The organism is Borreliella americana (assembly GCF_032595795.2).
GTDB lineage: Bacteria > Spirochaetota > Spirochaetia > Borreliales > Borreliaceae > Borreliella > Borreliella americana.
In genome coordinates, this window is the sequence record NZ_CP132449.1 from 230,687 (window position 1) to 288,357 (window position 57,671).

Consider the following 57,671-nt stretch of genomic DNA (forward strand, 5'->3'; position numbering starts at 1 on the left):
ACCCTTGTTGTAGCTATTGCTGTTCCATTTACCATGTGTGCAAATTTATTTTGTCCATCTTGATCTTTATATCTAATCTTAAGCCTTCTTGCTTGATAATCTGTACAATTTGAAGTTGAAGTAACCTCCCCATAACCACCTTTCCCGTCTCTTCCAGGCATCCAAGCTTCAATATCATATTTTTTATAGGCTGGAGAACCAAGATCAAAAGAACAAATACTTAAAACCCTATAAGGAATTTCAAGTTCAGTAAAAATTTGCTCTTGAATGCTTAAAAATTCATCATGAATAAATTCAGATTCTTCTGCTTTGCAAAAACAAAACATCTCTACTTTGCTAAACTGATGAACTCTATAAAGACCTTTTGAAAGCTGACCATATGCTCCAGCTTCTTTTCGAAAACAATGTGAAAACCCTGCCATTCTTATTGGCAAAGTAAGATCTATTATTTTATTATAATAATAACCACCAAGCGTAATTTCAGAAGTGCCCACAAGATATTTATCTGTATCTTCAATCTTATAAATATTGCTTTCGTTGCCACGAGGATTAAAACCAATTCCATCAACTATAAACTCTCTTGCAACATCAGGAGTAATAAAAACATCAAAACCCTTTTCTCTTAATTTATTTAAAGAAAAATTAATCAGAGCAATTTCTAAAAAAACCGCTTCGTTTTTAAGATAATAAAATTTACTCCCGCTAATCTCGCGTGCTCTATCAAAATCTAGAAGATCTAAATCTCTGCCAAGCTCTAAATGATCTTTTGGCTTAAAATCAAACTTTGTAGCAACTCCAACCTTTTTTATTTCAAAATTATCTTCTTCGCTACTACCAATAGGCACATCAGGTGACAAAATATTGGGCACCTGCTTATTTTCAAGGTCAAAATCAGCAGATACTCTTTCAAGCTCTTCTTCTAGATCAATAAGCTGTTTTTTAAAAATCTTTCCAGCTTCTATTAAAGAGGTTTTTAAAACCTCATCAGGATTTTCTCGCATTTTAGAAGAATTTTCATTTCTTTTTGCATTAAGCTCACCAATTTTGGTAATTATTTTTTTTCTTTTATCATCAAGATAAATTAATTTATCAATATCTAAAACAAGGCCTCTTGCTTTAATACTTCTCTTAACAAGATCAAGGTTATCTCTAACAAATTTCAGATCAAGCATCCTATCTCCTAAGATATGTTTTAAGTAAAATTTTTAAACAAAATTATAAATAATATTAATTCATATCAAGGTTATTATATAATATCTTATAACAGGATTAGAATAAATATTGCAGGGAGAAATCATCGCATGCTAAATCCAAGAAGAACAATAAAAACAACTTTTATGTTAATATCTACATTAATGATTTTTAACGGATGTACAAAAAAATTAAACAAGATCAATTTTAAAGATATTAGCTTAAATAACAACAAAATGAATTCTTTAATAATAACTTCAAGAAGCTCAAAAGAAGAATCGCAATTTTATGAATACAATATTAGAATACCCAAATTAATAATTGAGGGAGAAGAAAAAGGAAATCTTGAAGAATTTAATAATGAGATTAATGAATATGCAAGCCAAATTGTAGCAAGACTTGACATTGTTAGTAAAGAGCTTAAACCTGAGAATAAAAAATTCAGCTTACAAATAGACTATGAAATTTACCATGGGCACAATATTTATACAATAATACTTATTGCAACTCAAGAAATCAATGATAGCCCTATTACAAATTACAGAAGCTATTACATTCAAGATAAAGGAAATTATATTCATAATATTGACGACATAATTAAAACAGATGAAGCATTTCCATTTTTTATAAAAAAAATTAAAGAAAAAATTTTACCTAACGAATTATTATTTGATTTACAACAAGCAGTAATTTACTTTGAAAACAAAAAAATTATTATTAAATTCCCTGAATACACATTTAAACTAGACGACACAGAGGAGCTGCCGAACATATTTGAATTTAATGAAAGTGAAATAGCACAATTTGTAAAATAAGGATTAAAGACATAAATGAAAAAGAAAAAAATCTTCAAACTAATTTCAAAAACTTATTTAGAAGAATATGATGCAGAAGGATATTATTTTAGACATGACAGCGGTCTTGAAGTATTTCACTTAAAAAGTGATTCTTTTAAAGAAAATGCATTTTGCATAGCTTTCAAGACAATGCCTTCAAACAATACTGGGGTTGCACATGTTTTAGAGCACACAATTTTTTGCGGCTCTAACAAATATAAAATAAAAGATCCATTTCTTTATCTATTAAAAGGAAGTCTAAACACATTTTTAAATGCAATGACATTCCCAGACAAAACCATCTACCCAGCAGCATCAACAATTGAAAAAGACTATTTTAATTTATTTAATATCTATGCTGATTCTATATTCAATCCATTGCTTAAAAAAGAATCATTTATGCAAGAAGGATACAATATAAATCCAAAAGATTTTAAAGTGTCTGGAATTGTCTTTAATGAAATGAAGGGTAGCTATTCAAATAAAAATTCTCTAATAAACGAAATAGCAAGCAGCTCTCTTTTTGAAGAGGGAGTATATAAATACGATTCAGGCGGAATTCCAACAAATATTATTGATCTCACCTATGAAAGTTTTTTAGATTTTTATAAAAAATATTATACACTTGAAAACTGTAAAATATTTTTATGCGGAAACACTCAAACTGAAAAAAATCTAAATTTCATTGAAAAATACATAATAAGGCCTTATAAAAAAGAAAAAAGCAACGTTAATGTTGACATAGAAAACGTTAAAAGATGGGAAAAGGGGAAAAAATTAACATACAAAATTCCTAAAGAAAATGATAATTCTCTCGGGGTATACACAATAAATTGGCTTTGCACAGAAATTAGCAATATTGAAGACAGCATTGGTCTTGAAATTCTCTCAGAAATACTCTTAGACGATTCTTGTTCATTCACAATCAATATCTTAAAAAGTGGGATAGGCGAAGACATAGCCCATATTAGCGGAATAAATACAGATTTAAAAGAATCTGTTTTCTCATTTGGACTCCAAAATGTTGTCGAAAACAAAGAAAAAGAATTTAAAAATTTGGTTTTCAGCGAGCTTAAAAATTTAGTAAAAAATAAAATTCCAAAAGAATTAATAAAAGGAATTCTTTTTGGCTATGAATTTGCCTTAAAAGAAGAAAAAGGACAAAATTTCCCTATCGCTTTAATGATAAAAAGTTTCAAAGGTTGGTTAAATGGCCTGCATCCAATCAAAACATTACAAACAAGCTACTATATAAATGAAATTACAAACAAATTGGAAAAAGGAATTTATTACTTCGAAAACTTAATTGAAAAATATCTAATATTTAATAACCATTATACATTAATAAGCTTTATCCCATCACACGATACAGAAAAGGAAATGGAAGAAAAAATTGAAAAAAAATTAATGGCAAAGGAAATTGAAATTAAACAAAATCCGGAAGAATTTTTACAATTTAAAAAAGACTATAATCAGTTTAAAAAATACCAAAATAAAAAAGACTCTAAAGCAGATATAGCAAAACTTCCCTTGCTAAAAATAGAAGATCTGCCAAAACAAATAGAAAAAAGTTTGAATCTTGATGAAATAAAAGAGCTAAACCTTCATTCTTTTAAATTTAAGAGTAACAATATTTTTAATGTAAATTTATTTTTTAAACTAAATTTTTTAGAAAAAGAAGATTATATATACCTATCTTTATTCAAAAGAGCTCTTCAAGATTTATCTACAAAAAATTATTCTTACATAGACATTAACAATAAAATCCAAAATACTTTGGGACAAATAAATATATCTGAAAGTTACGACGAAGATATTGATGGAAATATTTTAAATTCATTTAATATTAGCTTTAAGTCTTTTAACAATAAGGTTAAAGAATCGTTTGAGCTGATAAAAGAAATTTTAATTAATATTAACTTTCATGATTATGAGAGATTAAAAGAAATAACACTAAGCTTGAAAAATGATTTTAAATCCTTATTAATCCCCAAGGGACATCTTTTAGCAATGTTAAGATCCAAATCAAAACTAAAATTAAATGAGTATTTAAAAGAATTGCAAAATGGAATAACAGGTAGAGAATTTTGGCAAAAAGCAAAAACCGATGCGGAATCTTTAAAAGAAATCGCAAATAAATTAGACAATTTAAAAAATAAGATAATTTTAAAAAACAATTTATCTGTACTAATAATGGGTAATACTGATGACATTCTTAAAAACTTAGAAAGTGAATTTTTCAATTTAAAAGAAACCCTAAAAGAGGGTAATCATTACAATGGATTGCTCAATCTTGATACAAACAGTAAGGCATTAAGAGAAATAATAATTATCCAATCAAAAGTAGCTTTTAATGCTATATGTTTCCCCAGCTACAAAATCAACGATGAGAATTATCCAAAAGCAAATTTTCTAGAGCATATATTAAGAAGTGGAATTTTTTGGGAAAAAATAAGGGTAATAGGAGGTGCATACGGAGCAAGTGCATCAATCGCTAATGGAATCTTCTCTTTTACGTCCTACAGAGATCCCAACTTCACCAAAACGTACCAGGCTTTCGAAAACTCTTTAGAAGAACTAGCTAATAATAAAATGACAGATGAAGAGATTTATACATATTTGATAGGCTTAATAGGAACTAACATTTATGTAAAAACTAAAGCTACAGAAGCTTTGCAAAGCTATAGAAGGAAAATTCTAAATATTAGTGACAGCTTAAGACAAGATATTAGAAATGCCTACTTTACAATTACACCGCAAGATATTAAAGAAATATCAACAAAGATTTTAACACAAATAAGACACCATAATAGCATTGCATCCTTAGTAAATAACCAAACATACGAAGAAGAAAAAAACAATCTAGAAAAATTAATAGGAAAAGAATATAGCGTAAAAAAAATTTATTAATATTTTCTCAAAATTTCATAAAAAAGCCAATTTTTAGGACTTTTTATACCTTTTATTAAATTTATCAATTCTTCCTGCTGCATCAACAAACTTTTGTTGACCAGTATAAAAAGGATGAGACTTGCTTGTAATCTCCACAGTAATCAATGGATATTCCTTTCCATCAATATATTTAATAGTTTCCTTTGAATTCAAAGTAGACCTGGTTAAAAACATTGCTCCATTTGACCCGTCTTTAAATACCACTAAATTATTTTTAGGATGTATATCTTTTCTCATAAAACCTTCCTCTTAATCTTCAATAAAGTTTAATTTACATTAGAAATAATGTCAATTTATTTAATTACCATTGCTCATTGTCTTTAAGAAAATCTCATTGTTTTTGCTTTTTTTCATCTTTTCTATCAGAACTTCAACTCCCTCATAATCATCAACGCCCCCAAGTATTCTTCTAATAAGCAAAATCTTAGAACGTTCCTCTTCACTAAGAAGTAATTCTTCTTTTCTGGTACCTGACTTTTTAATATTAATAGCGGGGAAAAGTCTTCTGTCTGCCAAACTCCTATCAAGAATTAATTCCATATTACCGGTACTTTTAAATTCTTCAAAAATAACTTCATCCATTTTGCTGCCAGTATCAACCAAAGCAGTAGCTATAATGGTCAAACTTCCCCCTTCTTCTATATTTCTAGCAGATCCAAAAAATCTCTTTGGCTTATGAAGAGCATTAGAATCTACTCCACCCGATAAAATTTTACCAGAAGTTGGCATAGTTTGATTATATGCCCTTGCAAGCCTTGTAATAGAATCAAGCAAAATAACAACATCTTTTTTGTTTTCAACAAGCCTTTTTGCCTTTTCAATAACCATCTCTGCTACCTGAACATGCCTACTGGCCTGCTCATCAAAATTAGATGCAATTACTTCGCCTTTAACACTACGAATCATATCTGTAACTTCTTCTGGTCTCTCATCAATAAGCAATATCATTAAAATAACATCTGAATAATTAGTAGTTATTGCGTTAGCTATTTTCTGAAGCAAGGTAGTCTTTCCCGCTTTTGGAGGAGAAACTATTAAAGCCCTTTGTCCCTTACCTATAGGTGAAAAAAGATTAATAAGCCTTGTAGAAATATTGCAATTTTCATATTCAAGATTCAATTTCATATTGGGATAAAGAGGAGTTAAATTATCAAAAGGTATTCTGTTTTGAGCAAACGTAGGATCTTGATCATTAATAGATTTAATTTTAACCATTGCAAAAAATCTCTCACCATCTCTAGGAGATCTAATTTGGCCATATAAAATATCGCCGGTCCTTAAATTAAAAAGTCTAATCTGAGAAGGAGAAACGTAAACATCATTGCCTCCAGAAAGATAAGAATTTGATGCTGTTCTCAAAAACCCATAACCATCGCTAAGCACATCAAGCACACCTGTAAATAAAACATTAATATCATTCTCACTTAATATTTTTACCAATAAAAATATTAATTCTGTTTTTTTCATTGTTACAGCAATAGTATGATTGGTTCCAAGGCCCTCAACAATTTTTCTAACCTCTGTAATTGGCTTATCATAAAATTTTTCAATTTCTACATAATCTTTACCATTAAAAAACTTGATGATATTACTTTGCTCTAAAGTTTTAATATTATTTTCTAAACCTGAAGAAGGAATATCATAATCAAACTCAGGAAATACTACACCGTTTGAATCCTTTACGCTACTTAAATCTGCAGATTTTGTCACGTTAGATGCAGAATCCTTTTTAGCAACAACTTTAACTACTTTTTTTTTCAAATTATCTTCAATCTTAAACTCTTTAGAAACATCCAACCGCCTTATTTCACTTTCTAAATCAAATCCACCATTTTTTTTATCCATATTTTCCTCTACGAATTAAATTTTTAAGAAAGGATTTTATAAAAATCTACTTATTATTAACTAATAAAAAACACTGACCCTATTGCAAAGTATCTTTTATTTGTGAAACAGTGAAAGAAAATAAATCAACAATTTCATTAGACTTTATCATTTCACACTTGCCATCAAAAATTATATTATCATTAATAAATATCTTTTTTGTTTTTATATCCCCATATATTTTACAACCGCTGTTTAAATAAACTTTACTAGCAGCGTTTACATTACCCTTCAAAATTCCTTCTACTATTAATGTATCACAAATTACCACATTGGTAATAACTTTACTATTCTTACCAATAAAAAGCACCCCCCCTTTTGAAGATATTTCACCCTCAAAAGAAGAATCAAGATACAAAGTTCCTTCAAATTTTAATTTTCCTCTAAAAGTTAAACTAGAGTCCAGCTTACAATCCCACTTATAAGAATCTACAATATTAACCGGCATTTAACCTTTGATACCCCACACTCTCTCTTTCAAATCTCTGCCTGGACGAAAATATGCAACATGATGATCTAGAACCTTAACATATTCTCCTGTTTGAGGATTGCGAGCATTTAAGCGTCCCTTTCTTTTTCTAACTTCAAATGTACCAAAAGATCTAAACTCAATAACATTATTCGAACAAAGATTACTTTTAAGCTCTTCGAAAAAAGCATCTATTACAAGTCTTATGTATTTTTTTTCTAATTTCAGATTATTATTTCTAATATGCAAAGATATTTGATCAACAATGTCTGACTTAGTAACCTTTGGTCTTCTTGAAAAAGACATAAACTAATTTCCTTACTTTAACAGCAAAACATTTAAACGAGATTTTTTTCTAGCAGCTTTATTTTTATGAATTATTCGCTTTCTAGCAGCAGTGTCTAGTTTTTTTGCAACAAATTTAAAAAATTCAATAGCTTCGTCTTTCTTGCCCGCTTTTATCATATTGATACAGCGTTTTTCTATTGTTTTTAATTCACTTTTTACACTTACATTTCTAAGCTTTCTTTTTAAATTTTGACGAGAGCGCTTCAATGCAGATGCATTTTTTCTCAAGTTATACTCCTTAATAATATTATTAAACAATAGCTTTAATATATCAACTAATTTTAATATAGTCAATCAAAGCTTTACGTTAATTCAGTGCAATATTAGCACAATAGTTTTTATTAATATATTCAAAAACCTTTTGCATGGAATAAGAAATTTTTTTATTCAAAATATATACTTTTTTTGTCTGATGATTTCCTTTATATAAAAAGCATAAATAATTTTTATTGTCAAATTCAAATTCTCTAGCAATAAAAATTTTTTCAAAAAATTCATAAAAATAAATTTCACTTTTAAAAATCTTTCTTTCACAGATTGAATCTTTCCTAAACTCGTAAAACAACACTATATTGCTAATAACTGAAAAATCCCCCAACAAAACTTTAATATCAATAAAACAAATAAATAAAAAAATAAATATATTACTTAATGAAATGTAATAAACAAATAAACCAATCATAATGCGAGCTAAAAACATACAAAGATAAGTACATGACAAATAATATCTTATTGGAAAATTTTCCAATTTTGGAACAAACAGATCTTTTCTCTTAATTTTAAGCTCTTTAAATAATTCACTTGAACCATTACCTATCCAAAAACAAACCTTAATCTTTTTTTTATTTTTTAATTGCAAAATCAAAACATTGTCTGATAATCTTTTTTCAAACGAAATAATATCATTAAAATCAAAATTATAACCTAAAAAAATGCCCTTATAATAAATCTTAGATCCCTTAAACGAGATAGAACAAAAATATCTTAAATAAATAAAAATTACAAAAAAATTTACTAAAAGAAGTGCTATAACAAAGTAAAAAAAAATTGTGTCATAAAAAAACATATAAAGCAAACAAATTGCAATATTAAAAACAAACAAACTAATTAATTTTACATTATCAAAAAATAAATCGCACATATAATATAAAAACAAATCTATACATTAAATTTAAAAAAGATTACATCTCCATCTCTTACAAGATATTCTTTACCCTCAATTCTAACAAGTCCTTTCTCTTTTAGTTTTTGAACACTTTGAAATTTAAATAAATCATCACAAGAATAAACTTCTGCTTTAATAAAACCCCTCTCAAAATCACTGTGAATTATTCCCGCAGCTTCGGGTGCTCTCATGCCCTGTTTAAATGTCCAAGCTCTAACTTCTTGCAAACCTGCTGTAAAATAGGTTCTAAGACCCAAAGTATAATAGGCTTTTTTAATTAAATTACCAAGACCGCTATCATTTATTCCAAATAATTCTAACATTTCATTTTTATAAGATATATCTTTTACTTGGGCAAGTTCAGCCTCAATTTTGGCACATAGGATTAAAAAATCATTTCCTTCCTTCAAGGCAATATTTTTTACAATATCTGTATATTTATTGCCACTAAGTGAATTTTCATCAACATTGCAAACATACAAAACTTTTTTAAAAGTCAAAAGATTTAATGATCTAATAAAGTTGTATTCAAAATCATCAAATTTAAACTCAACAGCAGGATTCATATTGCTTAAATGGTCTTCAAGCCTTTTTAGCATTAAAACAATTGCCTTAGAAGATTCACTAATTTTTTTATCGGTACTTTTAGCATTTTTCTCTTGTTTTTGAAGACTTTTTTTAACAGTTTCAAGATCAGATAGGCAAAGCTCAACATTAATTGTGGTTATATCTCTTTCAGGATTAATATCATCATTAATATGAATAACCTCTTTCTCTTCAAAACATCTTACAACATGAACAATAAGAGAAACTTCACGAATATTAGCCAAAAATTTATTGCCAAGCCCTTCACCTGTTGATGCTCCCTTAACAAGGCCTGCAATATCTACAAATTCCATAACAGCAGGAATAATTTTGCGTGGAACAATGCACTCTGCGATTTTTAAAAGTCTTTCATCAGGAATTTCTACTATTCCTATATTTGGCTCAATAGTACAAAAAGGATAATTCGCAGTCTCAACATCAGATGATGTCAAAGATGAAAATAAAGTAGATTTACCCACATTGGGAAGCCCCACAATCCCTGCATTAAGTCTCATAACCTAAACCTCTAATAATAATAAAATTAAAAAGAAATCTAATTAATAAAATATGCAAACTCCCCTCTTCCTGTCTGTTGATTTATATTTACCTCAACAGATAAATTAAAATATTTATTAGGTTCTTGAGGGCCTGGGTAATAATATTCCAGCAAATAAGTACCTGTTTTTTGTTCTAAAATCAAATCATAAACTTTAGATACTCCTTCATAAGATGAAAAAGGAATTATAGCACCACCTGTTTCATTAACTAAATACTGCAGCTTACTATTAACAGGATCGTTGCCAAATAGTATTAAATAAAACCGTATGTCATTATTTTTATAATAGCTTACTATTGTATCTAAAGAGTACTTTTCAAAAGCTTTACGATTCAAAATACCACCACTAAAATAAACTACTGCTCTTCTTGAGCTTTTTGACATAAGCCCAGAACCTGCCAACTTCAAACTAACGTCTGTTTTTACAGCATCTGTACTATAGGGTCCAAGAGAACTTGTGTTTCTAATGCTATTTGTCAAGCTGTCAATATTATCTATAATAGGCACACTTGTTGCATTTATAAAACTAAAGTTTTTATTTTTTGACAACTCCATTAGGGCATTTAACCCTACAATTTGATCTGGATCATATTTTTTCATATAAGAAGATTTATCAAAAACAACTGCTATATTAATGTCTTTTGAAGCATTTACATTATATGCCACCTTGGGATTGACAATGTAATAATTTTCATTTGAAATTGAAAAATTTTCACTTTTAAGCCCAACAACTGGTAATCCGCTTTTACTGCTAACATTAAGCTCAACGTAAATTTTAGGCCCTCCAAGCCTAACTATTCTTCTAACATCAACATTTAAACTGTCATAAAGACTTGAGTCGCTCTTGTAAATTGAAACCTTGGCATTATTAAAATCTGAGACAATAACCTGATTATTAGCATCCAAAATTGATGAAGAAATTTTAGAATTCATTTTATCTGCTTTTAAAATTTTTGTAATTGTCTTTTTAGCAATACTATACTTATAAACACCGTCCTTTGAAGATACTATAACATTGTTGCCAACAAAATCGCTACTAAGCCCCTCTATTCCCTCAATAGAAGTAAAAACTGAATATAAATGATTACCACTAGTATCAAAAACTTCAATGGTATTTCTCAGAGAATCTGCAACATAAATGTTTTCATTCAAATAAGTAACACCTGTAGGACCTAAAAGACCCTTATAGCCTGAAGTCCTAGAACCAAAATGCAAAATAAAATCACCCTCAAGTCCAAATTTACTTACCCTTTTATTTCCCCATTCGCTTACATAAATGTAATTTCTCTTATCAATGGCCATATACTGAGGAGCAAGTAATTCGCCATCATTGGTGCCCTTTTTCCCAATAGATTTCCTTTTAACTCCAAGAACTTTATCATAAACACCAATTTCATCACTTGAATAAAGAGTAACATAAAGTAAATTATTAGCTTCAATAACATCATAAGGTGATTTTAAATAACTAAAACCATCTTTAACTAAAGTATTAACATTATTGTTAACATCAAAATACAATATTTCATTACCTACAAAGTTAGCAGCATAATATCCACCATACTTATCAGCCCTCAAAGATGTAATCTGATATCCATGTGGCCTTTTATAAATAGAATTATCAAGAGAAGCGACTTTTACAAGTTTTTTAAAATTAAGTTCATAGTTTGAAAAAATACCTCTCCTTTGCTCAATAGTAGAAATCAAATGCCTAAGATAGGGAACCTTATAACCCTGATCTTTTAAATTTCTCCACTCCATTAAAGCTTCTTCAACATAACCCAGTCTATAATAAACATTGCCAGTCCAAAAATGATAATCAAGATTATTAGGATCAAAGCTTAAAATTTTTTTAAAAGATAAAAGAGCATCATCATAAATTCCATTATTATAAGAATTAAGAGCCCATTTAAATTCTTCTTGAGCATCTTTATTAGTAACTATTCCTTGGGCATGCAAACTAAAAATATTTAAAAAAAACAAACCAATAAAAGCAAAAATTAACATAATCCCCTTTACTCTTTAAATACCTATTATAAGCTATAAATTTTCCAAAAAATAGTACAAAAAAATAAATACTATCATATAAAATTATTAATGATAATGTTAAATATATTACACCATTATGCTACTAATATATAGTAAAAAAGAGGAAAAATGAAAACTAGATGCTTTTGCTTAGCTGCATTTTCAGGAATTCTTACAACACTTGCAATTCCAAATGAAATTAAAGAAACCGGATATTCAATCCTGGGATTTGTTGCCTATGTACCACTTTTTATAGCCTTAAACAAACTAGAAGATAAAAAAACATTAATAGGGCTGACAGTATTTTACTTTATAATAGCCAACAGCCTGCAAAATTTTTGGCTTGGATTTTTTCATGCATTTGGATGGATTACACTCATTGGAGTGGTAATAGGGTACATTCCATATTCATTAACTTTAGGCTATTTCCTTTATTACTCTTTAAAGAGCTTTAAAAATAAAACGATGAGCATAGCAATGCTTTTTACATTTTATGATTACTCAAGATCAATTGGATTTTTAGCATATCCCTGGGGGCTTGCAGCTTTCACCGTAAATAACTTCAATAAGTTAATTCAAGTAGCAGACATTTTTGGTGTATTTTTTGTATCATTTGTAGTCTACTTTTTAAACTCAGGAATTGCATACTTTCTGATCCAAAAAAACAAAACAAATTTGCTAAACATAGTATTTCCAACATTACTAATAACAACATCTTTTGCTTATGGAATGCTTAAAAAAACGGAGCTAAAAAACTTATTAGCAAAAGAAATAGACAGTCTAAACATTGCAGCTATTCAGCTTAACATTGATCCATGGTTACCAGGAAATGACAAAAAAGGAATAAGGGATTCTATTGAAATTACAGAACAAGCCTTAAAAGAAAATCCAAAAATAGAATTTGTAATCTGGAGCGAAGGGGTACTAACCTACCCTTTTAGTGAAGAAGATCATTACTTTAAAAGCTCTGATTTGCACAATGAACTTAAAAATTTTATAAAAGAGCGAAAAATCCCATTTGCCATTGGAGCTCCTTCAAATTTAGACAAAACTATAAGAATTCAACAAAATTCTATTTATATGATAGAGCCAGACCTCAACATTGCAAACATATACTCTAAAATATTCTTGGTCCCTTTTGCAGAAAAAATTCCATTTTATGAATATGAATTTGTAAGAAACTTTTTTTTAGAAAATTTTAGAATCTTAGGACAAATTGAAGGAAAAAAAATTGAAATATTAAAATTGAAAAAGTTTAAATTTGCTCCCTTAATATGTTATGACGATGCATTTCCAGAACTTTCAAGGTTTTATAAAACCCAAGGTGCTAATACATTGTTAAATTTTTCAAACGACTCCTGGTCAAAAACAAATTCAGCAGAGTGGCAACACTTTGTTGTGGCTAAATTTAGAAGCATTGAAAATGGAATCAAAACTATTAGAGCTACAAATTCGGGAATTACTGCAGTCATCAATGAATACGGAGAAAGCATTAAAAAACTAGAAACTTTTAAAAAAGGATACTTATTATCAACCGTAAAACTGTCCCCAACATTTACAACCATTTATGAAAAAATTGGAGACTTGTTTATACATATTTTAGTGATAATGTTTTTAATCACAATACTAAGATTTCAATTTATGGAAGATAAAAACCAATTATTATCATCCTTTGTAGTAAAAATTAAAGTCTGACGTTCTTTCCAAAATGGAAAATTTTTAGTAACATCATTTTTTTTGGCATTCACATTAACAGCAAAAGAAGTGTCGTTGGATTTTGAAATTTTCAAAGATTTTAAATCGTAATAATCATCAACTGATAAATACTCTAATTCATCAGCATCGGCCTTAGATGAAGCCTTTGATAAAGTTGATATAAAAGCATCTTTTGATTCAAATTGACCCATAACATTAACTTTATCTGCAATAACAGAATCAAACAAATCAAAGTTTCTAGAAATTAAAGCTCTTGCAAACTTTCCAAATTGAAACTTAATAATTTTATCTTGATTTTTGCTTCTCTCTCTTTGAGCAATATATTCTATTTTAGGAGCATTTGTAAAATCATTGATTTCTATTTTTTCGTGCACTATTCCAGGTATCTCCTCAAGCTTAACATCCTCAAGCATAACAACCTTGGAATTGTCATCCTTAATCCTAGCATCAAGCTCTTTAACTGCTAGCTTAATATCAACTCCCTTTTTCAAATCTGGATAAATCTTTAAAGCTTTTGCTTGAAAAAGCTTTCCCTTTTTAATTTTACCAACGTTTATATATCTTTGGCCAACCTCATAATAAAAAATAGCAAGCTCTTTTTGCTTATCAATATAAGAAGAACCGCCTTGAGCAAACAAATTCAAAAAAACAAAAGAACATAAAATATACAGAAGAAATAATCTTCTCATAAGAACCTCCATTAACACTCAACCTTAAAATAAAACAAAAGAATGTCAATCTACTATAAATAATTATAATACAAGTTTATCTCTAATTAAAGAAATCACTTTATTCTTATCTTCTTCACTAAAAATATTTATATTATCATAAGAAAATTTTATTTTTGACGACAAGCTATATTCATCATACCACTTTAAATATTTTCTATTAAGACCTTCAAGATAATCCCTGGGAATATTCATTTCAAAGCTTCTATTTCTATTTTTAATTCTGCGCTCAACCTCATCAATACTACAATCAAGATAAACAAGCAAACTTGGTCGCTGAGAATGCTCAAGCATATTATCAAGAAGATCGATATATATTTTATACTCCTCATCAGAAATATGCCCATCACAATTTAAAAGAGACGCAAACACACAATCGCCATAAATAGATCTGTCCAGTATGCCCCCTTTTGTTCTAAATACGCCTTTTATTAATTTAAACCTCTCGTTAAGAAAATTAATTTGAACTGGGAATGCCCATCTGGATTTATCCTTATAAAATTTGTCTAATACGGCCAAAGTAAAATCATTGTTAAGTTCGCTGTAAAAAGGAACTTCTAGCTCTTTTGATAAAATATTTCCAAGAGTAGTCTTTCCTACTCCAATTAAACCTTCTATTACAATCACCAAGTCTACCTCCAAAATAACTTAAATAAATTCAAATATAAGCTAAAAAAAGAATTGCTAAAGAATAAAACTTCATTAATCAAAAAATCCAATGTAAAAATTTTAATATAAAATAAAAAATCCTTAAACAAATTTTAGAAAAGAAATTCAGAATTAAAAAATTAAAATTCTTAAATTATTGACATTAATCTTAATTAAAAATAAGATAATAAATATAATTTTAATAAAGCTTTTATTAAAAAAATTAATTATTTTTAATAAAAAAAGCTAAAGTGTAAAAATCCTAACTATCTTGCAAAAAACAAAATAAAATTTAATTAAAAAATTTAATATATTCAGATTCAAAAATCAAAAATTAAAACTTCTTAAGAAAGAATAAAATTGTTATAAAGATAAGGAGATGTAATTATGAATTATACAAAATTCCAAGAATTTATATCGGAATTTTTGGGAACATTCATCCTATTGGCACTAGGAACAGGATCTGTTGCAATGACAGTATTATTTTCCTCAAGTCCTGAAATACCAGGAGAAATAATAAAAGGGGGATATACAAATATAGTATTTGGATGGGGCCTGGGTGTAACGTTTGGTATTTATACGGCAGCAAGAATAAGTGGAGCACATCTAAACCCGGCTGTTAGCATAGGATTGGCAAGTGTTGGAAAATTTCCCGTTTCAAAACTTCTACATTACATTGTAGCGCAAATATTAGGAGCTTTTACGGGTGCATTAATGACACTTGTCGTATTTTATCCTAAATGGATAGAAATGGATCCTGGACTTGAAAATACTCAAGGAATAATGGCAACTTTCCCTGCTGTTCCTGGATTTTTGCCTGGATTTATTGATCAAATTTTTGGAACTTTTTTGCTAATGTTTTTAATTTCTGTTGTTGGAGATTTTACAAAAAAACATAGCGACAATCCATTTATTCCATTTATTGTAGGAGCAGTGGTTTTATCAATAGGAATAAGTTTTGGGGGAATGAACGGTTATGCTATTAATCCTGCAAGAGACCTGGGACCAAGAATTTTACTCTTATTTGCTGGATTTAAAAATCATGGATTTAACAACCTAAGTATATTTATTGTACCAATAATTGGTCCAATAATTGGAGCAATTTTGGGAGCTACAATTTACGAATTTACACTAAAAAATAACAAAGACTAAAAGAAAAGATATTTATCTTATTAAAGAAAAGAGGAAAAATTATGAAATACATTTTATCTATTGATCAAGGTACTACTAGCTCGAGAGCAATGGTATTTGATAAAAATGCAAACATAAAAGGGTTTGCTCAAAAAGAATTTACTCAAATTTATCCACAACCAAGTTGGGTGGAACATGATCCTACAGAAATATGGGGCTCACAGCTTGGAGTTATAACAGAAGCTATGGCAAATGCAAGAATCTTGCCAAATGAAGTTGATGCTATTGGAATAACTAATCAAAGAGAAACTACGGTTATATGGGAAAAAAATACAGGAAAACCCATTTATAATGCAATAGTATGGCAAGACAGAAGAACTGCAAAAATTTGTGACCAATTAAAAAAAGAAGGAAAAGACAAAATTATTTTGGAAAAAACAGGCTTGGTGTTAGATTCTTATTTTAGTGGAACAAAAATAATGTGGATTTTGGATAATGTAGAAGGCGCTAGACAAAAAGCTGAAAATGGCGAATTGTGCTTTGGAACAATAGATACATGGATATTGTGGAATCTGACTCAAAAAAAAGAACATGCAACTGATTACTCTAATGCTTCAAGAACATTATTATTAAATATTAAAACATTAAAGTGGGATGATGAACTTTTAAGCATATTAAATATCCCAAAAGCAATTTTGCCTGAACTTAAAGAAAGTTCTGAGATATATGGCAAAACAGACAAAGCACTATTTGGAGCAGCAATTCCTATTGCAGGGATTGCTGGAGATCAATTTGCAGCAACATTCGGACAAGCCTGCCTTAAAAAAGGTATGGCAAAAAATACTTATGGAACTGGTTGCTTTTTAACAGTCAATATAGGAAAAGAACCAATCATTAGCCATGACAAGCTTTTAACTTCAATTGCATGGGGAAGAAAAAAATCTGTAACTTATGTTCTTGAAGGAAGTGTTTTTATTGGCGGGGCTGCAATCCAATGGCTAAGAGACGGTCTTGAATTTTTCAGAAAAAGCTCAGATGCAGAAGCATTGGCAAGCTCTGTCTTAGATAATGGTGGAGTTTATTTTGTGCCAGCATTTGTTGGGCTTGGTGCACCTCACTGGGATTCTTATGCAAGAGGAACAATCATCGGAATAACAAGAGGCTCAACAAAAGCTCACATTACAAGAGCTGCTCTTGAGAGCATAGCATTTCAAAGTTTTGATATACTAAATACCATGAAAAAATCCGTTCCCAACTTTGAAATTCAAGAATTAAGAGTAGACGGAGGAGCAAGTCAAAACAATCTATTAATGCAATTTCAAGCTGACCTTTTAGAATGCAAAGTTGTAAGACCAAAAATAACAGAAACAACCGCTCTTGGCGCTGCTTATCTTGCGGGGCTTGCAACAGGTTATTGGCAAAGCGCCGAAGAAATAGTAAGTCTTTGGCAAGTAGATAAGATATTTGAACCTTCAATGCCAAAAAATCAAAGAGAAATGCTTCTTGGGAATTGGAACAAAGCAATTGAAAAAGCAAAATCATGGATACAAAATTCTAATAATCTATAAAAAGTTCAAAACAGGGCTTTAAGATTATAACAAAAATACACTGGGAACAAAATTATGCATAATTTATTTAATTTTTTAAAACCAAAACAATATCATTGGAGCAATACAAAAAATGATTAATAATATATTAAATCTAAAGGAAAATCACAAAAAATTGAAAAATTCACCAGCGCAATTGTTCTATAGCACTATTCAATAAAATTAAAACAAATGGTCTTTTCGAATTTATTAAATCTAGTATTTAACTAAAAAGAAAAGAAATTAACCAAAATGGAGGAATATTTAAATTTCATGAATAATAACAAAGAAACAAAATTAAAAGATCTTGAAAATCAAGAATTTGATCTTATAATAATTGGAGGAGGCGCAACAGGCCTTGGAATTGCGGTAGACGCAATTACAAGGGGATATAAAGCAGTACTTATAGAAAAATTTGATTACGCAAAAGGAACTTCCTCTAGATCAAGCAAATTAATTCACGGTGGAGTAAGATATTTAGCCCAATGGAATATTTCTTTAGTTAAAGAAGCTTTGCACGAAAAAGCCATTCTTGAGAAAAATGCACCTCATTTAATTAATGAATGTGCGCTTATCACCCCTATTTATAATGCCTTGGAAATACCTTATTATTATTTTGGATTAAGTTATTACCACAACCTTATGGGTAAAGAAAAAACTACCAAATACAAAACTAAATTATTATCCAAAGCATCTACCATTGAAAAAGCTCCCAATATTAAAACAGAAGGCCTTAAATGCTCTGTTCTATATTACGACGATTCATTCGATGATGCTAGAATGGTAATAACATTGTTAAGAACTTTTACCGAAAAAGGAGGCGTTGCCCTTAACTACACAGAACTTAAAAAATTCAACAAAGAAAACGGAAAGCTTTCGGGAGTTCTCATACAAAATAAATTGTCAAAAGAACAAATTTCATTAAAAAGCAAATGCATAATAAACGCAACGGGAATATTTTCAGATAAAATAAGAAGGTTAGATGATGAAAAAGCCTTAAACATCATCAAACCTTCCCAAGGTAGCCATTTAATAGTCAAAAAAGACAAATTCCCCCAAAATCATGCAATATTAATACCTAAAACCAGTGATAATAGGATTTTATTCGCTATTCCTTGGTATGGCAGTGTTGTTTGTGGAAGCACCGACATTCCAATAAAAGAAATAGAAGAAGAACCTAAAAGATTTGACGAAGAGATTGACTTTATAATAAATAATTTAAATAACTATTTAAATATAAAAATAGAAAAGTCAGACGTGAAAAGTGTATATACCGGAATAAGACCATTAATAATGGATCCAAAAGCCAAAGGAAACACTTCAAAAATCTCAAGAAATGAAAAAATATTTATATCAGATTCAAATCTTATTACAATAGCGGGGGGTAAATATACTACATATAGAAAAATGGCAGAAAAAACCTTACTTAAGGCCATAGAACAAAATTTAATACCAAATTGTGCACCAGCTACAGAAGATTTAAAGTTGCACGGTTATCTTAAAAAAGAAGAGGCAATGAAAATTCCTGAACCTTTTAGAGCTTATGGCAGCGACTTTGAAATTCTAAAAAATATGGAAGGTTTTGAAAAAAAAATACACGATAACTTGGATTTAAATGAAGCTCAAATAGATTTTTCAATCAAATTTGAACAAGCTAAGACTATTGAGGATGTTTTAGCAAGAAGAACAAGATCACTACCTTTAAATCCTCAAGCTACAATTGAAGCTGCTCCAAGAGTTGCTGAAATAATGATGAAAAAATTAAATAAATCTGAAGAGTGGAAAAATGATCAAATAAAAACCTTTTTAGAAATAAGTAAAAAATATTTAATTTAAAATTAATTTAATTTTTAATATTAAACAAAGGGATTGTTAAACAATCCCTTTTAATTTATAATCTAAAACATTAAAAAGCCTTTAACCCAATTCACATTAGCAAATTCACAAGCAAACCTTGAATCTCTTCAATGCTATCTAAAAGTTTAATTTGAGTCATTTGATTTTGTAAAACAGAATAGGCAAGTTTGTCCAACTTATCATTAATAATCTTAATAATTCTATACTTGGGACGCTTGGGGTCTCCAAAACTTCCCCCTTTTTGCTCTTTCAAACAAACAGAAGATGATATGATAATGGATATAAACTCTGAAATAACTTTTTTATAAAAAATCACATTTTGTCTGGAAGGCTCGCTCAAAAGTCTCTCACCAGTCTCATTTATTCCATCTAACATACTTTTAATTAAATCAAGATTAAATTCTCCATTTTCAAGCAAAATAAAATGCTTATCCTCTTTAACGCTTTCAGTCTGAAACACCGAAGAAAAAGGATTATTCTTATCAAAAGATACCTTTTTGCCACTTTTTTTATAATTTTTTGAATTGAGATTTAATGCCCCAGCAATCAAATTATTTACTTTCATCTATTTTGTTCACAATACTTGAAAAATATTTATCATCTTTACCTTCTAAAAGTTGAAAAGATTTTTTCTCTTCTTGATTCGCTTTATTGATTTCAATTAAAAGATCTTCATTGACCTTGTAAGAACCAGTATAAAAAAATGTATTTCTTTCAGGAGCTCTAAGATACTCAGCACCAATATCCATATACCCATCAATAATAGCGCCCTCTTCAACTTCAATTGACTTACAAGAAATATTTCCAATAACACATCCTGATGCAAATATTTTAATCTTGCTTTTAGCATAAATATTACCCACAACCATTCCAGAAATAACAAGTTCATTAGCATCAATACTAGATTTAACTCTACCACTCTCTCCAATAATTACTCTTTTAGTAGAGCTAATAGTGCCTATAAAATCACCATCAAGACGAATAAAATTGTTTGAAACCAAGTCTCCTTTAAAAAAATCACCAACACCCACTATTGTTTTTATTTCATCAAAAATAAACAAAGAAGGGGCTTTTCTTTCTTTTTTTACAGTCAAAAAATTTAACATCTATTTTGAAGCTCCTGTTGCTAAATTTAAATACATATCGGGATTAATAACTTGAGAACCTACACGAACCTCATAATGAACATGTGGCCCTGTTGCATAACCTGTCTGTCCCATAAATCCAATTATCTGCCCCTTTTTAACATAAGACCCTTTAGAAGTATTAAGCCGCGACATATGCGCATAAAGGGTCGCAAGTCCGTACTTATGCTTAATTTGAACAAAATTGCCATAGCCTGCTGACTGATAACTTGCCCTAACAACCTCCCCATCAGCAGTTGCAACAATAGGGGTTCCAATTCTAACTCCTCCAAGATCTATGCCCTTGTGAATATACCATTGCCTAGTAAAAGGCTCAATGGCAGGCCCAAAATGCAAGGTAATAATTCCAGATCCACCTGCAAGAGGCCAAAGAGACGGAATATCATTTAAAAGCTTATCTTGAGCGTGCAAGACTTTAACTATGCTTTTAAGGGGGGGAATTGAACTTTCAATTTTGCTTTTAATATTTTTAAGATCGCTAAGCTCTTTTATTGAATTAGCTTCTAAAATTTGCAAATCAATAAAATCAGAAAGATCTCCATCTAGTTTATTTTTATTTAAATCAACACCATTAGAATTGATTTTTAAAGAAGTTTTAAGCTCATCTAAAACTTTAGAAAAATTTTTTGCAACAGAATTAATTTCTACAACTGTATTTCTAAAATCTTCAATCTCAGATTCTGCTAAAGAGTAATTTTTTTCTGTAGACTTAACAATGGATGAGAGAGTAACATAATTAACAGCAAGCAAAACAAACCCTATAAAACCACCTAAAAAAAAAATAGAAAAGAAAAATAGAGTCAAAAAAGAAATTTTAATATTTTTTACATTCCCTTTAACATGAGGAATAACAATAAAACTAATATTTTGCTTAAAAAAAGAATGTATAACTTTAAGGGCTATAAACAAAGAATTATAAATAGCTAAAAAAAACTTTAAAATTCCTTTAAAACCCAAAATAATCTTAAATTTAATTCTTTTCTTCATAACAAACCCTACCAAAAATTACCATGCTCAAACAAAAAATTAAAAATTTATTTTAATACCTTAGATAAAAATCCAAATTTTTCGATAAAACCCTGGTACAAAAATACGTAACAAATGCACAAAATTAAAGAGAATAATACTTAAAACCAATATAATTATACAATTAAACTCATAAATACTTTATTATTATATAGATGAAAACACTATTTTTTGCAACAACAAACGAAAATAAAATAAATGAAGTAAAAAATATATTAGATATCCCCAATTTAAACTTAATAGTCCCTCAAAACTTTAACATAAAAGAAACAGGAAAAACATTTAAAGAAAACTCTTTGCTTAAAGCAAAAGCACTGTTTGAAATTTTAAATAAAAATCAAAATGTTTTCGGAGAAGATTCTGGGTTATGCATTGAGGCACTAAACTTGGAACCTGGAATTTACTCTAAAAGATATGACACTTATAAGGTGTGTAAAAAATTAAGCACTAATGAAAAAAATCAACTAATTTTAGACTTAATGAAAAATGAAAAAAACAGAAAAGCATATTTTATATGTAACATAAGCTATATATCAACAAATGGGCAAATATTAAATTTTGAAGGAATTATTAAGGGACAAATTGCCTTAAGTTTAAATGACGATAAAAATTATGGGTTTGGATATGATTCAATATTTTTAACTAGAAATAATAAAAAGTTTAGCGATCTTACTCTTGAAGAAAAAAACAAAATATCCCATAGAGGAATAGCATTTTTAAAATTTAAAAAATTTTTATTAGAATCTTTATTCAACAGTTAAACTTAAAGGCTTTTTATGTATAAAGTTTAGACTTTATTGTAAAATAAAAAGCACAATGTTTATAAAATTTTAACTTTTTATTTCTTTTCAAACAATAAAAAAGGAATGGGAGAATTTAGTGATAAATAGAAATGAAATCAAGGAAAACGATAAATGGGATTTATCTTTTCTATTTGAAAATGAAAAAGAATATGTAAAAGCAATCAATGCTATTGAAATTAAAATCAAAGAATTTAAAAAATATGAAAAACTGGAATTAAATTTTAATTTGTTTAAAGAAACTTTAAATAAATACTACGAAATCATGGAAGATTTAGAGAAAGTCTCTTATTATGCAATGCTTCAATTAGAAACAGATGTAACCAATAAAAATTCAAATAAAATATATTCTATATGTGTCAATTTAGCTACAAAAGTATCTAATGCTACCGCATACTTCATGCCCAAAATACTAAAAACAGACGAAAAAAAAAATCAAGCTTGGATAAATGATCCTGAACTTAAGGATAAAAAAATTGCAATTGAAAAAATACTAAGAGAAAAAAATCACATTTTAAGCGAACAAGAAGAAAAAATACTTGCTAACTATACACCTCTTTACTCATCTTATCAAAACATATTCTCAGCATTAACAAATGCCGATATGGAATTTGGAGAAATTAATGGACACCCTTTAACCAATTCTACCTACACACTATTTCTACAAAACGAAGATCAAAAAATACGAAAAGAAGCTTTCTTGAAATTTTATCAAAAATACAAAAATAATGAAAATACGCTTGCTAATCTTATTATCTCAGACTTTAAGAAAAGTCACTTTATTGCAAAAACAAGAAAGTTTCAAAATACTTTTTCAATGCAGCTCTTTTCAAACAATATTGATAAAAAAGTTTATACAAATTTAATCGAAACTGTCAATGAAAATTTATCTGTGCTTAATGACTATTATGAGTTTAGAAAAAAAGTTTTAAACCAAGAATATCTATATCACTACGATGTTTACGTACCATTAACAAAAGGAATAACATTTAAAAATTCGTTTGAAGAAGCTTGTGAAAAGATATTAAAATCTTTAGAGGTACTAGGAAATGAATATACAAAAATCTTAAGAAATGGTCTTTTAAAAGAAAGATGGGTTGACAAATACGAAAATACTGGAAAAAGATCAGGGGCTTTCAGTGCTGGATCATACAACGGAAAACCTTACATACTTCTTAACTACAAAGACGAATCAATAAGAGATGTGTTCACGCTTGCACATGAAGCAGGACATTCAATGCACTCTTACTTTAGCATAAAAAACAACCCATTCCCGCACTATAATTATTCCATTTTTGAAGCAGAAATAGCATCAATAATCAACGAACAAATATTGGCAGAATATTTGCTTAAAAACGAAACCGATACTAACAAAATAAAATATATAAAACTCACACAAATTGACGACATGATTTCAACATTCTTTAGACAAACAATGTTTGCTGAATTTGAGTACATTATTCATGAAATGATTAGTAAAGAAGAACCCGTAGTAAAAGAAACACTAACAGAAACTTATATGAATTTGCTAAAAAAATACTTTGGACCTAGCCTAAAATTTGATGAATTAAGTCCCCTTGAATGCCTTAGAATCCCCCACTTTTATTCACCCTTTTATGTGTACCAATATGCGACAGGCATTGCAGCTGCTCTTTCAATATACAAAGACATTAAAGAAAATAAAAAAGATGCAGTAGAAAATTATATAAAATTTTTAAAAACCGGTGGTTCTAAATATCCACTAGATTCCTTAAATATTACTGGAGTAGATTTAACAAAAAAAGCAACAATAGAAAACACTATTAAAATTTTCCAATGTAGACTTGAAGAGATAAAGAAAATATTCCAATAAAAGGAGATTTATTGTGAAAAATATCAATTTGATTTTAGCTTGGCTTGTACATATTTTTACAGCATCTGGCTTGATTGTAGGATTATACTCAATAATTTCAATTGTAAATGGCAATTATTCTCTTCTTTTAAAGTTAACAGTAATAGGGCTTATAATAGACGGAATTGATGGTACTATGGCAAGAAAACTTAAGGTTAAAGAATTAATACCTGAAATTGATGGCACTCTGCTTGATAATATTACAGACTATATAAACTATACATTTATACCTGTTATATTTTTTTATTTAGGAGAATTTATTGAAGAAAAATATAAGGTCGCCATTTGCATCGGAATTTTACTCTCGTCAGCATACCAATTCTCAAGAACAGATGCAAAAACAGATGACAACTACTTTAGGGGATTTCCTTCCCTATGGAATCTATTTGTAATATTAAACATAATCTTTAAAATGGAACAAATAACAAATCTTATTACAATGTCAATATGCATTATAACAAGCTTTATCCCAATAAAATTTATTTACCCATCAAAAACCAAAGAATTAAGGAAAATTACCATACCAGTAACAATAATAAGTTGCCTAATATTTGTTGTATCAATATTTTCAGAGCTGTCTACATCAGCGTTAAAAATTGCAAAAACAGTTCTTATCCTTTACTTTGTATATTTAACCTTAGCAAGCATATATTTAACTTATAAAACAAAAAATAGATGACAAAATGTATATAAACACAATAATAGAATATATTGATTCAAACATAGCTTATTCCCCAATAGTATTTTTTTCTTTACTAATTTTAGCAGGACTTAATGTTCCTATTTCTGAAGATGCAATAGTATTAATGGGCGGAATTTTATCTAGTCGAAAAAATGAATATACTGTATTAATATTTTTAGGAATTTTTTGGGGAGCCTATCTTGGAGACATAATATCTTTTTACATTGGAAAATTAATGGGGAATAAACTATTTAAAAACAAAAAAGATAATAAAACGCTTGACAAAATAAATTACTATTATGGTCAATACGGAGTATTAACTTTATTTATAGGAAGGTTTATACCATTTGGAGTTAGAAACGCAATATTTATATCAGCGGGAATGGGAAATATGGAATCTGATCTATTTATTGTTTCCGACTTTTTTGCAACTTTGCTCTCAATAATTGTTTATTTTACTTTAAGCTTTAAACTAGGCCAATCATTTGAAATAATATTTTCAAAAATAAAAATAATTATATTTGCAATATTTATTACTGTAATAGCAACAACAATAATAATTTACGTAATTAAAAAAAATAAAAAAGTTGACAAAAATTTAAAATAAAAAATATAATGGTTAATAGTGCTGTGGTGGTGGAAGTGGTAGACACGCTAGCTTGAGGGGCTAGTGGGCGTAAGCCCGTGCTGGTTCAAGTCCAGTTCACAGCATCATAATTGTTAGCATGTTATTAAATAAAATTGACAAAAATGCGATATAAAAGGATATTAGAGAATAAGTTGTTATGGGTTAATTTTCAAGAGGATAAATGTCTAAATACGAATTCATAAAAATTGAAAAAAAATGGCAAGAATTTTGGGATAATGACAAAACATACAAAGTAGAAGAAGACCCAAACATTCCCAAGGAAAAAAGATTATATATACTTGACATGTTTCCCTATCCTTCTGCCAACGGACTTCATGTTGGCCATCCAGAAGGATACACGGCCACTGACATATTTGGAAGATACAAGCTTTTGAATGGATTTCATGTACTTCACCCAATAGGATTTGATAGCTTTGGACTTCCTGCTGAAAATTACGCAATACAAACGGGAACTCACCCTCAAAAAAGTACAGAAGAAAATATTAATAAGTTTAAAAAACAAATAAAAGCTTTAGGGTTTGCCTATGATTGGGATCGAGAAATTAGAACACATGAGGAGAATTACTATAAATGGACCCAGTGGATTTTTCTGCAATTATATAAAAAAGGGCTGGCCTATGTAAAAGAAATGCCTGTATGGTACTGCCCCGAGCTTGGAACGGTACTGGCAAATGAAGAGATTATTCAAACTTCAGATGGACCAAAATCTGAAAGAGGATTTTACAACGTCGAAAAAAAATATTTAAGACAGTGGGTTTTAAAAATTACAAAGTATGCTGAAAGATTGTTGAGCGACCTTGAAGGATTGGAATGGCCTGAATCTGTAAAAGAAATGCAGCGGAATTGGATTGGCAAATCAACAGGAGTTGAAATTGACTTCGAAATTGAAGGCCACAACGATAAAATCAAAGTCTTTACAACAAGACCAGACACAATTTTTGGCATCACATATTTAGTAATCGCACCAGAAAATAAACTAATAGAAAAAATAACAAAAAACAACTTTAAAAAAAATGTATTAAAATATGTAAAGCATGAAGAACTCAAAAGCGATCTTAATAGGACCTCTCTTGAAAAAGATAAATCGGGAGTTTTTACAGGATCTTACGCATTTCATCCAATAACAAATGAAAAAATTCCAATTTGGGTTGGAAGCTACGTACTAGGAACTTACGGAACTGGAGCTGTAATGGGCGTTCCAGCTCATGATGAAAGAGACTTTCAGTTTGCTAAAAAGTATCAATTAAAAATTTTACCTGTGATATCAAAATCAGGAAAAAATGAAATATTAGAAAAAGCATTTATTGATGATGGAATTTCAATAAATTCTCCTAATGAATTTAATAATCTTAAAAATTCTGAAGTAAAAAACAAAGTAATAAAATGGCTTACTAAAAACAAAAAAGGGAAAGAAAAAGTTACCTACAAGCTTAGAGATTGGATTTTTTCAAGACAAAGATACTGGGGAGAGCCTATACCCATTTTGTTTGATAAGCTTGGAAATACAATACCTTTAGAGGAAAATGACCTTCCCTTAAGACTCCCAGAAATTGCAAACTATAAACCCTCTGGAACAGGTGAATCTCCTTTGTCAAGAATTAAAGATTGGGTAAACGTAAAAGATATGGGTTTTACAAGAGAAACAAACACAATGCCTCAATGGGCAGGCTCTTGTTGGTATTATTTAAGGTACCTAGACCCTAAAAATCCAAAAGAGTTTGCAAATAAAAAAAAAATTGAATATTGGATGCCAGTTGACCTATACATAGGGGGAGCCGAACATACAGTATTACACCTGCTTTACTCAAGGTTTTGGCACAAGGTTCTTTATGATCTAGGATACGTAAATACCAAAGAACCTTTTAAAAAGCTAATAAATCAAGGCATAATAACGTCATTTTCTTATCAAAAAGAAAATGGGATTTTAATACCCAATGACCAAGTTATAGAAAAAGACAATAAATTTTTTGACAAAAAAGATAACAAAGAAGTAACACAAGTAATTGCCAAAATGTCAAAATCTTTAAAAAATGTAATAAACCCAGACGACATCATTAAGGAATTTGGAGCAGACTCGATGAGAATTTATGAAATGTTTATGGGACCATTAACAGATTCCAAGCCTTGGAACACTAAAGGCATTATTGGTGTTTTTCGATTTTTAAACAAAATTTGGAACTTAAGAAAAAAAGAACTATCAAAAGAGAATCCCCCAAAGGAAATAACATCTGAACTACATAAAGTAATAAAAAAAGTCACAGAAGACACAGAAAAACTAAATTTTAACACAGCAATCTCCGCCATGATGATATTTATAAATGGGCTTCTAAAGTATGAAAAAAATTATTTAAACATATTTAAACCGTTTATCATTATTTTATCTCCCTATGCACCCCATTTAGCAGAAGAGTTGTGGGAATATATTGGAGAGCTTCCTAGTTTATTCAAAAATTCAAAATGGCCAAAATTCGATGAAAGCCTTATTATTAAAGATAAAAAAGAAATTGTCTTACAAATAAATGGAAAAATAAAAGACAAAATTTTACTAAACAAAGAGACAGGCGAAAAAGAACTAAAAGAAATAGCAATGGAAAATAGCAAAATAAAATCAAATTTATTAAATAAAAAAATAGTAAAAATAATTGTAATTAAAAACAAGCTTGTCAACATAGTGATAAAGTAAAAAAGAGGCATGATATGGATTTTGAAGGTCTAAGCATTAAATATAAAGGAATTATATTCACAATATTTATCTTAATTACTATTTTTTTAGGATTTTTTTTGAAAAATCTTAAATTCGATGCAAACATCTTAAAACTTATACCCAAAACCAAAGAAACTGAAAGCTTAATAGACATTGATAAAAGTAATTCACTTTTATCTACAATAGTAATATTTCAGGATAAAAAAAATATTTTCAATAAAAAAAATTTTGAAACAATAAACAGCGTAATCGGTGAAATAACCAAAATTTTAAAAGTATCTCCAAATGCCGTTACAAGCATATTTTCTTATTTCCCACAATTTAAAAAAGAAATCTACACGGATAAAGATATAGAAGAAATAAAAAACAAAATAAAGTCAACTCCATTTGTAAAAAACACATTCTTAGGCAACTCAGAAAATTTAATATACTTCATAATAATCCCATCAGAGAGTGACCAAATCAACTTCAGTAGAAATTTAAAAACTGAACTTGATGAAATGGAAAAAACAATTAAAAAATATGAAACAGACGATTTAAAGTTATATCTTACGGGAGATTTAATAGTAAGAGAAAAAATATTAAATTACATGGTTGAAGACTTTAAGATCTTAGGGCCTCTTGCTACTTTTGTAGTAATAATTTCGCTTTATCTTATTATAAAAAATCTAATTGGCGCATTAATTCCTATTTTTATTGCATTATTATCATTGATTTGGACTTTTGGAATTAAAGGGCTTGTGCAATCCCCTATTACAGTGCCAGAAACTTCAATGATTGTTTTACTTATTTCAATAGGATGCGCCAATGCTGTGCACATAATAAATGAAATATTTAAATTAATAAAAAAAGAACAGCTCTCAAAAGAATCCATAAAAGCAACAATTAAAAAACTTAAAACGCCCATCCTGCTCACATCTCTTACAACTGCATTTGGATTTTTATCTCTTACAACCTCTTCAATTAATGCCTACAAAACAATGGGTATTTTCATGTCAATTGGAGTAATTATCTCAATGATAATCTCATTAACCGTTTTACCTGGAATAATAACATTAATCCCATTTACAAAAAAAAGGTCTTTTGAAAAAGAAAATAAAGCAAATAAAATATTTTTCCTTGAAAGACTTGCCAAACTAAACACACAAATAACAAAATCTATATTAAAAAGAAAATATACATCCTCTATAATGGTCCTTATTATACTGGGAATTTCTGTTGCAGGTCTTTTAAAAATAGAAATCAATTTTGATGAAAAAGATTACTTTAAAGAAAGCACAAGTGTAAAAAAAACACTAAACCTAATGCAAAAAGAAATGGGGGGAATATCGATTTTCAAAATAGAAATTGAAGGCAACCCCGGTGAATTCAAAAATGCTAAAGCAATGCAAACACTAGACTTAATTACAGACAAGCTTGATGCATTTTCTGCAAAAACTCAATCTAGTTCTATTAATGGAATTTTAAAATTTACAAATTTTAAAATTAAAAAAGAATCACCACTAGAGTATAAACTGCCTGAAAACAAAATTATACTAAACAAACTAATAAATTTGGTAGATAGAAGTGATTGGACTAAAGAAAATAAAAAAATGTACATTAATGATGATTGGTCGTTAATATCTATCATAGTGAGAATTGAAGACAACTCAACCGAAGGAATAAAAAAATTTGAAAAATATGCTATTAAAACAATTAATGAATATATGAAAAATAATAAATATCATTTCTCAGGGGTTTATGATAAGGTATTAATAGCTAAAACAATGGTAAAAGAACAGGTTATGAACATTATAACAACTCTTGGATCAATAACACTACTACTTATGTTTTTCTTTAAATCTATAAAAACCGGAATAATTATTGCAATCCCAGTAGCATGGTCAGTGTTTTTAAACTTTGCTGTAATGAGATTATTTGGTATAACTTTAAACCCTGCAACAGCAACAATTGCATCTGTAAGCATGGGAGTGGGAGTAGATTATTCAATTCATTTTTTCAATACGTTTATTTTACAATACAAAAAAAATCAAATCTACAAAACCGCACTTCTTGAATCAATACCCAGCGTTTTTAATGGAATATTTGCAAATTCCATTTCTGTTGGAATAGGATTTTTAACACTAACATTTTCGTCTTATAAAATAATATCAACTCTTGGAGCAATAATTGCGTTTACAATGCTAACAACATCTCTTGCATCGCTAACTCTTCTTCCATTATTAATTCATTTATTTAAACCTAGAGTAAAATTAGTCTCAAACAACAACGTTAAAAAATTAAAACAATAATTTAATGACCTCGCGCATATTATCTACAAGATAAAAATTAATACCACTCTTAATATTAATAGGAATCTCTTCTAAATCCACTCTATTTGCCTTAGGAACAATAATGTGCTCCACACCACTGCGCTTTGCTGCAATTATTTTTTCTCTAAGGCCTCCTATCATCATTACATTCCCAGTAAGAGAAAGTTCTCCTGTCATAGCCAAATGAGGTCTAACAACCTTATTAAGAGCAAGGGAGATAAAAGCACTAGCTATTGTAATTCCTGCAGAAGGTCCATCTTTTGGGGTAGCTCCTTCTGGAATATGTAAATGAATAATATTTTTTTCAAAAAAAGATTTACTAATACTTAATTCTTCCTTAATACTATTAACATAAGTATAGGCAATATTAGCAGATTCTTTCATAACATCACCAAGTCTACCTGTCAATTTAATTCCACCCACCTTGGACTCTGTCTTTACAGTTTCAATCATTAAAGTTGAACCTCCATAATTTGTCCAAGCAAGACCCATTACCATTCCTGAATACATAGCATTAGACATGCTTTCCTTTCTAAAAACAGGCACACCAACATATTCTTCTAGATTGTCATTGGAAATTTGATAAGATTTAACCTCAGTATTCTCAATAAGCTTTCTAGCAACCTTTCTTACAATTTTGTTTAAATATTTTTCAAAATTTCTCACCCCATTATCTCTTGCATATTCTTGAGCAATTTGAACAAGAGATGAACTTTGAAACTTTAAAGAATCTTTATCAACTCCGTTTTCACTTAAAACTTTGGGAATTAGATACTTTCTTGCAATTTCTATTTTTTCGTTATCAACATATCCAGAAATTTCAATAATCTCCATTCTATTTAATAAAGGTCTTGGAATTGTTTCAACAGAATTAGCGGTTAAAATAAAAAATACATTCGAAATATCAAAAGGAAGATCAAGATAATGATCTCTAAATCTAACATTCTGTTCAGGATCTAAAACTTCAAGAAGAACTGAAAAAGGATCTCCATAACTTGAAGCAGAAATCTTATCTACCTCGTCAATTAAAAAAACAGGGGAATTTGTCTTAGTAATTCTTAAGCCCTGAATAATTTTTCCAGGCAAAGCACCAACATAGGTTCTTCTGTGTCCCTTAATCTCTGACTCATCGCGCATTCCGCCAACAGAAAATCTAAAAAACTTAGTACGCAAAACCTTTGCAATAGCGGCCCCAATAGAAGTTTTCCCCACACCAGGGGGGCCCACCAGAAGAATAATAGCCCCCTTTTGGGTCTTTCTTAATTTAAGAACAGAAATATATTCAATAATTCTATCCTTAACTTCGTTCATTCCATAATGAGTTTTATCTAAAATTCTTTTAGATTTTTGCAAATCTAATTTATCAAAATTAATTTTCAAATCTCGCCAAGGAAGCTCAGTAATAAGTTCAAGATAATTTCTAACAACAATATATTCAGCCGAACTTGTCTCAAGAAGTGAAAATTTTTCTAACTCTTTTTCAACTACCTCCAAAGGCTCTCCCTTTAACTCTAAAGCCTTTAGCTTAGTTTTAAGCTTTTCTAAATCGCTACTTTTTTTATCTCCTATGCCAAGTTCAGCTTTAATAGCCTTAAGCTGTTCTTTTAAAAAAAACTCTTTTTGCTGTTTCTCTAATCTCTCTTGAATCCCCTTAGTAATTTTATTTTGAATTTCAATTAAATTAAGCTCTTCATAAATCAGTTCTAAAACTTTTTTAAGCCTATCTTTTACATTCAAAGTTTCAAGAACTATTTGATGATCATTTTTTGAAGATGAAATAGTGCTGGCCACAATATCACATAGTTTTCCCTTATCCTCAATATTAACCATATTTAATTGAACTTCCGGCATTTTCCTATGTGCAAATATTTCTTTAGTTCTAAGCAAAATACTACTGTAAACCGCCTTTGATTGAATATCATCTTTTCTAACTGGAATTTGCTTTAAATAGTCAATCTCAATTATAGGGAACTTGTCATTAAGAACAACTTTAACAAATTTAATCCTATCAAAAGTTGAAACAAATATATTGTAACCACCATCTGGAAGATTAATTTTTTTTATTATCTTTCCAGTAACTCCAACAGAATAAATATCTTTACTATAATCAATAATTAATTTCTGTTGAGCATTATTATTGTTTTTTTCTAAAAATTTATCATTCAAAACAAACAAGGCAATGATCCCATTGCCTTTCATAGCATAATCGATTGCTTTCATATCAGAATCAGAAATTAGAACAATCGGAATAAACATCCCTGGAAAAACTGGATGAGAAGGAACCGCTATTAAAGGCACTCTTGCGGGCTTATTAGAATGAGGCAAAATTCCAGCTATGGCTTTTTCTTTTTTTTTATCCACTGACCTAGCTTTTTTAGATTCATCCATAAAATTTGAAATCTCCTGAGCTAATTATAACAAAACAAATATTTTATGAAAATTCATTTAATAATAATTTTTTTTATTATAAAATAATAAAATGAGAATTTTAACAGTTAAAATTATGCCTATAAATTTGGATTATGATGAAAATCACAATTCACTAAAAATATACCATTCAACAATAAACATAATGACTACTACTTAAAATTAATTAATCTATGGTGAAGTTAGTAAAGAATAATCCTTGAAAAATAGATTAAAAGTAAATTCTAGAGAAGTAAATGAAGATTTGGAAACAAAAAGAAACTAATATACAAACCCAAGAATTAACTCGAGTTGCCAAGCAATACAATATCAATACCCTTCAGACAAGTTTACTTATAAAAAGAGAAATCAAAGAAGAAGATTTCATGTTTTTCCTTGAAGACAGCGTCAATTTATTACACAACCCATTTTTATTGAAAAATATAGATAAATTTATAAAAAGAATTAATAAAGCATTAAAAAATAATGAAAACATATTAATCTTTGGAGATAAAGATGCTGATGGAATCACAGCAACAATAATAATGTATGAAACTCTTAAAGATTTTGGACTTAATGTGAGCTACAAAATACCTTCAAATGGAGAATTTTATGGACTTTCAAACGAATTAATCAACACAGCTTTAGAAAAAAAAATATCTTTAATCGTAACTGTTGATAATGGTATTTCTAGTATTGAAGAAATAAACTATGCAAATTTAAAAGGAATAGAAATAATAATAACAGACCACCATCTTCCAAGCGAGGATTTTAAAACTGAAAGCATAGTTATAAATCCTCACCTAAAAGATGACAAATATCCATTCAAAGAAATAGCAGGCTGTTGTGTAAGCTTTAAAACTTGCCTTGCTCTTAGCATGTCCTTTACAGAATTTTATTCTAAAAACCTTGTATTTTTATTTTTAGAAAAAACAAAAAATGAAATTATTCTTCATGCAATAGAAATAAACAACTATATTCTCAAACAATATCTAAGATTAAATAATAAAAATGACCCCTTAATCAACTCAAACAAACTAGAAAAATTCGTACAAAACAAATGCATAGCAATCTTTAATAAAGAAGATCAAGATCAATTATTAAATAAACACTTAGCAAGAAATATAAACATAAACACAATTGATATTAGTGAAAATTTTATAAAAAAATATCCAAATTTTAGAAAAAAAACATTAGCGGACTTAATCCAAGCAACCAAATATTTCAAATATAAAAAAGTTGAAATGAAAGACAAGCTTTACTACATATTTTACAACATAATTTTTGAAACTAATAAAAACTTGCTCCAAAAATGCCTAAAAAGACTTAGTTTTGTTGCAATAGGAACAATAGCGGACAATATGCCCATTATTAATGAAAATAGAATAATCCTAAAAGTAGGGCTTAAAGAAATTGCTCTAAGAGAGAGAATGTCTATTAATTATCTATTAAAAGATGCAAACATATTAACAAAACCAAATATAACTTCAATGGATATTGCATATAAAATTGCACCAATACTAAACTCAACAGGAAGACTTGAAAAAGCAGATATTGCAATAAATTTTTTACTAACTAACGATATTAATCAAATAGAGAACAAATTTAAAGAAATAAAAGAAATCAACGAACTGAGAAAATACAAAGAAGAAAAAGCTTGGAATTCGCATAATAAAAATACTATTTTTAAAAACGATAAATTCATAGTTTGCTATGATAAAAATACTCCAAAAGGAATAAGTTCTAGAATTGCAACTAGACTTTCTTCTTACTACCAAAAAGTTGCTATTTTTTTAACAAAGCAAGATAATATTATTAAAGGATCAATTAGATCAAACAATAAAATCAATTCAAAAACACTAATATCAATAATACCTTCCCGTTTAGTAATAAATTCAGGAGGGCATAAAGCTGCAGCTGGATTTACACTGCATGAAAATTTACTCGAAGACTTTATTAAAGAATTAGAATATGCAACTACAAAAGTTGAATACGAAGCTACTGATGAAAACGAATCAATACTAATAGATGCTATTCTTCCAAAGAATTTAACAAAAGATTCTCTTTTCAAAACAATAGAAATATTTGAACCTTATGGCTATGAATTTAGAGAGCCGATATTAATGATGAAAAACGTTTACCTTCAGGAACTCAAAATAATTGACAAAAATCATAGTTCAAAACATATAAATATGCGAATTAAATCACAAAACGATTACTATAAAGCTATTTTTTTTAACGGAACAAAAAAAATAGAAGAATTGGAAATAAAAGAAGATCAATATTTAGACATCATTTTTACAGTTAATGAAGATTTTTATTATCCTAGAGAAAAAATTTTGAAAATCATAGACATAAAAAAGAGTGCTCAAATCAATGCATAGAATACAAAAAGCCCTACTTGTATTGTGTATTCTAGGAATAGAAAATATAAATTCAGAAATAATAGATACTATCCCCAAAGTTCAATATAAAAAAGAGGCATTTCAAGGAGATTACATATACTTTGCAAGTAATCAAATCTTTAAAAGATTATCACTTTTAAGCACAAGTAAAAATCCAATAATAAGCTCTTCTCCATTTAAATTTACAGTAGGAAGCAAAACTTACTATATAGCATTCATAGGAATTACACCAATGATAAAAGAGGGCAAAAGAAAAATTCAAATAGAATTCAAAAATAAAAGCTACACCAAAGAAATAGAAATAAAAAAATTTAACTTCAAAAGAACAAAAATTAGTTTTAATAAAGAAAAAGCCAAGCTTATCACCCAAAAAAAATCAACAAAACAAAAAGAACAAGCTTTAGTTTTGTGGAATATTATTGGCAATACAGGAGACACAACAATATATCACTATGATAATTTAGTTAAACCAATAAAAGATCAATACATTGTAACAAGCCAATATGGAGATTTAAGGCTTTACATGCAAGATGGCAAAAAAATTTCAAATTATACAATGCACAATGGGATTGATTATGCTCCATTTAAAAAAGAAAATACTCCAATTTTTGCTGCTGGCAAAGGAAAAGTTGTGTTTGCAAAAAATAGAGAGCTAACGGGCAATACCCTTATAATACAACATTTACCGGGAGTATTTACAATTTATCTTCACCTTTCAAAATTGGGAATAAGTGAAAATAAAATAGTTAGTACTGGAGAATATATTGGACATACTGGAAATACGGGTCTTTCAACAGGCCCTCATTTACACTTCGAAGTAAGAATTAATGGTATAGCAATAAACCCAGATTTTCTTTTAAATGGCATGCTTATTGACAAAAATAAAATAATAAATAATATTAAAAGAATAGAGTAAAAGGAGGTGATTTTTTGGTAACAGTCACTGTGGACAAAAATGAAAATCTTGAAAAAGCATTGAAACGTTTTAAAAGAATGATTGAAAAAGAAGCAATTATTCGCGAATGGAAAAGAAGAGAGTACTATGAAAAACCATCCACAATACGTGTAAAAAAGGAAAAAGCTTTTAAAAGAAAACAGGCAAAAAAAGTAAGAAAATTAAAACAAAAAACTAATAGATAGATCGCAAGAGATGTTCAAATGGATATCTCTTTATTTTAAATCAATACCTCTCTTGGTTTTGATCCATTAACAGGTCCTACATATCCCATATCTTCCATGATTTCAATAATTCTGGCTGCTCTATTGTAACCTATCTTCAACCTTCTTTGCAGATAAGATGCTGAGGCTTTTCTTGTGGCTTTAACAATTTCAAGAGCTTCATCAAACATTGGTTCATCAGAAGGTCCAAGAGCAACTAAATCTGGCTCTTTTACACTATCAATAAATATTTCATCATCAATATAATTTGGAGAACCAAATTTTTTAACCTCTTCAACAAGCCTGTAAACTTCTCTTTCTTTTAAAAATCCACCCTGAATTCTTTGTGGAAAAGGATTTAAAGAACTAATATAAAGCATATCCCCCTTTCCCAAAAGCTTTTCAGCCCCAGAAGATCCAAGAATTATTCTTGAATCCATAGAGCTAGCTACCATGAAAGAAATCCTAGAAGGAAAATTGGCTTTTATTACTCCCGTAATAACGTCAACCGAAGGTCTTTGGGTCGCAAGAACCAAATGAATTCCCACAGCTCTAGCCATTGCAGCAAGTCTAGAAATTAAATTTTCCAAATCTTTTCTTGCAGAAAGAATAAGATCTGCAAATTCATCAATAATTATTACAAGGTATGGTAAAATCATTAAATTTAAATTTTCATCTTTTATTTTTTTATTATAAGAAGAAATATCTCTTACTAATAAATTATCAAGAAGGACATATCTTCTCTCCATTTCATCAAGACACCATCTAAGAGCCTCTAAAGCTCTTTTTACATCTGTAATAACTGGAGTTAATAAATGGGGAATATCATTGAAAAGTTTAAGCTCAACTATTTTGGGATCTATCATAATCAATTTCACTTCATCTGGAGATTTTGAAAAAATAATTGAAGCAATTAAAGAGTTCACACAAACAGATTTACCTGCCCCAGTTGCGCCAGCTATTAATAAATGCGGAGAATTAACAAGGTCAAAAACAATATTTTCACCACTAATCTCCTTTCCAAGGGCAAAAGGAATTCTAAAATCACCTCTAAATTCCTTGCTGTCTATTATCTCTGAAATCAAAATAAACTCACGCCTTTTATTAGGAATTTCAATTCCTACAGCTTCTCTGCCAGGAATTGGAGCAATAATCCTAACCCTAATAGCAGCAAGCCTTAAGGCAATATTATCAGAAATAGAAGTAATCTTAGAAAGCTTAATTCCCTTATCAGGACGAACAGCATACATTGTAACAACAGGGCCTTTAATAATATCAATTAATTTGGCATTAATATTAAACTCTTTTAATGTCTCCTGGAGAATCGTTGATTGCTTTTGAATTTCTTTATCATATTCAATATCCTCTACATCATTTTTAATCTCTTTCTGATCAAAAACTGAAATATCAATAACATAAGAATCGCTTTTTTTATTCAAAGCTACATTTTCGCTATAAACATGAGGAATAGCAACTTGACTAATTATGCCCTTAGCCCTTATATCACAGGCTTTAACCTTTCCGCTAATAATTAACTTATTATCCTCAAGATTGTCTAAATATTTATACTCACAAGACTCATCAATTTCATCTGCATTTTCATCTGAATTTAAAGCATTTTCATTTAAAGCATCCTTATTTAAAGGACTTTTTTCTTCGAGATCTGAGCCTTCAAAAACAGTTTTGTCTAAATTAATATTGGAAGGTTTTTTATTGTTTCTTAAAAAAGCACTAAATGACCATAAAGCTTGATATTCTTCATCATTAATAATATTCTTCTTCTCATCAAAAACTTGAGAATCTTTAGAATCATCTACAGGATCTCCATAAACTTTAATATCTTTTTTTATATCCAATGAATTTGAAAAGGGGAAATAACTTAAGATGTTTTCAAACAAAATTTTAATCTTAAACTCTAAAAATTTAAAAGTATCTAAAATAAAATTAACATCCTTAAAAAAGACATAATTTAAGTAAATCCACACAACAAATTCTAAAATCAAAAGAGTAAAAATAAAAAAATTTCCCAATACTATACCAAAATTAATAAGAAATATCTTAATAAAATAAGATTTTTCAACATTAGAATTAATTTTTATTAAAAATATTAAAGTAAAAAACAATATTACGGTATAATTCCAATTAAATATAAATCGTTTAGTAAAAATATGTTTTTTATAGGCATACCAATTAACAATTGGATATACTATTAAATAAAATGATAAAAATGAAAAAACATTAAGAAGTATTTGTCCTAATAGATTGAAAACAAAAAATATAAACACATTGCTCAAAGGGGTTAATGCTACAAAAAGAGAAAAAGAAATAACAGAAAGCATAAAAAAAAACAAAAATTGAAAATACTGATAAAAATCTTTCATATTCTAAAAAAATAACAAACTATAATTGAAAGTGCAAATAAATATATCGAAAAATAATATAGTTTTTTGTTATTAAGCATTTTTAAAAAAAAATTTATTGAGAAAATACCAACAACAAAAGCAACCAATGCTCCTAAGTTTATTTCAAAAAAATTTAAAATCATAAAAATATCATAAAATTCTTTATGTTTTAATAAAATTGCTCCAAAAACTATAGGGATTAAAGATAAAAATGAAATTTCAAATGCATTTTTTCTATTAAATCCAATAACCGACGCTGAAAAAATTGTAATTCCTGAACGAGAGATTCCTGGAAGAGCACCTAGGCCTTGCATAAGCCCTATAAAAATTCCTGCTAACAAAATATTACCTTTAAAATCAATTTTTAAAAAATTCAATTCCAACATCAAGATTAAAATCCCTGTTATAATAAAATTAATTAAAACGAAAGGTAATGTAAACATTCTCTCATATTTTGAAATAAAAGTCCCAACAACTCCAGTAACAATGGTTATTATTAGTATTAGCAATATTAATTTTAAATTTATTAAATCGGATTTAATAGTTTTTCTTAAAGAGAATCTAATAAAAGTTAAAAAAAGCTCTAAAATCCTTTTACGATAGTAAATAATAATAACTAGAACTGTTGCAAGATGCAAATAAATATCAAATATTATTGAAAGTTTTAAATTTATAAAATGCCTAAAAAGTAATAAATGTCCCGAACTAGATATTGGTAAAAACTCTGTAATGCCTTGAATAATACCCAAAATAATTGCACTTAAAATATTTGTCATTAAATGCTCCATATTAATTTTTGGGAAATTCGCCCATAATTTTAACTATTACCGAATCTATTCCCTTCTTTTCATACAAAGCGTCATAAAATACCGAATAAACTAATATTTTTTTAATATAATTTCTAGTCTGACTGAAAGGAATTGCCTCAATAAAAAGCTCTTTTGGCAAATGTTCATAACTTTTTTCCCACTTTCTAACATTACCAATACCCCCATTGTAAGACGCAAGAGCCTTATAAAGGCTGCCAGTTGTGGATATTCTTTTTTTCAAATAATATGTTCCAATTATTATATTATCTTTTGGACTCTTTAAATCATAATTAAAATACTTAAGTTCTTTAGAAATATCATTTGCCGTTGATGGCATAACCTGCATAAGGCCAACAGCACCGGGTTTTGAGACCGCATTTTTCTCAAAGCTGCTCTCTGCTTTTATTAAAGAAAATACAACGCTGGTTTCAAGTCCTCGCCTTTTAGCCCAATATTCTACTAAAGATCCATACAAATAAGGATAAAGCCTTTTATAATCATTTTCCGTTAAAGCAGATTCATCTTGATTTACAAGATAATTAATCACAAGAGTTGCATCGTAATAATTTTCACTCTTTAAAAGTTCATCGTATACTTTTCGATAAAAATCAAGTGAAAATTTATATCCATTCCTAAAATCCTCAGAAATAAACCCTCTAACATAATTACAAAGATTAAATTTTAAAAACCCCTCCAAAAAAATCTCATAATCAGATTGCTCATACTTAATATCAGAACTACCTGTAAAAAATTCATCAATATTTTGATCTAATAAGTACCTACTCATAAATGAAGAATAAGACCATTTATCATAATTAACAGCAGAATTCAAAAGACTCTTGTATTCTCCGCTTACATTAGGTTTAATTAATTTATGATATATAAGCCTTGCATTAATAAAAGCAAGTTTGGACAAAATAGAATTAGAAATAACTTTTTGAGCATTAAAATAAAGCTTATAAAGATTGCCATAGTCTTCAAGCTGAATTGATTCCAAAATATATTCTTCTAAAATCTTAATAAACGTAGAATTTTTTTTATCGCTCTCAGTATAAAACTTGGCTATACTTTCAGCAAAATAATCCCTTGCACTCTTGGTAAAAATTAAATTGCTAAAAGCATTATTAAGCAAATCAAGCCTGTTAATCTCATTATTAAGATTTAAACCTTCAAGATATTCCTTTAAAAGAAGAAGTCCTAAATTATTTTTTTCTCTAAGATTTAGAATACCTAAATAATAATTTTTATATTTACTCCTTATTTTGCTAAAAAATGTTAAAGCATTTGAAATTTTGCCAGAACTAATAAAAGCCTTATAAATATCACTTAATACAATATTATTGTCATAATAATCATTTAAGCCATTTTTATTTAATATATTTATTGCACTATTAAAATTACCATTTGCCATTTCATACTTAAATCTGACAAGATTTAAAAAATTTGTACCAAAGTACTTAGACTTATTTTCAATAATAAAATAATCATAAGCTCTTACATGCAAAGAATTTGCAGGTAAATTCTCAAAAAGTTCATTAAAATAAATTTTTGATTCACTTACATTAGAAAGATTAAGATAAAGAGCTGCTTTTAATAAAATATTTTCATTTTCCTGATAATCAGAAAATTTCATCTTATCAAGCTTATTTAAAAGACTAAGGGCCTTATCGTTTTTCTTTTGCCAATAAAGACTTTTAAAGTATCCCAGTATAATAAATTTATTATTTTCGTATTTTTTATAAAGTCTCTCTCCAATCAATTCAGATGCAAAATACTCTTTTATTGAGTTAAAATATTCAATAAGCTTAATTCCAGCAAACTGAGATGCAATACTATCCCCATTAGCTATAGCCTTTTTCATATACTCTACAAATTTCTCTTCAAATCCTATTTTCTTAAATAAATAAGCAACATATATATAAGAACTTGGATCTATATTAAAATGCTTATCAAAATTTTTTTTTGAATAATCAAAATTCCATAACCAATTCAAATTCTTTAAATCAAACTCTTTTGAATGTGCCTTAATAAAATTAAGGCCTGAGATTTCTTTTTTTGCAAAGCAAGAAACTAAACTGAAAAATAAAAAAAGAAAAAGAAAATTTTGTAATACACAAGAACTTCTATTAAACATATTGATCTTTTTCATATCTCTCAATTCTATTTTTATCATATTCAAAGCAATATGAAACAAAATCTCTAGGTTTTAAAATTTTTGAAAAAACTAAAAACAAAGAAAAAAATATCAAAAGAAAAAGAGAAATTAGACTCAAATACAACATGGGAGAATGAACCATCTCCTCACTTGAATTTAATTTAAAGTTGTTTTTCACCATATCATTCTCAAAATCTTCTCTAAGATCTAGTTCAACATCTTCATCTGAGGTATCTACTAAATCTTTGTCAATGTCTGCAATAATGTCTTCGACACTTAAATCATGCAGATCTTCCTCTTCTAAAGAAGATTCTTCTAATTTTTGAAGATCAAAATTATTAAGATTTAAAGACTTTTCATCAACATATTCAACTTTTTTATTTTCTAAATTAAGCGTTTTAGAATCAACATAGCTATCCTCATCATTATCATCAAAACTTTCAAAATTCGAATCATTTGTCTCAATTTTTTGGTCTTCTTCGGTTTTTAGATCTAAAGAATTAACAGTAGGCACCATATCAGAAACATCTTTTTTAACAAAATCATCTTTCTCTTCAAAATTCAAATCAAATTCAGAACCTAAATTTTCAACAGACAAATCATTGCTAATGTCACTTTTAAAATCATTTAAAGAGTTATCCCTATTAGATCCTTTAAATTTTTGATTAAAATCTACAAGACTTAAATCAAATTTCGATTTATCTTGAATCCCATCAGATTCACTATAAACATAAAGTATTTCATCCATAACTTTAAAATAAACATTAACGCTCAAGCTTTCCTTTTTTAAATTATCCAAGAAAAAAGAACCAACTAAAAAAGGATCTGAAAAATCTTCATATTCACTAACATAAAAATTCAACTTAATACTGGTATCGCCTGCAACCTTGCCCAATATTATTCTCTTAACAGAACTATCATCTAAATTTAAAACCGAATAATACTCATTATTAGATAATTTTATCGCTAAAAACCCTTTCAAAAATCATAACCTCTTTGCTTTGTTAATTTTATTGAAACCTAACTTATGCACTAATTATAGTTATCATTATTATTATAACTATAATATAATATAAATAATGTGATATTCAACTTACAAATTACTTTTATTTTAAGTAAATAACTTTTATTAAAGGTAATTATGATGATGCAAATTAATGGGATATTTTTAACTTAGGAGCAATACAAGTGTTATCACTATTTATAGTAATCTCTTCATTGACAGTTTTTATTTTAGTATTTTTATTTTTTAAAATAGCATTAAAGCTTACAATAGGTAAAACCATGGGGAAAATCAAAAAAGATGATGAGAGAACAAGAAAATTAATCGAAAGAGCAATTTCCCTATTAAAAACAAATCCAAACGAAATAAGTGCCCTTGAAATTTTAAATAATTACTACTATAAAAATAAAGACCATGAAAATGGCATAAAATATGCAAAAAAATTATGCCAATTAATAGAAGACAACCCAATAAACCAAGAAATAAACACATTTAAAGCTTTTTTAAGCTATGGATTTTATAATCTTAAAAGAAATTTTAACAGAGAAGCCTTAGAATATTTAAGAAAAGCTTTTATGATAAAAAAAACAGATGAAGATGCAAATTATTATCTTGGTATAGCATTCTTAAAAAACGAAATGTATAAAGAAGCTCTATACTATCTTAAAAAAGTCCACAATTTTAATAAAAACAATAAAGATATCCTAAAACACCTGGGAATAACTTTATTTTATCTAGAAAGCTACAGACAAGCTGTTATAATATTTAATAGTATAAAAAAAAACATACAAGGAGACATTGAAGCTCTTTTGGCATATGCTAAGTCTTTGTTAAAAATGAACCAAGACCATCTAGCACTAGAGATTGCCAATAAAATAAAACAAAAAGACGGAATGATTTATGAGGCTTTATTGATTACATCTGAGATTCATTCAAAAAATAAAGAATTAGAAAAATTAGAACAAAATATTAAAGAAATAATAAAAATAAAACCTGACTTACCTAAAAAAACTTTTCTTGAATTGTTTTATAATCTTGGAGAACTTCAAATCTCTGTTGAAAATTATCAAAAAGCTACAGAAGCTTTTACCAAAGTTGAAGAGATTGATCCAAATTATAAAAATATTAAAGAAAAATTGGAATTTAGCAAAAGGTTAAACGAAAACATAGCTCTAAGAATATATTTGCGCAGCTCAAAAGAAAATTTTGAAAAAATAGCAAATGAAATTATTTTAAAACTATATTTAAATAAATTTCAAATAAGAGATTCTAAAATAAACGAAATAACAACACAATTTATTGATATAAACTTTCACTTAGCCAACAATCAGTGGGAAGAAAATTTAATAGTGCGGTTTGTAAGAACTGAACAAGATACTTTTGGTGAATTATTCTTAAAAGATTTCATTTCAAAAATAAAAGAAAATAAAATAAAAGGACTATGCATTGCTCCATCAAAATTCTCTTTAAAGGCCAAACAAATGATTGAAGGAAGACTTATTGACCTAGTAGAAGGCAAAAAACTAACTCAAATACTTAAAAAAATTAACATATCTAAATACACATAAAAACATTATCTTAAATATTTCATAGGATTTTCAGTTTTGCCATTCTTAAAAATGGTAAAATGCAGATGGTTGCCCGTACTATAGCCAGTGCTTCCCATATAACCTATTACCGCCCCCCTTGAAACTTTTTTTCCAACCTTAACGGCAAAAGAATTTAAATGAGCATATAAAGTTTGAAATCCGTTGCTATGAGAAATAACAATATATTTCCCATACCCTCCCGCATTAAATCCCACGGTTACAACAATGCCTTCTCTTGAAGCTTTAATAGGGGTATTAGCTGAATTTGCAATATCTATCCCGTTGTGAAAACTAATAACTCGTGTAAACGGATCTGGTCGATAACCATATCCTGAAGTAATAACGCCCTGCACAGGATATATAAAAGTTTCTCCTAAAACCTCTTTTAAAAAATCTTTGGGCAATCTTCCTCCGGGAATAAACAACTTTTGCCCTAAGAATAAAACTTCATTATCAAGATTATTAGAATCTAAAATATCAACCTTAGGAACATTGTAAGCACTGGCTATAGATGAAATAGAGTCATTTTTTTTAACAACATAAACAATTCCTTTCATATTAGGAACCTTAATAATTGAATTTGGCTTAATATTTCTTACATCTTTAATTTCATTAAAAGAAATCAAGGTTTCACTGGTTATTTGATATCTAGCTGCAACATGTGAAAGCGTTTCTCCAGGCTTAATTTTATGATCAAACACCTTTAATACAAAATTTTTTTTAAATCCAGAAACATTTGCAGAAACATTAGATTCAGGCAAATAGCTACTAATTTGAGCTATATCTTGATCGCTATAATATAAAAATGTATCAATAAAATAATCTTTAGGCAAAGAAAGCCTATTCAAAAAAACATACGAACCATAATAAGAAAAAATGTTAATATAAAATGTTAATATAAAAATAAAGATTATTGCATTAAGCTTAAAAACAAACTTATAATCAAATTTTACACTAAAGATATCAAAAACTTTCTCTCTTAAGCTCTTATAATAATATTTATATTCATAATGATTAATATTTTGTATTTTAAGCTTATAGAAAAATAAAGAAACTTTTTTAAAAAAATTGATTTTTTTTTTAAAGAAGTTCTTAATCTTAAAAACTTTTTTTCTTCTTTTGCCAATATTAGAAATATTTGCAAAATCTTTTAATTCAAAATTAACACTCTTTTTGCTATTGAATAAAAAATTTTTTTTACGTTTTTCTATCCTTTGCTTTTTTTTTGGTATAATCATAACATGCCATTTCATTATACAATAGAAAATTGCATTTGAATGAAAGCGTAGTTTAAAAAGTTATGAGAATATTTAAAGCTCACAAATATGAACTAGCATCAATTTTAGCAGCTTGCTTATTTTTAATAACCTTAATAAAGTTATTCTTATCATTTTACATAGTAAAAGGCGAATCAATGACCCCAACAATATTTGAAAAAAATTGGATTGTAAATCACAAATTTGCATATGGACTTAGGCTTAAAAAGCATAAAAAATACCTTTTATTATGGAAAAACCCCAAAAAAAATGAAATGGTACTTATTAAAGATCCTATAACAAACAAAATTGCCATTAAAAAAATTTTTGCAATTCCGGGAGAAAAATTTAAACAAATAGAAAAAAATAAAATTTGCATACATGATTTAAACTTTAAAATAGATGAAAATATTTTAAAGGAAAATACTAAAAAAATTCCCAAAGACCACTATTTAGTTATAGGAGAAAACAAACAGATCTCATTAGACTCAAGAGATTATGGATTCATAAAAATTGATAATATATTGGGAAAAATAATTTATTACTTTTAAAAAAATATCTTTGCTGCTTTGAGTTTTTAATCAATAATACTTGTAAAAGTGTTTGAAAGACTTTCTTTTGCTACATTGTCAGATGAACTTGTAATTTTTATTTCAATAAAATTAGAAGAATTGGTCTCTAAATCTTTAGCATTAACACTCAAAATACCACTTTCATTTAAGGTAAAAAGTACCTCTATTTTGGGAATTCCTTTTAAAGCTTTTTGAATATTACCAAAGGAAAACCTACCTATAGAATAATTCAAAGAGGCTTTTTTATATTCACCTTGAAGTATGTGAATCTCAATTTCATCTTGATAATCATTGGTAGTCGTAAATAGTTTACTCCTAGAAATTGGTAAAGCGGTATTTCTCTCTATTAAAGTAAAAAATTTATTATCCTTTATCTCAAGTCCAAGAGAATAGGGAGTCACATCCTTAAACTTGATAACAGGGTCATTTCTAGAAAGACTAAAAGCATGAATACCTGCACCAATAGCTACAACTTCATCTTGATTTAAAGCATCTAAAATTGAAACCGAAGGAAAAGATTCCTTTAAAACTTTTTCAATCAAAGGAATCCTTGTTGAACCGCCAGAAAGTATGATTTTTGAAACACTACTAATATCAACCCCAGAATCAGCAATACATTCCATAGACAACTGAATAGTTTTGTCAATATATTCACTTATCATTGAATTAAATTCATCCCTTTTAAGCTTATAATTTAAATGCTTGCCATCAAGGAAAAGCAAAGTAATGTCGACCTCTTCCATAATAGATAAGTTTTTTTTACTCTCTTCAATTCGCTCTCTTAACTGTTCTAGAAGGAAAATATCTTCTAGATTAAAATCAGGATATTCATTTTTAAAACTATCTAAAACACGTTTTTCAATGATTTTATTAAAGTCATTACCTCCAAGTCGACTTTGCCCTTTAACCGAAAGAACAGTATAAGTGTCGTCTTGTTTTTCCATAAGAGTTACATCAAAAGTTCCACCTCCAAGATCATAAATAAGAAAAATTCCATCAATCTGTCTTTCAAAGGCATAGGCAATAGCAGCTGCGGTTGGTTCATTAAGTATGGCCTTACAATTCAAACCAGCAAAATTTGCAGCCTCAACAACACATCTTCTTTGAATCTCAGAAAAATATGCAGGGACCGTTATTACAGCATTTTCAATCTCTTCATCTAAAAATTTTTCAGCGTTCCTTTTAATACTAGAGAGCAAATGTGCTGAAATATATTCTGCTTTATAAAATTCACCATCTACTTTATAAAAATTATCAGAACCTATATTGGTCTTAAAATCATAAAATGTTTTTTGAGGATTAACTAATATTTGATTTTTAGCGGCACTTCCAACAAGAACATCCTTATCTGAGAAAGAAACAATAGAAGGGGTTATTCGCTCACCCCTTTCATTTAATATTATTTTAGAACTAACATCAAAATACGAGGCCACAGTATTTGTGGTTCCAAGATCAATACCTATCCATTTTTTCATGAATACCTCCCCTATGTATTGAAATAATCAACTCAACCTCACCTAAATCTAACTTAAACTTTTTAGCAATAGCTTCAAAAGACATACCTTGTTCATGAAGTAAAATAATCTGATTACGAACATTATAACTTTCTTTTATTATATTTTTTTCAATAGTAGGCATAGAATAATCCAAATTGCTTTTATAAATTCCATCACTTTTAGATCCAAAACTAGAAGGACTATTCCCAGGAATAGAGCTATTGTTAAACCCTAACAACCTTTGATCAAGAATTTCAATTCTCTCGTCAACCTCTTTAATGATTCTATTTAAACTTTCAATTTTTATTTCAATAATATTTATATTTCTATCCGTAGCCTGATTAATTTCAATAATTGTTTTATCTACCTCACTTTTGAACTTTCTAAGTATGCTATTAGATTTCATTTTCAAATTAATATACACATGAAAATATATAAAAATAAATATAATTAAAATAAGATAAAAAACAATAAACATATAAAAGCCTTAAAACATTTTATCTCTTAATATTAACATTTTTGCCAATTTTAGGATCTTCAAATTTATCAGAATATAAACTAAGCATTACCTTCTCTTCATTCTTATTTTTTTTAACTGGAAACGAAAGCAAATAATTATCCTCGACTTTATTAACTGAAAATACATTACTAACCTCAGAATCAGTATGACAATCTCTTAAAAATCTAAATCTAGCATTTTGATTAATTTTTAATCTTTTACGATTTTCACTTTCACTTAAAAACTGTCTAGCTTTAAAAGATCCAACAACAGATATTTTAAAAACTTCAAATGTGTCCATATACAAATCCTTATATTAAAGATCATTCACCTAGAATTAAAAGGAATATAGGTCATAACTTTAATATAATTATCATCCTCTATAAAAGTGACGTTGCTATAATCTTTTGAAAGTTCATAAAAAGCATTATTAATATAAAGTTTAACACCTGAACAAGCTATATTTTCAACAGAGACTTTACCCTCTATCTTAGTATTTTCAAGCTCATTTTGCAAATCAATTCGCTTAGCCCCTATCATTTTTATTTCCATTCTAAGAATTTTACTCTCATTAACAAATTCATTGTAACTATCAATCTTTAAAGATTTTTCTGATTTATCTGCAATAAGCACGATATTCTTTTTTAAAGCAACAATATCTTTGGTTAAAACTTCTAATCGCTTTTCAATCTTTTCAAGATGACTAGTAAACCTAGTTAGTAAATCTTTGATTTCAGGATCATAGCCAACATCAATGCAAGTTTCACAACTTCTATCAGAACCTATAGAATAAGCCCTGACCTCTTCTTTAGCACAAACATTAGAACCAACTATTTTTGATTTTTTACCAATACAAAGAACCCTTTTTTTAGAAGAAACTGAAGAATTCACAATACCTCTTAAAACTTCAACTTCCCCACCACAATTTAAAGTAACATTTTCTAAAAACTTAGCCCTAACATTACCCCGCGCATAAATTTTAGAATCGCCCTTACCATTTACACCACTATGAAAAATAATAGAACCATCCGTTTTTAAATTGCACCGCCCCACCAATCCTTTCACTTCTATTCCACTTTTAGCCATAATATTGTATCCATCTAAAACATTACCTTGCACAAGAACCATTCCATTATTTACTATATCCCCAGTAGCAGGACCAACATCACCCTTGACTAAATAAATATTATGAACAGATATTACCCCATCTGAAACAGACATATATCCATTACATTTTGCTCGAATTTTATAACCATCTCTAAAAGTATTCTCACCCAAAATAAAATTAATATCCTGACCACTTTCCGACTTTAACACTTTGCCAAAAACGGTATAACCATCTACACCTTTGCTAAAAGGAATAATTCTGGCCAACTCCTCGCCCTCAATTACATTTCTAAATCCTATGCTTGAAACCTCATACTCACCAAGCCTATTATTTTCATCAACAATAAAATCAATATAAGAATCATTGCCCTTTACTGGATCCAACCCTCTTGCAAGTTCAATAGGCTCGCCATAAACAGGATAATCCACAAATTTTGCTACTTTATCCTTAAGTATTGCAATATCTATTACTCCATATTTTCTAAGGATATTGAAAATATCTTGGGCAAAAATTTCAGCTCCATTAATTCCGGGCGCGGTAAATTCAATGGTAACTGACATTGAATTTTCTGATATTTGAACCATCATTGTAACATTTTCAGAAGGATCAGATTCAAAATCGGCAATTTTTTCATAATATCCACTAGCATTCTCAACTATACCTTTCACAATGTCTTTATTGAAATTTTCAATATTGCTATGTAATTCTAATTTAAAAAGAACATCTTGATACTTAATAGGAATTCCTTGTCCTTTTGGTGAGATAACCTTTAGAAATACACCTTTTGAAGATTTCCTTATAAAAAATTCGCCATCTGATGAAATAATTTCTTGTCCTCCTGAATCATTTTTTGAATCAAGAGACACTTTAGGCTTACTAGAAGAATTCCTATAGGCAACTATTTTCCATTTTTTCTTTCCATATCCCAATATGCCATTACTGCCCTTTAACAAAATCTCATAGTCTAATTCTTTATAAGGTACCGAAAGCTCCAAAGAAGCATCATTTAAGGCTTCTTCAAGGGTATCTGCTTCTATTTCCATCAAATCAACATGATTTTCTCTTTCCAAATAAGATCTCATCTTATCACAAAGTTTAGAAAAATTTATAACCCCATCATCCATATTTATTCCTTCTTGCTCATTAAAGTTTTAATAGCATCTGCAACAACTTTTGGATCATTGTCTTCAATAAATGATATTTTTTTATTTTTGTCACTCCGCCCACTTATGTTTTCTGTATCAAACTTATAATTTTTAATCTCTTCTATAATATCAACACTACCACCGCTACTTTGAGAATTATCATAAAAAGAATTTTTATTTTGAAAATCAAGATTCTCTTTAAAATCCTTATCACTCTTCTTATCATTTTGAAACTTATTTTCCATATCTCCAGACATTTCTGTTGAAAAAAGGTTAAATAAATATTTCTTATAGATATACTCAATTAAAAGCCCAATAATAAAAAAAAATATAAACTGTAACAAAGATCTCATTAAGACTGTAAAAAATGATAAACCACAAAGCAAGCCCAAAGCTGCTGAAATAAACAGTGCTGACACACTAGCTAATAAAATATACTTTAATTCCCTGCTTAAAAACATAATGCCTTATTCCACACCAAAAAATCTTAATATAAAACCTATAACCCCTCTTCTTTTTATGTTATCTAGAGAAACCTCTTCAAGGGTAGCAACAATAGAATCAAGACAATAACTAGCTTTACTATTTGGATTTACCAAAACAAAAGGTTTTTGCTTAAAAACAGAACTTCTAATGTTTTGATCCTCATAAATATGCCCCAAATAATCAATATTTAAATTTAAAAATTGCCCTGAAATATCTATAACCTTCTTAGCAACTCCCTTGGCCTCGCTAACATTAGCTACTCTATTAACAATAAGTCTTAAATTTTTTAAATTCTCCATCTTATAAGACAAAACCTTTATTATTCCATAAGCATCGGTAATCGAAGTAGGCTCTGGAGTTGTAACAATAACAACATCGTCACTAGAAAGCAAAAACGAAATGACTTGCCTTGAAATTCCAGCACTAGTATCTATTACAACTATATCATATTCATATATTTTTAATAATTCTTTTATAAATTTATTAACATCAACATCAGAGAGATCTAAAAGCTCCATTGTACCAGAAGCACCGGCTAAAAGATCAATATTGTACTCTGTCTTTGTTATTACCTCTCTGATATCACGACTTTGAGCAATCATATGATATATACTATACTTGGGGATAACTCCAAGCAAAATATTAACATTAGCCATTCCAATATCAGCATCAAGTATTAATACCTTTTTGCCAAGCTCAGAATATTTAAGAGCAAGTCCAATTGCAATATTACTTTTACCAACACCGCCTTTACCACTACTAACAGCGATAAATCTTGTTTTACTATTTTGAACTTTCTCATCAACCGAAAAATTAAATTTACCATTTAATCTCATCATATCTCTTAAACTTTGAGCTTGATCTTCCATTATAACTTTCCTTAATAATAAGATTTACTTTTTATCTTCTTAATAAACTCTGAATCATCGCTTATTCTGTAGCCATTTATTCTTCTAATAAAAGTAAGTGGTTCTGCAACACTGATATTATGAGGAACAATTTGCCCATCTGTAACATAAGAAACTACTTTTTTCATTTCATAAATCAAACTTATCAAATTTCCAACACAAGTGGTTTCATCCACTTTGGTAAAAATAACAGTTTTATAATTAAAAGGAGAGAATTGGTGAAATATTTCTTTGACATCTGATGTTTTTGTGGTAGAGCTGACAGCCAAATGAAATTCGGCATCTCTTCCACAAGCATTAAGAAGTTCCTTCATCTCAGCAAGCTTCATGAAATCTTTAGGACTTTTGCCAATTGTATCAACAAGTATAAGATCGAAATCCTTTGAATCAGTAATTTCATCTTTTAAATCTTTAAAAGACTCAATTGCTCTAACAGGAATCCCCATAATATCGCCATAAGTTTGAATTTGTTTTTTAGCTCCAATACGATAATTATCAATAGTAATAATTTTAATATTTAAACTCTTAGATTCTCCATTAATACCATAAATTGCTGCAAGTTTTGCAATTGTGGTAGTTTTTCCAACACCTGTTGGACCAACTAAAATAAAAACCCTTTTCTTAAGATCATCAATAATAGATCCTGAACATTTAATTGTCTTTGCAATATATAAAACAACATCCTCTCTAACCCTCTCATAATCATCAAGATCTGACAAGCTAAATTCTCTCTTAATAAACTCATTAATATCTTTAATATAATTTTCAGAAAAATCATTTTCTCTTAAAATGTCTTCAATTTTTGTAATTGTTGGATGATTAATATTTTCTTTTTTATTAGCAAGCTCTGTTTTAAGAGACTTAACTTCTTTAAGCACATCTTCAATTGAAGAATTTTCTTCTCTTTTAATACTTTGAAGAATCTTTCGCTTTTCATCTTCAACATTAATCTGCTGGCTACCAATGTCATATCTAACATAGCCTGAAACTTCAACCCAATCTTTGCTAAATAAACCCAAAATCCCTCCATGAGGAACGGTTTTATAAGTCATAACCCTAGCATTCTTACCATATTTTTTCTTAATTATTTCTATGACTTCATTATAAGTTGGACCTTTTTCTGTAAAATATTGAACCATATATTATTCTTCAACCTCTACTGTTTTAAGAACATTAACTTTAATATTTTGGGGAACCTCTAAAACAGACATCACAACAAGATCTGGAATCTCTCTACTTGTTATCACTTTTATTATGGGCCTTGACGATTCGCTTGAGAGAACAACCGGATAAAATCCTTCTGCTTGAACTTCGTTTACAATTTTGAAAAGTTCATAAATAAATTTGGTTTTTAAATTAGGATCAATTGAACTTATAAGATCGTGATTGGATTCTACACGAGAATCAATTATTATTTGCTCAAAACTGGGGTTTAAAGTTATTACATTAAGCTCAGAATTTAAATCTAAATACCCACTAGTTATTTGCCTTCCAACTGATTGCCTGCATTTTTCAATCAAGAAAAATATATCCTTAGTAATACTTGTAAAATCTGCAATTGTTTCAAAAATTGTAACCAAATTGCGAATTGAAACCTGCTCTTTTAAAAGTCCTTGTAAAACCCTTTGAATCTCTCCAACTGAAAAATTCTTGAGGACCTCTTCAACAATAGCTCCATAATCTTTTTTAAAAGCATCAAGAGTATTTTGAACATCTTGACGAGTCAAAATTTCGTAAGAATGTCTTTTAATAAGTTCTGTCATATGAGTAGCAATAATCGAAGGAGGGTCTACAACAGTATATCCTAATTTTTCAGCAGTTTCTCGACCATCATCATTTACCCAAAGAGAAGGAAGTCCAAACGAAGGATCTTTAACAAGATCTCCATCTATTCCAGAATCAATTCCAACATTTATCACCAAAAATTTACCAAGCTTAATCTCACCTCGCCCAACTTCAACTCCTCTTAGTTTAAAAGAATAAGCATTGGGTTCAAGTCGCATATTATCAACTATTCTAATCTTGGGCACAACTATTCCAAATTCAAATGCAATCTCACGCCTTATCTTAACAATGCGATCAAGCAGTTCGGAGGTTTTTGTATCATCAACTATTGGAACAAGATTATATCCAATTTCAAGAGCTAGTGGATCAAGCGGAACAACAGGAGCAACATCTTTGTCTGAATAAATTGACGCTTGCTCTTCTTCAAGTTTCATTTTTCTATCTATTTCTTCTTTTTGTTTTATTCCTGAAAGAGAATAAGCTAAAAATGCAATTGACAAACTTAAAAACATAAGAATTAGGGTTGGAAATCCAGGAAGAAAAGCTAAAAAAAATAAAAATCCAGAAACAATCCAATAAATTCCTAAATGATTTGTGAATTGCTCAAAAATCTCGCCACCAAAACTATTTTTTGAAATCGACCTAGTAACAATCAAGCCTGTAGCCGTTGAAATTAAAAGAGATGGCAATTGAGACACAAGCCCATCACCAACTGTCAAGGAAACATAATTATTAAGGGCTTGGTTAAAATTAAGACCTTGCAAAGTTATTCCCACTAACAAACCACCAAGAATATTTATAAGGGTTATTAAAAATCCAACCTTAACGTTTCCTGATACAAATTTAGAAGCTCCATCCATTGCACCATAAAAATTTACTTCTGATTGTAAATCGTTTTTTTGCCTTGTAGCCTCTTCTTCTGTTAAATTTCCAGAACTGTAGGCAGAATCAATGGCCATTTGCTTACCAGGAAGTGCATCAAGAGCAAACCGAGCTGCAACTTCAGCTACCCTTGTTGCTCCCTTGGTAATTACAATAAATTGAACAGCAATAATTATTATAAATATTATAAATCCAATAACAAGTCCTTGAATTCCAGAACTACCCACAACAAATGTTCCAAATGTTCTTATCATTTGTCCATCAAAATTTATACCTTTGGTTAAAATCAATCTAGTAGAAGAAATATTAAGAACGAGTCCAAAAATAGTCATCACAAGCAGCAATGTGGGAAAAACAGAGAAATCCAGAGATCTCTTAGAATAAAGAACAATTAAAATAATTAAAAGACTTATTACTAAATTAACAGTAATTAAAACATCCAAAATAACTGCAGGAAGGGGCAAAATAAATCCAGCAACAACAAATATCAAGCCGACCGAAATTATTAAATCAGACTTATTATTAAGTCCCAAATACCTTAATATAGAATTTTTTCTAGCATCCAACAATAGAACCTCTAATTAAACTTTTTAGTAATAGAATATACTCTCACAAGAATTTTTGAAACAATTTCCCAATATTCTCTTGGGATCTCTTCGTTAACCTTAACATTAGCATAAAGAGCCCTTGCAAGCAGCTTATTTTCCATTAAAGGAACATTATTTTCTCTTGCAATCTTTTTAATTGTGAGAGCTATTTCATCTTGACCTTTTGCAAGCACCCTTGGAGCTAACATTGTTTCACTATCCCACTTAATAGCAACTGCAAAATGTTCTGGATTTGTAATTATTACATCTGCTTGAGGAATAGCTACTCTTAAATTGGTACTTAAAATAACCCTCATTCTCTCTTTTATTCTAGATCGAAGTAAAGGATCACCTTCCATTTCCTTTCTTTCCTGCTTTACCTCTTCTTTTGTCATTTTTAAACTCTCAATGTACTGAGATCTTTGAAACAAATAATCAAAAACCCCCACAATTGCCAAAAACATTACTGAGAAAAAACATATCTTATAGGCAAGCACTAATACAATAGAAATTCCAGACTGAAGTGTATACTCCGAAAGCTTAGAAATTTTGCCTATATTGTTTTCTATAATAAAATAATATATCAAGCATATTATAACAACTTTTAACAAACTTTTAAACAAATTGAAAAAAGCCCCTGCTGAAAAAAAAGAATTTTTTGCCCATCTGGAAAAATTAAAACTAATTCTATCCCACCTTGGCTCCAAAGATTTAAAAGTAATAAAAAAGCCTACTTGAATAATATTAACAAAAAAATTAACAGCTAAGGATGCAAAAAAAAACAAAACGACATATCCCATAATAGATCTAATATATGCAAAACCCATAGCATAAATACTCATACGCATAACTTCGGGAAGCTTGATAGCCTGTTCTTTAAAAACATCTATTAAATCTAAAGCAAAATAAGAAAGCATGAAAAAAAACAATGCAAATAACAATAAAAGACTAACAGCAGTATTAATTTCAGTAGACTTTAATACCCGTCCTTCTTCTCTTGCTTTTTGCTTTTTCTGGTCAGTAGGTAATTCAGTTCTTCCTTCATCATCTGCAGAAAAAAAATCAAGGGGAATATACCAACTTTTAATCAAAAATTCATCTTTTATCATTATTTTAAAACTCTAGAAAACAATTTTATAAAACTAACAAGAGAATCTAATGCAAGTTCAATCACTCTTTTTGAAGATATTGCTAAACTTGGAAATCCAATATACAAAATTAACAACCCTAAAAATAGCGAAGTTGAAAAACTAATTATTAATAAATTAATCTGGGGAGATGACTTTGAAAGTATTCCCAATACCAGATAAAAAAGTAAAAGCAGGGACAATATTGGAAACGAAATTAATAAAGCTTTTTCAAAAAGAAATCCAAAAGACATAAGTAAAAGCTTGACAAATTCTGAATTTCTCATATTGACTAAATGTTCAACTCTAATGTTTAAAACAGAATCATGTATGCCAACCACAAAAAACCGAAGTAAAAAATCACTTGATAAGAACAAAAGCAAAAACAAATAAGCAAAAATTTGTGAAATAATCATGCTATCTTCTTCTGAAAAAACATCAAAAATATTTGCATAAGCAAGTCCAATTTGATTAGAAAAGAAAAATCCAACTAAATGAAAAACATTAAAAATTATATTAACAAAAAATGCCTGAATAAGGCCCAAAATAGCTTCTCCTAATAAAATTAACGTAAAAGAAAGCATATTGTCTAAAGGATAAATAATTTTAATCTTTTCAACAACAATTACAGAGAGAATCAAAGAAAAGAAAAAATTAAAATATCCAATTTTTATTGTTGAAAAAAATGGAGAAAATTTTAAAAACATAAAAATTCTAATCAACACAGGTAAAATTGTAAAAGATTTTAAAACCAAAAAACTTAAATTCAAAATTTCATCCCAATAATACAATTAGTCATAAATTAAACATTTTGCAATTGACTAAAAATCATATAAGTAAACTGCATAAGCTTATTCAAAATCCAAGGACCAAAAATAACAATGGTTAAAAGTATAACAATAATCTTTGGAATAAAACTTAAAGTTTGATCTTGAATTGAAGTAATAGCTTGAAAAATTGAAATCAAAAGACCAACTATAAGAGCTATAATCAACATTGGAGCTGAT

At 28.5% G+C, this 57,671-nt stretch carries 48 protein-coding genes and 1 tRNA gene (2 of these 49 running past the window's edge); 18 read left to right on the forward strand and 31 right to left on the reverse strand.

The genetic code is table 11. The features are described from left to right. A protein-coding gene (serS, locus tag QIA00_RS01120; RefSeq protein WP_316256978.1) for a serine--tRNA ligase crosses the window boundary here: on the reverse strand, window positions 1-1,172 show its 5' portion. 106 nt of this gene lie to the left of the window's left edge; only the first 1,172 of its 1,278 coding nucleotides appear in the window; the start codon lies at window positions 1,170-1,172; its stop codon lies beyond the left edge, outside the window. A 129-nt stretch (window positions 1,173-1,301) separates the two neighbouring features. Between serS and QIA00_RS01125 the strand changes: the two genes are divergently transcribed. Both QIA00_RS01125 and QIA00_RS01130 read left to right on the forward strand, forming a co-directional pair. Beyond that, entirely contained in the window at window positions 1,302-2,006 is a 705-nt protein-coding gene (locus QIA00_RS01125) for a hypothetical protein (protein ID WP_316256979.1), read from the forward strand. A gap of 15 nt (window positions 2,007-2,021) precedes the next feature. Beyond that, window positions 2,022-4,937 (forward strand): insulinase family protein, encoded by a 2,916-nt coding sequence (locus QIA00_RS01130; RefSeq protein WP_316256981.1) that lies wholly within the window; start codon window positions 2,022-2,024, stop codon window positions 4,935-4,937. Between the two features lie 33 nt (window positions 4,938-4,970). Here QIA00_RS01130 and QIA00_RS01135 read toward each other — a convergent pair whose 3' ends face one another. The 8 genes from QIA00_RS01135 to QIA00_RS01170 form a co-directional block, all read right to left on the reverse strand. After that, a complete protein-coding gene (locus tag QIA00_RS01135) occupies window positions 4,971-5,216 on the reverse strand; it encodes a type B 50S ribosomal protein L31 (RefSeq protein ID WP_151551523.1) in 246 nt (81 codons plus the stop codon). Window positions 5,217-5,276: 60 nt separating this feature from the next. Beyond that, a complete protein-coding gene (gene rho / locus QIA00_RS01140) occupies window positions 5,277-6,824 on the reverse strand; it encodes a transcription termination factor Rho (RefSeq protein ID WP_316256983.1) in 1,548 nt (515 codons plus the stop codon). A 79-nt stretch (window positions 6,825-6,903) separates the two neighbouring features. Next, the gene (locus tag QIA00_RS01145; RefSeq protein ID WP_008882847.1) at window positions 6,904-7,311 is read right to left on the reverse strand and encodes a bactofilin family protein; all 408 of its coding nucleotides are present in this window, start codon (window positions 7,309-7,311) and stop codon (window positions 6,904-6,906) included. Then, complete coding sequence (locus QIA00_RS01150) at window positions 7,312-7,638, reverse strand: HU family DNA-binding protein (protein ID WP_316256986.1); 327 nt, start codon at window positions 7,636-7,638, stop codon at window positions 7,312-7,314. It abuts the gene before it with no gap. A 12-nt stretch (window positions 7,639-7,650) separates the two neighbouring features. Continuing rightward, window positions 7,651-7,908: a 30S ribosomal protein S20 gene (rpsT, locus tag QIA00_RS01155; RefSeq protein WP_096890705.1), complete on the reverse strand. Its 258-nt coding sequence runs from the start codon at window positions 7,906-7,908 to the stop codon at window positions 7,651-7,653. Between the two features lie 79 nt (window positions 7,909-7,987). Continuing rightward, a complete protein-coding gene (locus QIA00_RS01160) occupies window positions 7,988-8,821 on the reverse strand; it encodes a hypothetical protein (RefSeq protein ID WP_316256988.1) in 834 nt (277 codons plus the stop codon). Window positions 8,822-8,838: 17 nt separating this feature from the next. Continuing rightward, complete coding sequence (gene ychF, locus QIA00_RS01165) at window positions 8,839-9,945, reverse strand: redox-regulated ATPase YchF (RefSeq protein ID WP_316256989.1); 1,107 nt, start codon at window positions 9,943-9,945, stop codon at window positions 8,839-8,841. A 38-nt stretch (window positions 9,946-9,983) separates the two neighbouring features. Beyond that, on the reverse strand, window positions 9,984-11,990 hold the full coding sequence (locus QIA00_RS01170; protein WP_316256990.1) for a hypothetical protein: 2,007 nt from the start codon (window positions 11,988-11,990) through the stop codon (window positions 9,984-9,986). Window positions 11,991-12,140: 150 nt separating this feature from the next. Here QIA00_RS01170 and lnt point away from each other — a divergent pair, with 150 nt between their 5' ends. After that, window positions 12,141-13,706 carry an apolipoprotein N-acyltransferase gene (lnt, locus tag QIA00_RS01175; RefSeq protein WP_316256991.1) on the forward strand — a complete coding sequence of 522 codons (1,566 nt, stop codon included), beginning with the start codon at window positions 12,141-12,143 and terminating at the stop codon, window positions 13,704-13,706. On the opposite strand, the gene QIA00_RS01180 is transcribed toward lnt, so the two are convergent. Both QIA00_RS01180 and QIA00_RS01185 read right to left on the reverse strand, forming a co-directional pair. After that, window positions 13,646-14,416, reverse strand: coding sequence for a hypothetical protein (locus QIA00_RS01180; protein WP_301427063.1), 771 nt, complete (start codon window positions 14,414-14,416; stop codon window positions 13,646-13,648). The two genes, lnt and QIA00_RS01180, sit on opposite strands and share 61 nt — an antisense overlap. A 63-nt stretch (window positions 14,417-14,479) precedes the next feature. Next, window positions 14,480-15,082 carry a deoxynucleoside kinase gene (locus tag QIA00_RS01185; RefSeq protein ID WP_301427064.1) on the reverse strand — a complete coding sequence of 201 codons (603 nt, stop codon included), beginning with the start codon at window positions 15,080-15,082 and terminating at the stop codon, window positions 14,480-14,482. A gap of 408 nt (window positions 15,083-15,490) precedes the next feature. Here QIA00_RS01185 and QIA00_RS01190 point away from each other — a divergent pair, with 408 nt between their 5' ends. The 3 genes from QIA00_RS01190 to QIA00_RS01200 all read left to right on the forward strand — a co-directional run bounded on the left by QIA00_RS01190 (window position 15,491) and on the right by QIA00_RS01200 (window position 19,656). After that, complete coding sequence (locus tag QIA00_RS01190; RefSeq protein WP_301427065.1) at window positions 15,491-16,255, forward strand: MIP/aquaporin family protein; 765 nt, start codon at window positions 15,491-15,493, stop codon at window positions 16,253-16,255. A 41-nt stretch (window positions 16,256-16,296) separates the two neighbouring features. After that, on the forward strand, window positions 16,297-17,802 hold the full coding sequence (gene glpK / locus QIA00_RS01195; RefSeq protein WP_316256993.1) for a glycerol kinase GlpK: 1,506 nt from the start codon (window positions 16,297-16,299) through the stop codon (window positions 17,800-17,802). Between the two features lie 270 nt (window positions 17,803-18,072). Then, window positions 18,073-19,656: a glycerol-3-phosphate dehydrogenase/oxidase gene (locus tag QIA00_RS01200; RefSeq protein ID WP_316256995.1), complete on the forward strand. Its 1,584-nt coding sequence runs from the start codon at window positions 18,073-18,075 to the stop codon at window positions 19,654-19,656. A gap of 91 nt (window positions 19,657-19,747) precedes the next feature. On the opposite strand, the gene QIA00_RS01205 is transcribed toward QIA00_RS01200, so the two are convergent. The 3 genes from QIA00_RS01205 to QIA00_RS01215 are packed head-to-tail and all read right to left on the reverse strand — an operon-like array spanning window position 19,748 to window position 21,809. Continuing rightward, entirely contained in the window at window positions 19,748-20,242 is a 495-nt protein-coding gene (locus QIA00_RS01205; RefSeq protein WP_231013626.1) for a YaaR family protein, read from the reverse strand. After that, on the reverse strand, window positions 20,229-20,783 hold the full coding sequence (locus QIA00_RS01210; protein ID WP_316256996.1) for a bactofilin family protein: 555 nt from the start codon (window positions 20,781-20,783) through the stop codon (window positions 20,229-20,231). The genes QIA00_RS01205 and QIA00_RS01210 overlap by 14 nt, the downstream gene beginning before the upstream one ends. Next, window positions 20,784-21,809: a M23 family metallopeptidase gene (locus QIA00_RS01215; protein WP_301427068.1), complete on the reverse strand. Its 1,026-nt coding sequence runs from the start codon at window positions 21,807-21,809 to the stop codon at window positions 20,784-20,786. A gap of 194 nt (window positions 21,810-22,003) precedes the next feature. Between QIA00_RS01215 and rdgB the strand changes: the two genes are divergently transcribed. From rdgB to QIA00_RS01250, 7 genes are all read left to right on the forward strand, one after another. Continuing rightward, window positions 22,004-22,609, forward strand: coding sequence for an RdgB/HAM1 family non-canonical purine NTP pyrophosphatase (gene rdgB, locus QIA00_RS01220; protein WP_316256997.1), 606 nt, complete (start codon window positions 22,004-22,006; stop codon window positions 22,607-22,609). 118 nt (window positions 22,610-22,727) lie between these two features. Beyond that, window positions 22,728-24,500 carry an oligoendopeptidase F gene (gene pepF, locus QIA00_RS01225; protein WP_316256998.1) on the forward strand — a complete coding sequence of 591 codons (1,773 nt, stop codon included), beginning with the start codon at window positions 22,728-22,730 and terminating at the stop codon, window positions 24,498-24,500. Window positions 24,501-24,513: 13 nt separating this feature from the next. Beyond that, window positions 24,514-25,218, forward strand: coding sequence for a phosphatidylcholine synthase (gene pcsA, locus QIA00_RS01230; RefSeq protein ID WP_316256999.1), 705 nt, complete (start codon window positions 24,514-24,516; stop codon window positions 25,216-25,218). Between the two features lie 4 nt (window positions 25,219-25,222). Next, complete coding sequence (locus tag QIA00_RS01235) at window positions 25,223-25,828, forward strand: DedA family protein (protein ID WP_316257000.1); 606 nt, start codon at window positions 25,223-25,225, stop codon at window positions 25,826-25,828. Between the two features lie 20 nt (window positions 25,829-25,848). Beyond that, a tRNA-Leu gene (locus QIA00_RS01240) sits at window positions 25,849-25,932 on the forward strand. A 98-nt stretch (window positions 25,933-26,030) separates the two neighbouring features. After that, window positions 26,031-28,553: a leucine--tRNA ligase gene (gene leuS, locus QIA00_RS01245; RefSeq protein ID WP_316257001.1), complete on the forward strand. Its 2,523-nt coding sequence runs from the start codon at window positions 26,031-26,033 to the stop codon at window positions 28,551-28,553. Between the two features lie 14 nt (window positions 28,554-28,567). Beyond that, window positions 28,568-30,865, forward strand: coding sequence for an efflux RND transporter permease subunit (locus QIA00_RS01250; RefSeq protein ID WP_316257002.1), 2,298 nt, complete (start codon window positions 28,568-28,570; stop codon window positions 30,863-30,865). On the opposite strand, the gene lon is transcribed toward QIA00_RS01250, so the two are convergent. Then, a complete protein-coding gene (gene lon / locus QIA00_RS01255; protein ID WP_316257003.1) occupies window positions 30,854-33,274 on the reverse strand; it encodes an endopeptidase La in 2,421 nt (806 codons plus the stop codon). The two genes, QIA00_RS01250 and lon, sit on opposite strands and share 12 nt — an antisense overlap. A gap of 275 nt (window positions 33,275-33,549) precedes the next feature. Here lon and recJ point away from each other — a divergent pair, with 275 nt between their 5' ends. The 3 genes from recJ to rpsU are packed head-to-tail and all read left to right on the forward strand — an operon-like array spanning window position 33,550 to window position 36,837. Further along, complete coding sequence (gene recJ / locus QIA00_RS01260) at window positions 33,550-35,676, forward strand: single-stranded-DNA-specific exonuclease RecJ (protein ID WP_316257004.1); 2,127 nt, start codon at window positions 33,550-33,552, stop codon at window positions 35,674-35,676. Continuing rightward, window positions 35,669-36,613 carry a M23 family metallopeptidase gene (locus QIA00_RS01265; protein WP_316257005.1) on the forward strand — a complete coding sequence of 315 codons (945 nt, stop codon included), beginning with the start codon at window positions 35,669-35,671 and terminating at the stop codon, window positions 36,611-36,613. Before recJ ends, QIA00_RS01265 begins: the two co-directional genes overlap by 8 nt. A gap of 14 nt (window positions 36,614-36,627) precedes the next feature. Continuing rightward, complete coding sequence (rpsU, locus tag QIA00_RS01270) at window positions 36,628-36,837, forward strand: 30S ribosomal protein S21 (protein WP_002656880.1); 210 nt, start codon at window positions 36,628-36,630, stop codon at window positions 36,835-36,837. Between the two features lie 35 nt (window positions 36,838-36,872). On the opposite strand, the gene QIA00_RS01275 is transcribed toward rpsU, so the two are convergent. From QIA00_RS01275 to QIA00_RS01290, 4 genes are read right to left on the reverse strand one after another with little or no spacing between them, the layout of a single operon-like run. Beyond that, entirely contained in the window at window positions 36,873-39,236 is a 2,364-nt protein-coding gene (locus QIA00_RS01275) for a DNA translocase FtsK (RefSeq protein ID WP_316257006.1), read from the reverse strand. Then, window positions 39,233-40,033 carry an undecaprenyl-diphosphate phosphatase gene (locus QIA00_RS01280; RefSeq protein ID WP_316257008.1) on the reverse strand — a complete coding sequence of 267 codons (801 nt, stop codon included), beginning with the start codon at window positions 40,031-40,033 and terminating at the stop codon, window positions 39,233-39,235. Before QIA00_RS01280 ends, QIA00_RS01275 begins: the two co-directional genes overlap by 4 nt. Before the next feature lie 13 nt (window positions 40,034-40,046). Next, a complete protein-coding gene (locus QIA00_RS01285) occupies window positions 40,047-42,200 on the reverse strand; it encodes a flagellar assembly lytic transglycosylase (RefSeq protein ID WP_316257651.1) in 2,154 nt (717 codons plus the stop codon). Next, window positions 42,193-43,203, reverse strand: coding sequence for a hypothetical protein (locus QIA00_RS01290; protein WP_316257009.1), 1,011 nt, complete (start codon window positions 43,201-43,203; stop codon window positions 42,193-42,195). The genes QIA00_RS01285 and QIA00_RS01290 overlap by 8 nt, the downstream gene beginning before the upstream one ends. A 206-nt stretch (window positions 43,204-43,409) precedes the next feature. On the opposite strand from QIA00_RS01290, the gene QIA00_RS01295 reads away from it, so the two are divergent. Beyond that, the gene (locus QIA00_RS01295; protein WP_316257010.1) at window positions 43,410-44,792 is read left to right on the forward strand and encodes a tetratricopeptide repeat protein; all 1,383 of its coding nucleotides are present in this window, start codon (window positions 43,410-43,412) and stop codon (window positions 44,790-44,792) included. A 5-nt stretch (window positions 44,793-44,797) separates the two neighbouring features. Here the strand turns inward: QIA00_RS01295 and QIA00_RS01300 are convergent, their stop codons facing one another. Next, window positions 44,798-46,051 carry a peptidoglycan DD-metalloendopeptidase family protein gene (locus tag QIA00_RS01300; RefSeq protein WP_316257012.1) on the reverse strand — a complete coding sequence of 418 codons (1,254 nt, stop codon included), beginning with the start codon at window positions 46,049-46,051 and terminating at the stop codon, window positions 44,798-44,800. Between the two features lie 62 nt (window positions 46,052-46,113). Between QIA00_RS01300 and lepB the strand changes: the two genes are divergently transcribed. Beyond that, window positions 46,114-46,620 carry a signal peptidase I gene (lepB, locus tag QIA00_RS01305; RefSeq protein ID WP_316257013.1) on the forward strand — a complete coding sequence of 169 codons (507 nt, stop codon included), beginning with the start codon at window positions 46,114-46,116 and terminating at the stop codon, window positions 46,618-46,620. 26 nt (window positions 46,621-46,646) lie between these two features. On the opposite strand, the gene QIA00_RS01310 is transcribed toward lepB, so the two are convergent. The 11 genes in view from QIA00_RS01310 to fliQ are tightly spaced (at most 32 nt apart) and all read right to left on the reverse strand, a layout consistent with a single transcriptional unit that may run on beyond the window. Further along, on the reverse strand, window positions 46,647-48,116 hold the full coding sequence (locus tag QIA00_RS01310; RefSeq protein ID WP_316257014.1) for an Hsp70 family protein: 1,470 nt from the start codon (window positions 48,114-48,116) through the stop codon (window positions 46,647-46,649). After that, complete coding sequence (locus QIA00_RS01315) at window positions 48,094-48,615, reverse strand: DUF6115 domain-containing protein (protein WP_316257015.1); 522 nt, start codon at window positions 48,613-48,615, stop codon at window positions 48,094-48,096. Before QIA00_RS01315 ends, QIA00_RS01310 begins: the two co-directional genes overlap by 23 nt. Before the next feature lie 19 nt (window positions 48,616-48,634). After that, window positions 48,635-48,937 carry a hypothetical protein gene (locus QIA00_RS01320; protein ID WP_316257016.1) on the reverse strand — a complete coding sequence of 101 codons (303 nt, stop codon included), beginning with the start codon at window positions 48,935-48,937 and terminating at the stop codon, window positions 48,635-48,637. A 26-nt stretch (window positions 48,938-48,963) separates the two neighbouring features. Beyond that, complete coding sequence (locus QIA00_RS01325) at window positions 48,964-50,868, reverse strand: FapA family protein (protein ID WP_316257018.1); 1,905 nt, start codon at window positions 50,866-50,868, stop codon at window positions 48,964-48,966. 2 nt (window positions 50,869-50,870) lie between these two features. Beyond that, entirely contained in the window at window positions 50,871-51,350 is a 480-nt protein-coding gene (locus QIA00_RS01330; RefSeq protein ID WP_316257020.1) for a hypothetical protein, read from the reverse strand. A 6-nt stretch (window positions 51,351-51,356) separates the two neighbouring features. After that, window positions 51,357-52,244 (reverse strand): MinD/ParA family protein, encoded by an 888-nt coding sequence (locus tag QIA00_RS01335; RefSeq protein WP_316257022.1) that lies wholly within the window; start codon window positions 52,242-52,244, stop codon window positions 51,357-51,359. An 11-nt stretch (window positions 52,245-52,255) separates the two neighbouring features. Next, window positions 52,256-53,422: a flagellar biosynthesis GTPase FlhF gene (flhF, locus tag QIA00_RS01340; protein ID WP_301427090.1), complete on the reverse strand. Its 1,167-nt coding sequence runs from the start codon at window positions 53,420-53,422 to the stop codon at window positions 52,256-52,258. Between the two features lie 3 nt (window positions 53,423-53,425). After that, window positions 53,426-55,519 (reverse strand): flagellar biosynthesis protein FlhA, encoded by a 2,094-nt coding sequence (gene flhA / locus QIA00_RS01345; protein ID WP_316257025.1) that lies wholly within the window; start codon window positions 55,517-55,519, stop codon window positions 53,426-53,428. An 8-nt stretch (window positions 55,520-55,527) separates the two neighbouring features. Next, window positions 55,528-56,646 carry a flagellar biosynthesis protein FlhB gene (gene flhB, locus QIA00_RS01350; RefSeq protein WP_316257026.1) on the reverse strand — a complete coding sequence of 373 codons (1,119 nt, stop codon included), beginning with the start codon at window positions 56,644-56,646 and terminating at the stop codon, window positions 55,528-55,530. Then, window positions 56,646-57,434, reverse strand: a complete 789-nt coding sequence (gene fliR / locus QIA00_RS01355; protein WP_301427093.1) for a flagellar biosynthetic protein FliR — start codon at window positions 57,432-57,434, stop codon at window positions 56,646-56,648. The genes flhB and fliR overlap by 1 nt, the downstream gene beginning before the upstream one ends. Window positions 57,435-57,466: 32 nt before the next feature. After that, window positions 57,467-57,671: the 3' portion of a flagellar biosynthesis protein FliQ gene (gene fliQ, locus QIA00_RS01360; protein ID WP_002556873.1), read on the reverse strand. 59 nt of this gene lie beyond the right edge of the window; only the last 205 of its 264 coding nucleotides appear in the window; its start codon lies beyond the right edge, outside the window — the gene reads right to left on this strand; the stop codon is at window positions 57,467-57,469.

Bases quoted from the DNA above. Each gene is read 5' to 3' on its own strand.
- QIA00_RS01325 (WP_316257018.1), bottom strand. From the start codon at position 50,868: ATGGATGATGGGGTTATAAATTTTTCTAAACTTTGTGATAAGATGAGA.
- QIA00_RS01265 (WP_316257005.1), top strand. From the start codon at position 35,669: ATGCATAGAATACAAAAAGCCCTACTTGTATTGTGTATTCTAGGAATA.
- QIA00_RS01200 (WP_316256995.1), top strand. From the start codon at position 18,073: ATGGAGGAATATTTAAATTTCATGAATAATAACAAAGAAACAAAATTA.
- QIA00_RS01210 (WP_316256996.1), bottom strand. From the start codon at position 20,783: ATGTTAAATTTTTTGACTGTAAAAAAAGAAAGAAAAGCCCCTTCTTTG.
- QIA00_RS01130 (WP_316256981.1), top strand. From the start codon at position 2,022: ATGAAAAAGAAAAAAATCTTCAAACTAATTTCAAAAACTTATTTAGAA.
- lepB (WP_316257013.1), top strand. From the start codon at position 46,114: ATGAGAATATTTAAAGCTCACAAATATGAACTAGCATCAATTTTAGCA.
- rho (WP_316256983.1), bottom strand. From the start codon at position 6,824: ATGGATAAAAAAAATGGTGGATTTGATTTAGAAAGTGAAATAAGGCGG.
- QIA00_RS01315 (WP_316257015.1), bottom strand. From the start codon at position 48,615: ATGTTTATTGTTTTTTATCTTATTTTAATTATATTTATTTTTATATAT.
- ychF (WP_316256989.1), bottom strand. From the start codon at position 9,945: ATGAGACTTAATGCAGGGATTGTGGGGCTTCCCAATGTGGGTAAATCT.
- QIA00_RS01310 (WP_316257014.1), bottom strand. From the start codon at position 48,116: ATGAAAAAATGGATAGGTATTGATCTTGGAACCACAAATACTGTGGCC.
- QIA00_RS01320 (WP_316257016.1), bottom strand. From the start codon at position 48,937: ATGGACACATTTGAAGTTTTTAAAATATCTGTTGTTGGATCTTTTAAA.
- QIA00_RS01250 (WP_316257002.1), top strand. From the start codon at position 28,568: ATGGATTTTGAAGGTCTAAGCATTAAATATAAAGGAATTATATTCACA.
- QIA00_RS01235 (WP_316257000.1), top strand. From the start codon at position 25,223: ATGTATATAAACACAATAATAGAATATATTGATTCAAACATAGCTTAT.
- QIA00_RS01160 (WP_316256988.1), bottom strand. From the start codon at position 8,821: ATGTGCGATTTATTTTTTGATAATGTAAAATTAATTAGTTTGTTTGTT.
- QIA00_RS01135 (WP_151551523.1), bottom strand. From the start codon at position 5,216: ATGAGAAAAGATATACATCCTAAAAATAATTTAGTGGTATTTAAAGAC.
- QIA00_RS01285 (WP_316257651.1), bottom strand. From the start codon at position 42,200: ATGTTTAATAGAAGTTCTTGTGTATTACAAAATTTTCTTTTTCTTTTT.
- QIA00_RS01335 (WP_316257022.1), bottom strand. From the start codon at position 52,244: ATGGAAGATCAAGCTCAAAGTTTAAGAGATATGATGAGATTAAATGGT.
- recJ (WP_316257004.1), top strand. From the start codon at position 33,550: ATGAAGATTTGGAAACAAAAAGAAACTAATATACAAACCCAAGAATTA.
- QIA00_RS01145 (WP_008882847.1), bottom strand. From the start codon at position 7,311: ATGCCGGTTAATATTGTAGATTCTTATAAGTGGGATTGTAAGCTGGAC.
- lnt (WP_316256991.1), top strand. From the start codon at position 12,141: ATGAAAACTAGATGCTTTTGCTTAGCTGCATTTTCAGGAATTCTTACA.
- QIA00_RS01215 (WP_301427068.1), bottom strand. From the start codon at position 21,809: ATGAAGAAAAGAATTAAATTTAAGATTATTTTGGGTTTTAAAGGAATT.
- QIA00_RS01180 (WP_301427063.1), bottom strand. From the start codon at position 14,416: ATGAGAAGATTATTTCTTCTGTATATTTTATGTTCTTTTGTTTTTTTG.
- QIA00_RS01280 (WP_316257008.1), bottom strand. From the start codon at position 40,033: ATGACAAATATTTTAAGTGCAATTATTTTGGGTATTATTCAAGGCATT.
- QIA00_RS01330 (WP_316257020.1), bottom strand. From the start codon at position 51,350: ATGTTTTTAAGCAGGGAATTAAAGTATATTTTATTAGCTAGTGTGTCA.
- flhB (WP_316257026.1), bottom strand. From the start codon at position 56,646: ATGATAAAAGATGAATTTTTGATTAAAAGTTGGTATATTCCCCTTGAT.
- QIA00_RS01170 (WP_316256990.1), bottom strand. From the start codon at position 11,990: ATGTTAATTTTTGCTTTTATTGGTTTGTTTTTTTTAAATATTTTTAGT.
- flhF (WP_301427090.1), bottom strand. From the start codon at position 53,422: ATGGTTCAATATTTTACAGAAAAAGGTCCAACTTATAATGAAGTCATA.
- QIA00_RS01150 (WP_316256986.1), bottom strand. From the start codon at position 7,638: ATGTCTTTTTCAAGAAGACCAAAGGTTACTAAGTCAGACATTGTTGAT.
- glpK (WP_316256993.1), top strand. From the start codon at position 16,297: ATGAAATACATTTTATCTATTGATCAAGGTACTACTAGCTCGAGAGCA.
- QIA00_RS01190 (WP_301427065.1), top strand. From the start codon at position 15,491: ATGAATTATACAAAATTCCAAGAATTTATATCGGAATTTTTGGGAACA.
- QIA00_RS01300 (WP_316257012.1), bottom strand. From the start codon at position 46,051: ATGATTATACCAAAAAAAAAGCAAAGGATAGAAAAACGTAAAAAAAAT.
- QIA00_RS01125 (WP_316256979.1), top strand. From the start codon at position 1,302: ATGCTAAATCCAAGAAGAACAATAAAAACAACTTTTATGTTAATATCT.
- QIA00_RS01275 (WP_316257006.1), bottom strand. From the start codon at position 39,236: ATGAAAGATTTTTATCAGTATTTTCAATTTTTGTTTTTTTTTATGCTT.
- lon (WP_316257003.1), bottom strand. From the start codon at position 33,274: ATGGATGAATCTAAAAAAGCTAGGTCAGTGGATAAAAAAAAAGAAAAA.
- rdgB (WP_316256997.1), top strand. From the start codon at position 22,004: ATGAAAACACTATTTTTTGCAACAACAAACGAAAATAAAATAAATGAA.
- QIA00_RS01205 (WP_231013626.1), bottom strand. From the start codon at position 20,242: ATGAAAGTAAATAATTTGATTGCTGGGGCATTAAATCTCAATTCAAAA.
- leuS (WP_316257001.1), top strand. From the start codon at position 26,031: ATGTCTAAATACGAATTCATAAAAATTGAAAAAAAATGGCAAGAATTT.